We start from the raw sequence: 54940 nt of genomic DNA, 5'->3' as shown, positions 1-54940 counted from the left end.
AGCGAGAAACGAGAGGTAAAGCCTGAACGACATGACGGGTAGGGCAGGAACAGGAACACGGGCGCCGAAGCCGCGCGGCCGGATAGGCGCGCGGGCGGCGGGGAATCGCATGCCTGCTGGCCGGCACCGCAACTCGTGATTGCGGCCGTGCGTCCCGCTGCGAAGGGGTTGTCGCGGGGAGCGTGCCGGACAACAGGCATGGGGAAAAATATATCAAGGGGCCGGATTAAAAGGCTTCCGCATTTCCACACAAACCGACACAAATCCGGAATGTCGTTCAGATAGAATCGCGCTTTTCAGTAGAAGATTCTTCCTGCCATGGCCACACGTGAACGCTCGCCGAAAACGCTCGACAGCCAGGACCGCAAGATCCTGGGTGCACTGCAGAAAAATGCGCGCCTGTCGAACGCCGAACTGGCCGAACAGATCGGCATGTCGACCACCGCGTGCTGGAACCGCACACGGCAACTCGAGGTGGACGGCTACATCGACGGTTATGTCGCGCTCGTCAACCAGCGGAAGCTGGGTTATGCGGACATCGTGATCCTCGAAGTCACGCTCGATCGCCACGAGGACGACGCGCTCGCCCGCTTCGGCGAGGAGCTCGCCGCGCTGCCCGAGGTGCTCGAGGCGTATCTGGTGTCGGGCGAGTACGACTACTGGATCAAGGTCGCGGTGGACGGCACGGCCGGCTACGAGCGCTTCCTGCGCGAAAAGCTGTACAAGATTTCGAGCATCCGTCACAGCCGCTCGATGTTTGCACTGCGCTGCATGAAGGACGTGCCGTCGATTCAGGTGTGAGGAAGGCAGGGGTGAGATGCGGCCGTCGTTGAAACGACGGCGCTTGTGGCTGCGCGTATGCGCGGAGAAAGCCGGCGATCGGGCGGAGGACAAGGTGCGCGGCGCGGTTCGGTACCGCCGCCGGCAACGCGGATGAATCTTCCGTCCGCGATGGTCCGGCCTTCCCACGTGCTGGCTGGATAACGGCTGCCCGCCCGGGCAACCGTCAGACAGAACCGCGCCGAAGCCGATTCGATACCGCGTCGACGCGGATTGCCGCCGGCATCGGCTTCAAAGCGACCCCGACACGCTCCCGACACCGGGAGCGCATTCAACCGGGGCAACTCTTGCCGGTTTCCACGTTGTTTGCCGCGCCAGGCGTTGCCGGGTGCCGCGGCCTTGTGGCGCGCATCCGGGCAAGCGGATCAGGACGGCATCGTGCGGCCGGCTGTTGGCCGGTCGTACCGCTCAGCGCGGCAGGCGTGCGTGTGCTTCAGCGATGACTTCGCAGGTCTCGAGGTGGAGTGCCCAAGCTTCTGCAATCAGCTCGCCCACACGTGCGAGCCAGCCAGCGGATTCGGTGGAACGGTCGGAGACATTAGACGTTTGCATGACGAAGCCCCATATAGGTGGCGAGTTAGGGATAACCCTAATCATAGCGAAACGCCTCCGCCTTGTGAAATGCGATTTCGTTATATGAGAATTACTGACAATTTGTGTTGCTGCTTCGCAACATGAATATCGGGTGCCTTGGCGCGGCCGTGCCGGCGCGACGAGGCCGTGCCGGCACGGCCTCGCATCGAACAAGAGAGGGGATTCGGGCGCTGCGGAGGATGGCGGAAGCGGGCGTCGGCTTACGGGCCGATCCATCCGAACCGCCACGACAGCCGTCGCGTCGCGGCGAGCAACGCCTGCGCGAGATCGCTGTCCGGCCCGCGCGGGAAGCCGCGCGACGAACCGATGATCGCGATCACGAGCCGGATGCTGCCGGTGTGATCGAACACGGGCGCGGCGACCGTCCCGATGCCCGGCACTGGCGCGTCGAACGCGAAATCGAGCGCGTCCGCGCGGATCGTCGCGAGCCGCGCCCGGAATGCGTCGTCGGTCGGCGGGGCGATGCGGCCCGCGAGGCGCACGGGCTCGTCGGCGAGCAGGTCGGTCAGCACGTCGTCGGACATGCCGGCCGCGAAAATCCGGCCGATCGCCGTATTGACGAGCGACATCACGGTGCCGACCTGAAGGCTCACGTGCTGCGGCCGCGCCGATTCCTCGAGGCGGATCACCGTCGGGCCGAGCGGCCCGAGCGTCGCGGCCGCCACGCTCATGTCGGTCGCGCCGGCCAGCGCGACGATCTCGGCTTCCGCGTCGCGCGTCGGCGACACGCGCTGCATCGCGATCAGGCCGAGCGCCTGCCCGAGCGGGCCGCCGCCGAAGCAGCCGGTGTCGTCGCGGCTCAGCAGGCCGATCTTCTGCAGGCTGACGAGATGCGGAAAAGCCTTCGCGGCCGGCATGCCGGCCGCCGCCGCGAGATCGCGCAGCGGCAGCGCGCGGCCCGCCGACACCAGCGCGAGCAGCAGTTCGCCGGTGCTGTCGAGCGCGTTGATCCCGCGCTGCGCCTTCGCATCGTCGGCCAGCGCGGGCGGCACGCGCGGAGCGGCCGGGGCTGCGCCGGGTGCGGGCGGCGGGGCATCGTGCGCCGCGCCGAGCGATGCGCTCGCCTGCCGTGCCGCGTCGCGCAGTGCCGCCGCGATCGGGCCGTCCCACGCGACGTCGATCGAGCCTGTCGAACCGATCACCGTCAACGCGAGCTGCAGCGCACCCGCCGCGTCGAACACCGGCACGCACATCGCGCTGACGCCGGGGCTCGGCAGGTCGACGCCGCGCTCGATCCCGCGTGCGCGGATCGCGTCGAGTTCGGCCTGCGGCACGCCGGTGTCCGGCACGGGCTGCTCGCCGCCCGCAAGCGTGTCGGCCGCGCCGGCCTGGCTGGCGGCCATCGCGCGGAGTTGCGCGGGGTCGCCGAACGCGCGGAACACGCGGCCGGTGGCCGTCGTGTCGAGCGACATCACCGAACCGACATGCAGGTTCACGTGCAGCGGATAACCGCCGTGCTCGATGCGCACGATCGTCGGCCCGAGCGCGCCCGGCACCGACAGCGCGACGCTCAGGCCGACCGCTTCCGCGAGCCGCGCCGCGTGCGGCAGCGTCGCGCGATAGGCCGGCTGGCGCTCGATCGACATCAGCCCGAGCCGCAGCGACAACGGGCCCGGCTCGTAGTTGCCGGTGAGCGCGTCGCGCTTCACGAGCGCGAGCCGGGTCAGGCTGACGAGATAGGTGTGCGCCTGCGCGGTCGACAGGTCGGCCGCCGCGGCCAGCTCGGACAGCCCGAGCGGCTTGCGCCGGCGCGCGAGCGCGTCGAGCAGCCGGCCGCCGACCTCGACACTCTGGATCCCGCGCTGCGCCTTGGGCGGCGCATCGTCTGCGCTGACTTCGTGGTTCTGCACGCGATGATTCTTCCGTTGACGAAACCCCGCATGGTATCCGACGCCATTTATCGCGCCAGCCCGCAGGTTTACCCTTATTAGACAATAGCAAGCGACTTTGTCATTGACAAATATTCGGCGCGGGAAGATGATCCGCTCACTCCCCTCAACACATGGCTCGCAGCCACGGAACGCAACATGGCCAAAGCATTCGCCTCCCAAGCCGATCTGGAAGAGAAGAAAGTCACCTGGACGAAGCTGTCCGAGAACGCGTACGCGTACACCGCCGAAGGCGACCCGAACTCGGGCGTGATCATCGGCGACGACAGCGTGCTGATCGTCGACACGACCGCGACGCCCGCAATGGCGCAGGACCTGATCGCGAAGATCCGCAGCGTGACCGACAAGCCGATCAAGCACGTCGTGCTGTCGCACTACCACGCGGTGCGCGTGCTCGGCGCGTCCGCGTATTTCGACGAAGGCGCGCAGCACGTGATCGCGAGCCGCGGCACGTACGAGATGATCGTCGAGCGCGGCGAGGCCGACATGAAGTCGGAGATCGAGCGCTTCCCGCGCCTGTTCGCCGGTGTCGAGACGGTGCCGGGCCTGACCTGGCCGACGCTCGTGTTCGAACGCGAGATCACGCTGTTCCTCGGCAAGCTCGAGGTGAAGATCATGCACGTCGGCTCGGGCCACACGAAGGGCGACACGATCGTCTGGATACCGTCGCAGAAAGTGCTGTTCTCGGGCGACCTCGTCGAATACGACGCCGCGTGCTACTGCGGCGATGCGCAGCTCGAACAGTGGCCGGCCACGCTCGAGGCGCTGCGCGCGCTGAACGCCGAGAAGCTGGTGCCGGGCCGTGGCCCCGCGCTGCTGAACCCGGCCGAAGTGAACAAGGGCCTCGACTACACGAAGGATTTCGTCACGACGCTGCTCGCGCAGGGCCGCAAGGCCGTCGAGCAGAAGCTCGACCTGAAGGCGTCGATGGCGCTCACGCGCGAAGCGATGGACCCGAAGTTCGGCCACGTGTTCATCTACGAGCACTGCCTGCCGTTCGACGTGTCGCGTGCGTTCGACGAAGCGAGCGGCATCACGCATCCGCGCATCTGGACCGCGCAGCGCGACAAGGAAATGTGGGCCGCGCTGCAGGACTGAGCGGCTTGCACAGGCGGGGTGTCCGACAGGGCGCTCCGCCTTTTTTCTGAAGCGGAGACCGGCCGCGGCGTTCCGCCGTCTTGCCGTCCGCCGTGATCCGAGCTCACTAGAAAGCAGGGCGCACGTACGCCCTGGGAGACGGCTGCGCGCCCGAATCGCGCAGCCTGTTTGGAGAGAGACATGCCCCAATCGCTTCATGCCGAAGCGACGCTCGCGCACGCGAGCGCTTCGGCTTCCGCTTCCGCATCCGCCGCCACGGACGACGCGCTGCTGTTCCGCAAGATCGCATGGCGGATCGTGCCGTTCCTGTTCCTCTGCTACGTCGTATCGTTCCTCGACCGCATCAACATCGGCTTCGCGCAGTTGCAGATGAAGCACGATCTCGGCTTCAGCGACGCGATGTACGGCCTCGGCGCCGCGGTGTTCTACGTCGGCTATGTGTTCTGCGAAGTGCCGAGCAACATGCTGCTCGCGCATTTCGGCGCGCGCCGCACCTTCACGCGGATCATGCTGCTGTGGGGCATCGCGTCGACCGGGATGATGTTCGTGTCGCAGCCGTCGCATTTCTATGTGCTGCGGTTCCTGCTCGGCGTGTTCGAAGCCGGCTTCTTTCCCGGCATCGTGCTGTACCTCACTTACTGGTTCCCCGCGAACCGGCGCGCGGCCGCGATCTCGGTGTTCTTCGCGGGCGTCGCGGTGGCCGGCGTGCTCGGCGGCCTGATGTCGGGCTGGATCATGCGCGACATGGGCGGCGTGCTCGGCCTGCACGGCTGGCAGTGGATGTTCGCGATCGAAGGCGCGCCGGCGATCCTGCTCGCGTTCGCCGCGTTCACGTTCCTGGTCGACCGGCCGCAGGATGCCACGTGGCTCACGGCCGATGAAAAGGCGCGGGTCGCCGCGCTGTGCGCCGACAGCCGCGGCCACGGCCACGCGCACGACGGGCGCAGCCTCGTGGCCGCGCTCGCCAATCCGCGCCTGTACCTGTTCGCGTTCATCTATTTCTCGCTGACCTGCGCGTCGCTGACGCTCAACTTCTGGATGCCGCTGATGATCCGCGATTTCGGCGTGACCGACGTCGTGGCCGTGAGCCTGTACACGGTCGTGCCGAACGCGGTCGGCGCGGTGGGGCTGGTCCTGATCGCGCGCCGTTCGGACCGGACCGGCGAGCGCCGCAAGCACTTCGCGTGCTGCACGATCGGCGGCGGGATCGCGCTCGCCGCGCTGACGCTGCACCTGCACAGCTTCGCGGCGATGCTCGCGTGCCTGTCGATCGCGGCGACGCTGATCTTCGCCGCGCTGCCGATCTTCTGGGCCGTGCCGACCCGCTACCTGTCGGGCAATGCGGCCGCGGCCGGGATCGCGCTGATCAGCAGCATCGGGATCACGAGCGGCATCGTCAGCCCGTGGGTGATCGGGATGATCCGCACGCGCACCGGCAGCATGGATCTCGCCGTGTATCTGCTGGCCGCGTTGCTGGTGGCGAGCGGCGTCGCGCTGATGCTCGGCGTGAAGGGCGAAGCCGCGCCGCGCGACTGAACGCGCAACGGCCGGTCGCCGCGCGCGGGCGGCGGCGACCGGCACCCCCTGTTCGCCCCGTACCCGAATCCATCGAGGAGACGATCGATGTCAGCCCCTCTTCAAGCCGATGCCGCGCGTGCCGTCGCGTCCGGCGCCGCTGCACCGGACGACGACGCGCTGTACCGGCGCATCGGCATGCGGATCGTGCCGTTCCTGTTCATCTGCTACATCGTGTCGATCCTCGATCGCAGCAACATCGGCTTCGCGCAGTTGCAGATGCGGCAGGATCTCGGCCTGACCGACGCGATGTACAGCCTCGGCGCCGTGCTGTTCTTCGTCGGTTACGTGCTGTTCGAGGTGCCGAGCAACGCCTTGCTGCGCCGCTTCGGTGCGCGCCGCACGTTCGCGCGGATCATGTGCCTGTGGGGCGCGGTGTCGGTCGCGATGATCACCGTCGACAGCGCGAAGCATTTCTACGTGCTGCGCTTCCTGCTCGGGCTGTTCGAGGCCGGGTTCTTTCCGGGCGTGGTGTTCTACCTGACGTACTGGTATCCGGCGCGGCGGCGTGCGTCGGTGCTGTCGATCTTCTACGCGGGCGTCGCGGTGGCGGGGATGGTCGGCGGGCTGCTGTCGGGCTGGCTGATGCGCGGGATGTCGGGCGTGCTCGGGCTGCACGGCTGGCAATGGATGTTCGCGATCGAGGGCGCGCCCGCGATCCTGCTCGGCGTGATCGCGTGGTTCTGGCTGTGCGATCGCCCCGAGCAGGCGCGCTGGCTGTCCGACGCCGATCGCCAGCGGCTTGCGGCCGACCTGGCCGCCGACCGCGCCGGTGCCGCCGGTGTCGATACGCCGGCGCCGCATTCGCTGCGGCAGGTGCTGGCCGAACCGCGCACGTACCTGTTCGCGTTCATCTATTTTTCGCTGACCACCGCGCTCCTGATGCTGCTGTTCTGGATGCCGCTGATGATCCGCGAATTCGGCATCCACGACGTCGTGCAGATCAGCCTGCTGTCGGTCGTGCCGAATGCGATCGGCGCGGCCGGCCTGATCGCGATCGCGCGGCGTTCCGACCGCAAGCGCGAGCGGCGCAGGCACTTCGCGGCATGCGCGTTCGGCGGCGCGGTGGCGCTTGCGCTGCTGACGCTGCACCTGCCGAGCATCGTCGCGATGATGGCGCTGCTGTCGGTCGCGGCGATGCTGATCTTCGCTGCGCATCCGGTGTTCTGGGCCGTGCCGTCCGCGTATTTCTCCGGCGCGGGCGCGGCCGGCGGGATCGCGCTGATCAGCAGCATCGGCGTGTCGAGCGGCATGATCACCCCCTGGCTCGTCGGGCTGATCCGCACGCGAACCGGCAGCATGGATCCGGCGATGCTGATGATCGCCGCGCTGTTGGCCGCGTGCGCGGTCGCGATGCTGCTGGGGGTGCGGGCGGTGCCGCGTGCGGAGGCGGCGTGACGCCGGCGGCTGCGGTGCGATTCAGTGGAAGGACAGAAACAGCCCGGGCAGGACGAGCAGGCCGTGCAGCACCAGCGCCCCGTAGATCACGCCGCCGCGTGCCCGCAGGTCGATCGACAGGCAGGCGATCGCCGCGATGACGCCGATGGCCGAGAGGCCTGCCGCCCAGAACAGTGAGGTAATCAGCACGCGAACGCCGGCGTACGGATCGTCCATCGAACTGGCGAACACGTAGCCGATCAGAAGCGCCAGCAACTCGACGAGCGCGACGACGAGCAGACCTGTCGCGATTCGCGCGGTTCGTTTGGCATTGTCCATGGCAAGTCGTGGTGAGGGGAGCAAGGGGCGCAAGTCTACACGATCGGTTTCGAACCGGTCGCGCAACGGGGGGCGGGAAATCGGGCGGCGGACGCGGCGCGGATGTCGCCCGGCGTGCCGTCGCGCCGTCGCGTCGGCTACGCCCGATACACCTCGATCCGGTTGCGGCCGCGTTCCTTCGCGAGATAGAGCGCCTTGTCGGCGCGTGACAGCGGCTGGTACGCGCCGAAGTCCGACGCCCGCATCGCGTCGATGCCGATGCTGACGGTCAGCGTGACCTGCTGGTCCTCGTGCATCAGCCGCGCCTCTGTCGCGCGTTGCTGCACGCGCTGCGCGAATGCCAGCGCGGCGTCGAGATCCGCCTTCGGCAGCACGACCGCGAATTCCTCGCCGCCGACCCGGCCGACGATCCCGTCGGGCCCGGTTTCCGCGAGCAGCAGCCGCGCGAAATGCCGGAGCGCGCGATCGCCGACCGGGTGGCCCCAGCGGTCGTTCAGCGCCTTGAAGTGATCGAGATCGAGCATCAGCACCGCGGCGGCCAGGCCGGTCGTGCGCACGTTGCGCAGCGCGGCTTCGCTTTGCCGCATGAACGCGTGGCGGTTCGACAGTTGCGTCAGGTGATCGGTCGTGGCCATCCGGTGCAGCTCGGCCTCGATGTGCTTGCGGTCGGTCGCGTCGGTGATGAAGCCGTGCCACACGGTGCCGCCGTCGGCCGTGCGCTGCGGGCGTGCATCGCCTTCGCGCCAGCGCAGGCCCTGGCCGGGCAGCAGCACGCGATATTCGAGGCGCCACGGGGTCAGCCGCACCGACGAGTCGTGCAGCGACAGCCGATAGGCGACCAGGTCGGCCGGATGAATCCGCGTCTCGACCGCCTCCGCACTGTGGGCGACCTGCTCGGGCGTCAGTTCATAGATGTCGCTGACACCCGCGCTCGCGTAGGTAAAGAAGCGGTGCCCGTCGGCCGTTTGCCGCAGCTGGAACACGAGCCCGGGAACCTGGTCGGTGAGATCCGTGACGAGCGCGGCCGAGTCGCGCAACCGCGTGGCGAGCTCGCGCAGCGCGGTGATGTCGGTGGTCGTGCCGACCATCCGGAGCGCGCGGCCGTAGGCGTCGCGGGTGATCACCTTGCCGCGGCTGCAGATCCATTTGTAGGTGCCGTCCTTGCAACGGATGCGGTGCTCGACCGCGTAGCGGTCGGTGCGGCGCTCAAAGTGCGCGAGCATCGCGGCTTTCACGTCGTCGACATCGTCCGGATGCAGCCGTTCGTATGCATCCTCGATCCGGGTGCCGAGCTCGTGCGGCGCGTAGCCGAGCAATGCCTTCCAGGCCGGCGAGTAATGGATCTCGCCGGTTTCCACGTTGCGATCCCACACACCGGTGCCGCTTTCGGTGAGCGCGAGCGTGGTCAGCGTGCTGTGTTCCTCGACGATGTCGAGCCGTTCGCGCAACGCGGCGGCTTCGATCGCGCGGCAAAGCGCGCTTGCCGCCAGCATGGCGAGGTCGCGGAGCAGCGTGCGTTGCGTGGCGTCGAGCGAGCGTTGCGCATCGTCGACGACGCACAGCATGCCCAGTGTCGCGCCATCGGGCGCGGCCAGTTCGCAGGCTGCGACGATCCGCGGCGCGTGAGGCGGGCCGCCGTCGCGTTGCCCGTTCGCATTCGCATTCGCGTTCGTGTCGTCCGGCGCGAACCGCGCATCGGCGGCCGGACCCGGCTCGACCCGGGGTGGCAAGCCATCGGCGAAAAGGGGATCGGGCAGCGCGCCGTCGACGGCGAGCACGCGTGGCGCATCGGCATCCGCGTGCGCAATGAACGCGCCGGCGGCACCGAAATGCGCCCGCGCGACACGACAGACGGTGGCCAGTTCCGGCACGGGCGGGAGCGCGGGCTGAAGGTCGGCCGAACCGCGCGCGGAGGCCGGCGCGTCGCCGGTCTCGGTGATGAACATACGGACCCGCATGGTCGAGTTTGCAACGGACGATTGCCCTCGTGATCGGACGAATGCCGGTCGGACGAGGCCGCTTGGGGACTGCAATCGCAGAGCTTACTGTTGCGCGGAATGTGTGGCAAGCGAACCGGAATCGTCTGTCGGTATGCGCGATTGGCGTCGATCGGGAAAGAATCCGGTGCATGTTTCGGCAGACGAATCCACCGATCGGCACGCGCCGGGAAACGTGCCCCGGAACCCGGGATGATCGTCAGCGAATCGCTGCCTGTCACCGGGTTCCGCAGCGCGCCCCTGGAGGGCGACGCGCTTGCTGCCTTCGACCTGCGGGACGTCGGGCGGTCAGCGTGCCGTCGCGTAGCGCGGCGCGGGCGTATCGGCCGACAGGTGCGGGGCCATCGTGCGGCGCGCGGCCTCGTAGGCGGCCCATTCGTCACCCGCATGCAGCGACGGGATCGTCACGAGTTCGCCGCGCTCGAAGCCGATCAGCGCCGCGTCGACCAGGTCGGACGCCGACATCACGATTTCCTTCGGCAGATGCTCGAGCGGCAGGCCGCCCGTCTGCCAGAAATCGGTGGCGGTCGCGCCGGGCAGCACGGCCTGCACCTGCACGCCCTTGTCGGCGAGTTCGTGATGCAGCGACTGGCTGAACGCGAGCACGAACGCCTTCGTGCCGCCGTACACGCCGTTCAGCGTTTCCGGCGAGATCGCGACGATCGACGAAATATTGATCACCGCACCGCGGCCGCGGGCGACGAAGCCGGGCACCGCCGCGTAGGTGAGGCGCGTGAGCGACGTCACGTTCAGGTCGATCATCCGGGTCATCGCGTCGACGTCGCTGTCGAGCAGCGGCGCGTGCGTGCCGACGCCCGCATTGTTCACGAGCAGCGTGATGCTCGCATCCTGCTTCAGCTTCGCCTCGACGGCGGCGAGCGCCGCGCGGTCGTTGAGGTCGGCGTCGACGATCTCGACGCTGCGCTGCGTGTCGTTCGTGATGCGTTCGGCGAGGGCGGCCAGCCGGTCGCGGTTGCGGGCGACCAGGATCAGGTCGTAACCGCGGCGCGCGAGGCGGTCCGCGTAGACGGCGCCGATGCCCGACGAGGCGCCGGTAATGAGGGCGGTACCGCGATGTGCTTGCGTCATGATGTGCTCCGTTTCGATGGGATTGGCCGGATGGCGTGAAGCCATTCTGGCCGTGAATCGCTGTGACACAAATGACGTAGATGGGTATGATTCAGGACATCGGGCCAATTCACTGGCCGGGGAAGGGAGAACGCACATGCACCGCATCGGCTTTCTGATCAGCGACGGCTTCCAGATCATGGCGCTCGCCGCGCAGTCGGTGTTCGAGTACGCGAACATGGGCATGAGCGAGCCGTTCTACGTGATGGGCAACTATTCGGTCGACGGTGGCGACGTGCGCTCGTCGCTCGGGCTGCCGGTCGCCACGCACGCGCTGCGCGGGCAGCTTGCCGTCGATACGTGGATCGTCGCGGGCGTCAACGATCCGGTCGCGTCGCCGGCGCCGCCCGGCGTCGTCGCGTTCCTGCGCCGCGCCAACGCGCGCGCGCGGCGGATCGCCGGCATCTGCACGGGCGCGTTCGTGCTGGCCGAGGCCGGGCTGCTCGCGCAGCGCCGCGCGACGACGCACTGGGCGTTCGGCCGCGACCTGCAGCGGGACTACCCGGAGATTCGCGTCGAGGAAGACCGGATCTACATCGTCGACGGCCCGATCTGGACGTCGGCCGGGATGACGGCCGGCCTCGACCTCGCGCTCGCGATGGTGGAAAAGGACCTGGGCGCGGACGCCGCCCGGTCGGTCGCGCACAAGCTCGTGATGCACCAGCGGCGGGCCGGCGGCCAGTCGCAGCATTCGGAAATGCTGGATCTCGCGCCGAAATCCGACCGGATCCAGAACGCGCTGAACTACGCGCGGCAGCATCTCGGCCGCGCGCTGACCGTCGAGGATCTCGCCGAAGCGGTGCACCTGAGCCCGCGCCAGTTCAGCCGCGTGTTCACGCTCGAGACGGGGCAGTCGCCCGCGAAGGCGATCGAGCGGCTGCGGCTGGAGTCCGCGCGGCTGATGATCGAGCAAAGCCGCCATTCGCTCGACGTGATTGCGAAGGAAAACGGCTTTCGCGACCGGCGGCACATGCGCGAGGCGTTCGTGCGCGGGTTCGGCGTGCCGCCGCAGGCGGTGCGGCGCGACGCGCGGGCGGATGAGCGGTCGGATGAGCGGTCGGATGGGCGGGAGGCGGGCTGACGCGTGTGCCCGAGCCGCTCTGCGCGCGCCGGAAAAATCGCGCAGAATCTCGTCGACCCGCTTCGCGAGGAGACCCGATGCACACCGCCCCGTTCGACATTGCGATTCCCGATCACGCGCTCGATGACCTGCGCCGGCGCCTGCGCGCCACGCGCGCACCGACGCTGACACCCGCGGAGCCGTGGCAGCAGGGCGTCGACGGCGCCTGGTTGCGCGAACTGACCGCGTACTGGGCCGAACGCTTCGACTGGCGTGCGGCGGAGCGTGCGCTGAACCGGCTGCCGCAGTTCGTCGCAGACGTTGGCGGGCAGCGCGTGCATTTCATCCATCGACGCGGCGTCGGGCCGAAGCCTTATCCGCTCGTCATTACGCACGGCTGGCCCGGCTCCGTATTCGAATTCGACGCGCTGATCGATCGCCTCTGCGACCCGGCGGCGTTCGGCGGCGATCCGGACGATGCGTTCGACGTCGTCGTGCCGTCGCTGCCCGGTTTCCTGTTCTCGCCGGCGCCCGCGGCACCCGGCATGTCGGCGTTTCAGGTCGCCGACCGCTGGGCGGCACTGATGTCCGGTCTCGGATACCGACGCTTCGGTGCGCAAGGCGGCGATCTCGGCGCAGGCGTGTCGATTGCGCTCGGCGCGCGGCATGCCGGCGTGGTGGACGGCATCCATCTGAACTTCCTGCCCGGCAGCTACGAGCCGCCGACCGACGCGGCCTTGCCGCTGACCGACGAGGAACGGGCGTTCGTGACGCAGCGCGGCGAGTGGGCCGCGCTGGAAGGCGGATACGCGCACGTCCACACGACGAAGCCGCAGACGCTCGCCGTCGCGCTCAACGATTCGCCGGCCGGGCTGGCCGCGTGGATCGCCGAGAAATTCCGCGCGTGGAGCGATTGCGACGGCGACCTGGCGCGGCGGTTTTCGCACGACACGCTGCTGACCGGCATCTCGTTGTACTGGTTCACCGGCTGCATCGGCTCGTCGATGCAGATGTATTGGGAAAACCGGCTGCAGCCCATGCGCTTCGCGGCCGGGCAGCGCGTGGCGGTGCCCGTCGGGTTTGCGCGTTTTCCGAAGGAAATCGGCCGCCCGCCGCGCAGCTGGCTCGAACGGGTGTTCGACGTCGTGCAGTGGACCGACATGCCGAGTGGCGGCCATTTTGCGGCGATGGAGGAGCCGGATCTGCTGGCCGACGATGTCCGGCGGTTTTTCCGGCGGTTTCGGTAACGCGCGGGCAGGCCGGGGACGTTGGCGAAGGGCGCCGGCTGCCATCCGCACATCAGCGCGAGCCCGCACCGCACGGATCGCGACGCGGCGATGCCGCCAGTGTTACCGCGTGACGAACGGCGTGGCGTCGTCCGGCGCGGTGCGCGCATGCTTGCGCTGGCGCAGCAGCGCGACGCGGCAGTTCTCGCGCGCGGTTTCGCGGCCTTCGTCGTCGAGCAACACCAGATCGCCGCGCATCACGTTCAGCGTGATCACGTCCTCGCCCGGCGCGCCGAGCGTTTCCGGCGTATGCACCGAGCCGGCTGGTTCGAGCACCGTCGAGCCGGCGCGCGCAATCCAGTCGTATTCGAGGTAGCGCCACGCACCCTGCAGCGTATGGACGAATACTTCGCCGTCGTGGCGATGGCGCGGCAGCGTGCCGCCGGCCGGCATCTTCAGCAGCGCGGTGAGCGTGTCCTCGGCCGCGTTGATGTGCAGGTACTTGATCGCGAGCCCGGGCAGGTCGGCGCTCATCGGCAGCCACGGCAGCGCGTCGCCGGGCAGGCACGAGATCGGCGGCAGGTCGGTGGAGAGCGGAGCGGACGGCTGCGTCATGGCGGGAAGCGGAGCGGAAATGGGGAGCCCGCATTATCGCAGAGCCGGCTTGCGCGGCTGAACGCGACGTTTCGCATCGGCTCGAGCGCACGCGAAGGGACGATGCTTACAAGGTGAAATATGCAGCTAAACTGTACAGTTTGACTGTATACCTGCTATCTTGAATTCATGAACCCGCCTTTACCTCCCTCCGACGCGCTCCCACTGGCCGGTCTCGCCGGCGAACTCCGCATCTCGGTCGGCAAGCTGATGCGGCGGATGCGGGAACAGATCCACCCGAACGACCTCACGTCATCGCAGAAGTCGGTGCTGTTGCGGCTCGACCGCGACGGCCCCGCGACCGTATCGGCCTTGGCGCGCGCCGAAAGCGTGCGCCCGCAGTCGATGCGCGTGACGGTCGCGACGCTCGAGACGCTGGGCGCCGTCAGCGGCGAGCCCGATCCCTCCGACGGCCGGCAGACGCTGATCGCGGTCACGCCCGGTTTCCGCAAGGTGCTGCAGGCGAACCGCGCGGCCAAGGATGACTGGCTGTTCCGCGCGCTGCATGCGCAACTGTCGGCGGCCGAGCAGGCCGAGCTCGCGTCCGCCGTGAAGCTGCTGCAGCGGCTCGCCGAATTCCAGGAAACGCCGCGCCCTTGAACCGCATCGACCCGCTTGTCGAAAGGACAACCCGAACATGAACCTCCCGCATCTCGTCGCGTATTTCTTCGGCGGCGCGTTTCTCGCGAACGTCGTGCCGCATCTCGTCAGCGGGTTGCGCGGGGAGCCGTTCCAGACCCCGTTCGCGAATCCGCCCGGGCGCGGGTTGTCGTCGTCCACCGTGAATGTCGTGTGGGGCGTCGCGAACCTCGTGATGGCTTATGTGCTGGTGTGCCGAGTGGGCGATTTCGACCTCCGGGTCACGGCCGATGCAGCGGCGTTCGGTCTCGGCATCCTCGCGCTCGGCCTGTTTCTCGCGCGCCACTTCGGTGAGCTGCACGGCGGCAACGAGCCCGACCGGGAGCGGCCATGAGCGTGCCGGCGGCGGGCGTGTTCCGTTCGCTTCGCAGTTTCAACTATCGTGTGTGGGCGATCGGTTCGCTGGTGTCGAACATCGGTACGTGGGTCCAGCGCACCGCGCAGGACTGGCTCGTTCTCACGCAGCTCACGCATCACGACGCATCGGCCGTCGGCACGGTGATGGCGTTGCAGTTCGGGCCGCAGTTGCTGCTGTTGCCGTGGACCGGCTACGCGGCCGACCGCTTCGACCAGCGCAAGCTGCTGATGGTGACGCAGGCGCTGATGGGCGTGCTGGCGCTGGTGCTCGGCGCGCTGACGGTCACGGGTGTCGCGCGGCTCGAGCATGTCTACGTGTTCGCGTTCCTGTTCGGCTGCGCGGCGGCGTTCGACGCGCCCGTGCGGCAGACCTTCGTCGCGGAACTGGTCGGCGATCGCGAACTCGCGAACGCGGTCGCGCTCAATTCGACGTCGTTCAACGCCGCGCGGATGATCGGCCCGGCGGCGGCGGGTTTCATGATCGCGTCGGTCGGCACGGGCTGGGCGTTTGTCGCCAACGGGCTCAGTTTCTTCGCTGTGCTGGTGTCGTTGTTGCTGCTCCGCGAGGACGAACTGCGCGCGAACCTGCGGGCGGGCCGCTCGCGCGGCGGCCTGCTCGACGGGTTCCGCTACGTGTGGCGGCGCGACGACCTGAAGGCGATCCTCGTGATGCTGTTCCTGATCGGCACGTTCGGGCTCAATTTCCAGCTGTTCATCTCGACGATGGCGGCCAGCGTGTTCCACGTCGATGCGCGCGGGTTCGGCGTGCTGTCGTCGATGATGGCGGTCGGCACGGTGTCGGGTGCGCTGCTCGCCGCGCGCCGCGAGCAGCCGCGCTTCCGGCATCTGTGGTTCGGCGCGGCGCTGTTCGGGCTCGGCTGCACGCTTGCCGCGCTGGCGCCGGGCTATTGGCTGTTCGCTGCCGCGCTGGTGCTGACCGGGATCGCCGCGATCACTTTCATGAACTCGACCAACAGCCTGATGCAGTTGTCCACCGAGCCGGCGATGCGCGGCCGCGTGATGGCGCTGCGCCTCGCGGTCGCGCTCGGCGGTACGCCGATCGGCGCGCCGGTGGCTGGCTGGGTCGCGAACCATCTCGGCCCGCGCTGGGCGCTCGGCGTCGGCGCGATGTCCGGTTTTGGCGCGGCGCTCGTCGCGACGCATTTCGTGAAGCGCAGCCGCGCGCAAGCGCAAGCCGACCGCGCGCGCGACCGGTTCGACGGCGTGTGACCGGGGCGACCGGGCGGGGCGCTGGTGCCGCCGCCGCGCTTGTCGGTCCCTTCATTGCCGGCACGCCGCCGCACGACGGGCGGCCGGGAGCCCGGTCCTTTGCGTGAGTCGCCTACGCCGCCGGCCGTGCCGTTGCCGCGTGCGCGGCTTCCAGACACGACTGGAACAGCAGCGCGGCCCGCGAGGGCCGCGGCGAGCGCCGCAGCAGGCTCACGAACCGGCACCGGTAATTGAACCGGTGCGGCGCGATCGGCTGCATCAGCCCCTTGTTTTCGAAGCTTTCCGCGTAATGGTCGGGCAGGAAGCCGAGATAGCGGCCGGACAGGATCAGCGTCGCGATCGACTCCTGATCCGACGCGGTCGCGCTGCGCGTGAGCTTCGCGCGGTGGCTCAGTTCCATGTTCGGCGAATGGAAGCCGAGCCCCGCGAATGCGTGGTTGCGGATCGTCGTCCACGTGAGCTTGCCGTGCGGCGCGTCGTAAAGCGGATGCTGGCGGCCGCAGTACAGCAGCATCCGTTCGTCGAACAGCTCCGAATACACGAGGCTGCCGGAGTTGCGGTGCGCGGGAATGATCCCGACCTGGTAGCTGCCGTCGATGATCCCGCGCTCGACCTCGTTGATCGACGCGACATGCAGGTTCAGCGCGACGTCGGGCGCTTCGTCGGCGAACTGGCGGATTGCGTCGCCGAGGCGGGCGTTTGCGTTGGTGGCCGTCTTGTCGAACACCGCGACGTGCAATTCGCCGCCCATCCGGTCGTGAATGCCGTCTATCCTGCTTCTGAATGCTTCCATCGACGCGAGCAGCCGCAGCGTCTCCTCGTATACGGTCTGCCCCTCGGGCGTCAGCGTGAAGCCCGCGCGGCCGCGCCGGCACAGCACGAGGCCGACGCGCGTTTCCAGGTCCTTCACGTGCCGGCTGATCGTCGAGATGCCGATATTCAGTTCCAGTTCGGCCGCCGCCATCCCGCCGCACTGCACGACGCCCTTGAAGACCCGCAGCAGGCGGAGATCCATGTCGCTGAGCTGCCCGAGCAGCGCGCGGCTCTTCGGTTTCTTTGCTTGCATAGTTGCGCAAGTGAACATTGATATTGCGATATTGAAGAGACTAATTGGCCTCCCGACAATGCGCAACATCATCACAAGAAGGAGGGGCGCGCCGCGCCGACCGACATGACCGACATCACCACCGCCGCGCAGCAGGACGACACGACCATCCGCACCGACGCCGCGTGGCTCGACGCGCACTGGATGCCGTTCACGGCCAACCGCCAGTTCAAGGCCGACCCGCGCATGATCGTGTCGGGCAAGGGCGCGTATTACACGGACGCCGAAGGCCGCAAGATCTTCGACGGCCTGTCGGGCCTCTGGTGCACGGGCCTCGGCCACGGCCGCACGGAAATCGTCGAAGCCGTGAGCCGCCAGGTCGCGCAGCTCGACTACGCGCCGGCGTTCCAGTTCGGCCATCCGAAATCGTTCGAGCTCGCCAACAAGATCAAGGAACTGACGCCGGCCGGCCTCGACTACGTGTTCTTCACGGGGTCGGGCTCGGAAGCGGCCGACACCTCGCTGAAGCTGGCCCGCGCGTACTGGCGCGCGAAGGGCAAGGGCACGAAGACGCGCCTGATCGGCCGCGAGAAGGGTTATCACGGCGTGAACTTCGGCGGTATCTCGGTCGGCGGGATCGGGCCGAACCGCAAGCTGTTCGGCCAGGGCCTCGACGCCGACTTCCTGCCGCACACGCAACTCGCCGAAAACAAGTTCTCGCGCGGGATGCCCGAGCACGGCGCCGCGCTGGCCGACCGCCTGCTCGACCTGATCGCGCTGCACGACGCGTCGAACATCGCGGCCGTGATCGTCGAGCCGTTCTCCGGTTCGGCGGGCGTGGTCGTGCCGCCGAAGGGCTATTTGAAGCGCCTGCGCGACATCTGTACCGCGCACGACATCCTGCTGATTTTCGACGAAGTCATCACGGGCTTCGGCCGTGCCGGCGCGATGACGGGCGCCGACGCATTCGGCGTGGTGCCGGACATCCTGAACTTCGCGAAGCAGGTGACGAACGGCGCGCAGCCGCTCGGCGGCGTGGTCGCGACGAAGGAAATCTACGACACGTTCATGGCCGCGGGCGGCCCCGAGTACATGCTCGAGTTCCCGCACGGCTACACGTATTCGGCGCATCCGGTTGCCTGCGCGGCCGGCGTCGCGGCGCTCGACCTGCTGGTGAAGGAAGACGCGGTGGCCCGCGTGCGCGATCTCGCGCCGCATTTCGAGGCGGCCGTGCACGGGTTGAAGGGCCAGCGCCATATCGCGGACATCCGCAATTACGGGCTGGCGGCCGGCCTGACGATCGCCGCGCTGCCGGGCGAGCCGGCACGGCGCCCGTACGAGATCGCGATGCGTTGCTGGGCGAAGGGCTTCTACGTGCGCTACGGCGGCGACACGATCCAGCTGGCGCCCCCGTTCATCTCGGAGAAGCGCGAGATCGACAACCTGGTCAACGCGCTGTCCGACGCACTGAACGAAGTGGACTGAGCCGCGGCGCGCACCGACCGACAACCACATTCACGAAAGAGCCTCAACGATGAAACACGACAGCAATGTGACCTCCACCGTCGGCCACCTGATCGACGGCAAGCGCGTCGACGGCGGCAGCCGCGTCCAGCCGGTGTTCGACCCGGCGACCGGCGAATCGCACAAGAGCGTCGCGCTCGCCGACAAGCTGACCGTCGAAGCCGCGATCGCGTCCGCGCAGGCCGCGTTCCCGGCCTGGCGCAACACGCCGCCGCTGAAGCGTGCCCGCGTGATGAGCCGCTTCAAGACGCTGCTCGAGGAACACGCCGACGAGCTGTGCGCGCTGATCACGGCCGAGCACGGCAAGGTGCTCGCCGATGCGATGGGCGAACTGCAGCGCGGGATCGAGAACGTCGAATACGCGACCTACGTGCCCGAGCTGCTGAAGGGCGAGCACAGCAAGAACGTCGGCCCCGCGATCGATTCGTGGAGCGAGTTCCAGGCGCTCGGCGTCGCGGCCGGCATCACGCCGTTCAACTTCCCGGTGATGGTGCCGCTGTGGATGTGGCCGATGGCCGTCGCGTGCGGCAACACGTTCGTGCTGAAGCCGTCCGAGCGCACGCCGTCGTCGACGCTGCGCATGGCCGAGCTCGCGCTCGAAGCGGGCCTGCCGCCGGGCGTGCTGAACGTCGTGAACGGCGACAAGGAAGCGGTCGACACGCTGCTGACCGACCCGCGCGTGAAGGCCGTGAGCTTCGTCGGCTCGACGCCGATCGCCGAATACATCTATTCGACCGGCTGCGCGCACGGCAAGCGCGTGCAGGCGCTCGGCGGCGCGAAGAACTTCGCGGTCGTGATGCCGGACGCCGACATCGGCAACGCGGTGAACGCGCTGATGGGTGCCGCGTACGGGTCGTGCGGCGAACGCTGCATGGCGATTCCGCTGGTCGTCGCGATCGGTGACGAGACGGGCGACAAGGTCGTCGCGGGCCTGAAGGCCGAGATCGAGAAGATGAAGGTCGGCCCGGGCAACGGCGCAGGCGTCGACATGGGCCCGCTCGTCACGCAGCAGCATTTCGAGAAGGTGACGGGCTTCGTCGACGCGGGCGTGGCGGCGGGCGCGACGCTCGTCGTCGACGGCCGCGGCGTGAACGTCGACGGCCACGACGGCGGCTACTACCTCGGCCCGTGCCTGTTCGACAACGTGAAGCCCGGCATGCCGATCTACCAGCACGAGATCTTCGGGCCTGTGCTCGGCGTGATCCGCCTGAAGTCGCTCGACGAGGCGATGGCGCTGATCGACGCGCACGAGTACGGCAACGGCACGTGCCTGTTCACGCGCGACGGCGAGGCCGCGCGCTACTTCAGCGACAACATCCAGATCGGCATGGTCGGCATCAACGTGCCGCTGCCGGTGCCGGTTGCCTATCACTCGTTCGGCGGCTGGAAGCGGTCGCTGTTCGGCGACCTGCATGCGTATGGCCCGGACGCCGTGCGTTTCTACACGAAGCGCAAGACGATCACGCAGCGCTGGCCGTCGGCCGGCGTGCGCGAAGGAACGGTGTTCAGCTTCCCGTCGAACCGCTGACGCGCTACCCGGCCGCATGAATCGCCCGCTTGCGGGCGGACGATGCGACGCGGCCGGCAGGCCCGCCCGGATCGACGATCCGGGCGGGCTTTTTTACGTCCTCGAGGCGGGCGCGGAAGACGGCGGGACGACGCTTACGGCGCGACCACGTGCCACATGTCCTTGAAGTTGTCGCCGTTGCGGTCGCCCTGTTTCATGTCCTTCGAGAAGAAGTACAGCGGCTTGCCCTTGTATGCCCATTGCGGGCTTCCGTCGTCGCGCTTGACGATCGTGTAGGGCCCGACCGGAACGTCGGTCGCGCTGGCCTTGTAGGGCGGCCAGAAGGATTCGCACTGGCCCGTGCACGCGCTGGTGCCGGCGTTGGCCTTGTCCTTGTCGAACGTGTAGACGGTCATCCCGTTCGCGGCGACGAGCGAACCGTTTTCGACTTTCGTGATCGAGCCTTGAGCCGACGCCGATGCGGATGCAATGGCGAGCAGGGCGGAGCTGACGAGCAGCGCGGCTTTCATGAGGGCCTCCTGTAATCCGGTGGGCGGCCGCGATCGTGCACGGGCGAGCGTGCGCCGGATCGCGGTGAATGGTGCCGGAGCGCGGGGCCGTCGCCGCCGGTGCGAGCGACGCAGGGTCGAATGGCAGCGAACGGAGCGCTCCATTCACGATAGGCGGTTTTTGGCGGGCCTGCGAGAACATCGGGGGCGTATCGGGGGGCATATCGGTAGCGGCCGCCCGTCTGCGTCGCGGAACCGGGGCGTGATCGCCGCCGCGCGCCGCTTCGGTATTCGGCATCCGTCCCCGAGTGCGCGTCGCGCACGCCCATGGATCAGCGTTTCGCGCGATTGGTCAGCGCGACGCCCGCGATCACGAGCGCACCGCCCGCCAGCATCGACGGCGACAACGGCTCGCCGAGCAGCGCGACCGACAGCAGCACGCCGAACACGGGCACCAGGTTGGTGAACACGGCCGCGCGGGTCGGCCCGAGTTCGCGGATGCCCTGCGAATACCAGACGAACGCGACCACCGTGCCGATCGCGCCGAGATAGAGCATCGACGCGACGGCCTGCCACGTCAGCGCCGTGCCGCTGCCGGCGGGCGAGCCGAACAGGTGCGCGACGACCAGCAGCGCGAGGCCCCACAGCGCCGCATACGTCGTCGCCGCAAGCGGCGACAGCCCGTCGAGCGCGCGCCGGCCGATCACCGTGTAGGCGGCCCAGCTCAGCACCGCGCACAGCATGAAGCGTTCACCGGCACCGAACGTGTTGCCGAGATCGGTCAGCACCGGCAGCAATTCGCCGCGGCTGATCACGACCAGCGCGCCGAACAGCGCGACGGCGATGCCGGCCCAGCGCGACAGCGACAGGCGTTCCCCGCGCACGACGATCGACAGCAGCACGGCGGTGGCGACCGGGTTCAACGCGACGAACAGCGCGGTGCGGCCCGCCGGCATCCGCGCGAGCGCCGCGAAAAAACACACGTTGTACAGGAAGATGCCGGTCGCGCCGAGCCCGAAGGTCGTCACGACCTGGCGGCCGCTCAGCTTCGGCAGCCCGCCTTCGATCTTCCACGTCAGCACGACCAGCATCAGCGCGGCGATCGCGAAGCGGCCGGTGGCCGCCGAGGTCGCGGACATCGTCGCGGCGAGGATCCGGCCCGCGATGAACGTCCCGCCCCAGAACAGCGCGACGAGCGTGAGCTTTACGTAGACGGCCGCGTGCGGCCGGGTGGCGGCGATGGCGGCGGGCGGGGCGGGAGCATTCATGTGACGGGGTTTCTCGGTGAGCGCCTGCGGCAACGCGCGAACGAGCACGCGCGGCCGGTTATGCCGAATCGCGCGATGGCCGGCGTGCAGGCTGGATTCAGGGGGAAATGGGCGGTCGTTGCGTCGTCAGCGAAACGCGGGTGCCGATGCGAGCGCGGTCAGCACGACGGGCATCGCGAGCGCCGCCGCGATCGTCTGGAACGCGGTGATGCCGGCCATCAGCGGCGCGTCGCCGCCGAGCTGGCGCGCCATGATGTACGACGCCGACGACGTCGGCAGCGCCTGGAACAGCAGCGCGACCGTCAGCGCCGCATCGCCGAGCCCGAACAGGCGGCCGGCGGCGAGCGTGATGAGCGGCATCGCCATAAACTTGAACGCCGACGCGACGCAGACCGGCTGCAGCCACGCACGCGCCGCATCGAATTTCAGTGCCGCGCCCACGCACAGCAGGCCGAGCGGCATCGACGCGACGCCGAGCGCGCGCACGGCCGGCTCGACGGCCGCCGGGAACGTGACGCCGCCGGCCTGCATCGCGATCCCGAGCGCGCACGCGACGACGAGCGGATTCGACAGGATCTGGCGCACGAGGGCTGCCGCGCCGAGCCGCGTGTCGCCGTAGCGCGCGAATACGAGCACGCACATCAGGTTGACGGTCGGGACGATCGCCGCGACGCACACGGCCGCGAGCGCGATGCCTTTTGCGCCGAACAACCCGGCCGCGAGTGCGGTGCCGACATAGTTGTTGAAGCGCACGGCACCCTGGAACACCGACGTGAAGCCGGCGCCGTCGACCCGCACGAACGGGCGAACCAGCAGGAGAAGCGCCGCGGCGAGTGCGGTCGAACCGACCAGCGCCGCCGCGAGCGGTAATACGGGCAGTGACTGCAGCCGCGCGTTCGCGAGCCCGTCCGCGAACAGCGCGGGCAGCAGCACGTAGTAGCACAGCCGCTCGGCTTGCGGCCAGAAGGCGTCGGCGATGAAGCCCGTGCGCCGCAGGCCGTGGCCGCACGCGACCAGCAGCGCGACCGGCGCCAGCGCGAGCAGGATCGGGCCGATCATCGGGGCGCCTTCACATGAGGCGGGGCGACCGTGCAGGCCACACGCGCTGCCGTGAGCGGCTGGCACGCAAAACGGCGGAACGAGGCGGGCATCCATCCGGCGGGCAACATGGCGACACGCAAGCGAAAGAGTGACGATGCCGCCAAGTTAACACGCGCAAACAACAGGAATAATGGTTAATTATCGGGTGTTCAATGAGAAATTCTCATCGATGACGCGGTGACTTCGGCCGCCAGCGCGCGCGCGAAACGTTCGGCCGGACGCGACTGGTGTTCGAGCAGGACGACCGCGCGCCCCATCTGCGGCTGACCGAACGGCAGGCGCGTGACGGGCGGCAGGCGCGCGAGCGTCGAATCGGGGAGTGCGACGATCGCCGCGCCGAGCCCTCGCGCGACCATGCGCGCGATCGTCTCCGCGCTGTCCAGCACCATCTCCTCGCGCACCCGCACGCCGATGCGGCGCAGTTCGGCGGCGATCATGCGGCCGGCCCACGCCTGCGCATCGAAGCGGATGAACGGCAGCGCGCCGAGCAGCGTGCCCGCGTCGCGTTCCGCCTGGTCCGGCGGCGCGAGCAGCCAGAAGCGATCCTCGTACAGCGTGGTCCACGTGAGTTCCGCCGGATGCGGGCGCACGGGGCGTGTCGTGATCGCCGCATCGAGTTCGCCGGCCGCGACACGGTTCGCCAGTTCGGCCGACATGCCGGCCGACACGTGCACGCGCAGCCCCGGGTGCGCGGCGCGCAGCGCGAGCAGCGCGTCGGGCAGCGGGCCCGACAGCGCGGTCTGGATCGCGCCGATCCGCAGGCGGCCGACGAGCTTCTTCTCGTCGCTGAGCGCATCGGGAATCCGGTCGACCATCGCGAGCACCTGCTCGGCCTGCGCGAGCAGGATGTTGCCGGCCTCGGTGAGCACCGGCTGCCGGCGCGAGCGATCGAACAACTGCACGTTGTATTCGCTTTCGAGCGTCTTGATCTGCAGGCTCACCGCCGATTGCGTGAGGCCGATGGCTTCGCCAGCGCGCGCGAAAGTCCGGTATCGGGCGATGGCGACCAGCGTTCTGAAGGCGCGGAGTGACATGGGCGAAGTGAGGTGAGCGGGAGGGCCGGCATGCGGATTGCCCGCATGACAGGCCGCGGAGGCGGTGAACTTGGCGAGACGCGCAAGCGGACACACCAGGCGGCAAGGTCGCGGACATCATGCCCGTGGCCGCCGAATCGGGCAACCGCGGGAGCGCCGGCATGCGACGGAACGCGCGGGCTGCCCGCCAAGACGCTTGCCGGCACGGTTGCCGCCGGGCGGGTTCCGCCGCACTATCCGAAGCGACGCGAGCGACGCTTGCGCCGATCGTTGAAGGAGGGCCCGACGATACTGCCGAATCCCGGCGACGTGGCGCGTGCGTGCTATCGCGCATACGCCGACAAGAACCGCGACGCGATTAAAGCGCTGATTGCGCCGGACTTTCATTTCACGAGCCCGCTCGATAACCGGCTCGACCGCGACACCTATTTCGCGCGCTGCTGGCCGAACAGCGCAATGCTCGCGGGAGTCGACTGCGTCGATGTCGTCGTGCACGGCGAGCACATATTCGTCGTGTACGGTGCCGAAACGCGTGGCGGAAGGCGGTTCCGGAATGCGGAGCGGTTGCGTGTCCACGATGGCCGGATCGTCGAGGCCGAGGTGTATTTCGGCTGAAACATGCCGCACGATGCGCGTGACGGCGGGTTCGTCGAACCACGCGGTTGAGCGCGGGTCACACCCACAGCCGGTACATCCAGAACGATTCGTCGTCGATGAAGCGCTGCGTGAATTCGCTCGGCGAGAATCCCGTGATGCGCTTGACCTCGCGGCTCAGGTGCGCCTGGTCGGCGAATCCTTCGTCGAGCGCGAGCGTCGCCCAGTTGAACGCGGTGCCGGCTTCGAACCGGTCGCGCGCCGCGAAGAACGCGCTTTCCGTCCTGACGAGCGCCTGCCATTCGCGCAGCGATCGGCCGCTGTAGGTCTTGATGCGCCGTTCGACCTGGCGCGGGCTGTGCGTGCCGCGCCACTCGCGCGCCTGCAGCGCGAGACGCTCGACCCAGCTGCGCCCTGCATTGCGAAGCGAAGACAGCGGCGTCGCGGGCCGCAGCGCCTGCCAGCGAGGCGCGAGATGGCGATCGATCGCCGCCAGCATGTCCGCGTCGCCATCCGCGCCGAGCAGTGCATCGAGCAGCGGGTGCCAGTCGCGGCCGAGGCACGCGTGTGCGTCGAGCACGCGGTCGTGGACGTCCGGCAGCGCGATGCCGAACAACGTCCGCGCGGCATCGGCGGTGAAACAGATCATGCCGATCAGCCCGCCCGTCGGCGCCCACGCGACGGTGGGGGCCGAATGGCTGCCCGACAGCGTCGCCGCCGCGCCGAAGGGGCGCCATCGCGGGCCGTCGGGGGCGGGTTCGATGAAGCCCACGTCGAGACCCCGGTACCACGACACGCAGACGAGCGGCGTGGCCGGAAAATGCGAAAGCCGTTGCGCGTCGCTCGACGCGACGCCGCGCGTGTCGGACAGAACGATCGCGACCACCGCGCCCTGCAGCGCGGCAGGCGCGGGATGCAGCCGCGCATGCGGCAGCCGCCCGCCGCCCGCGACGCGAGGGGCGCGGGCAAGCGGATCGGGACATGACGGCGGAATCGATGGCGGGCCGGAGAACATGACGCCGCAGTATAGGGACGGGGCCAACGCGTGTCGATGTCGTTTGCGTTCAAGACCGCCGGCGCGCCGATGCGGAGAATCCGGCACATGAACACACGATCCTCTTCCCCATGTCCATTCCACGCGGGCACCGCTGCGCCGGCGCCCGTGCTTCACCCACCCGGCGTATGGCCGCCGGGGCCGCCCGTCGGCCTGACGGGTTGGGGGTTGCTGCGCACGATGTCGCGCGACCTGATCGGCGCGCTTGGCGACTGGCAGCGCACCTACGGCGACGTCGTGCACTTGCGCGTGTGGCCCGAGCATGCCGTGGTCGTGACCGATCCGGCGCTCGTGCGCGAGCTGCTGGTCACGCACCACGATGCGCTCGGGCGCTGGGAGCGCGCCATCCGCGTCTTCGCGGAGGTCCACGGCCAAAGCGTGCTGGTCGCCGAGGGCGATGCATGGCGCGACAAGCGGCAGGCGCTGCAGCCCGGCTTCATGCCGAAGCCGGTTCAGGCGTTCGTTCCGGCGATCGCGGCGACGGCCGGTCACGCCCTCGCGCAATGGCCCGCGCATGATCCGGAGTGGCCGATCGAAAGCGCGCTGACGTCGCTGGCGATGGACGTGATCATGCGCACGATGTTCTCCGATACGATCGGCGACGATGCGCGCGCGGCCGAAGAGGCGGTGCGCGCGGTGAGCGCCGCGGCGAACGCGGCGTTTTACCAGCCGGTGAACACGCCGAACTGGGTGCCGTGGAAGCGCCGCACGGCCCGCGCGATGGCGGTGCTGAAAGGGGTGATCGACCGGCAGCTGCATGCGCGCCTCGACCGGCCCGAGCGTACCTGGCCCGACGATCTGCTGTCACGCCTGTTGCGGCTGCATCGGGCCGATGCGCGGAAATGGCCGCTGCGGGCCGTGCACGACGAATGCGTGACGGCGTTCCTGGCCGGCCACGAGACGACCGCCGGGGCGCTGACCTGGTGGGCATGGTGCATGGCCGCGAATCCGGCCGTGCAAGCCGCCGCGCGCGACGAGGTGTCCCGCGTGCTGGGCGGTCGTGCGCCGTCCGCCGAGACGCGCGCGTCGTTGCGTTACCTGTCGCAGACGCTCGACGAAACGCTGCGCCTGTACCCGTCCGCGCCGATCCTGATCAGCCGTCGCGCAGCGCGGCCGATTGCGCTGGGCGCGTGGCAGTTTCCCGCGCGCACGCTGTTCATGCTGCCGCTGCAACTGATGCAGCGCGATCCTCGATGGTTCCCCGAGCCCGATACGTTCCGTCCCGAACGCTTCGGCGCCGATGCGCCGGCGTTGCCGCGCGGTGCCTACATGCCGTTCGGCACGGGCCCGCGCGTGTGCCTCGGGCAGCATCTGGCGATGACGGAGATGACGGTCGTGGCCGCCATGGTCCTGCAGCGCTACGTGCTGTCGGTGCCGCCCGGCATGGCGCCGCCGCGCGCGGTGCTGAACGTGACGCTGCGACCGCAGCGGGCGTTGCATCTGGCGATCGCGCCGACGGAGCTGGCGGCCGATACGGTCTCCGAATGACGGGGGCATGAGCGGCCGATTCGACGGGGCCGGCATCGCGCGAGCGCATGCCGTGCGCGCGATGCGGTGTCGTCGAATCGTCGGAATGTGAAGGCGTGCCGCCAACCGCTTTCGGCGCCACTGGCGCGGCATCGCGCAGCACCTATGCTTGAAGAGCCCAGGCCGGGTGACGCCCAAGGAGGATGGTCATGCGCATGCTTCTCAACATACGAATCCCTCACGAGCCGTTCAACACGCTGGTGCGGGACGGCAGCGTCGGCGACGTGATCTCGCGAATACTCGAAGCGGTCAAGCCGGAGGCCGTGTATTTCACGGAGCAGGGCGGCGGTCGCGGGGCGGTCGCGATCGTCAACGTGGATGACCCGTCGCAGATCCCCGCGCTCGCGGAGCCGTGGTTCCTGATGTTGAATGCCGACTGCGAGTTCCGCGTGGTGATGTTGCCGGACGATCTCCGGAACGCCGGGCTCGCGCAACTCGGCGCGAAGTGGCGGTAGCGGGGAGCCGCGCATGCGCGTGCCGCTGCCCGAAGGCCGGGTGAGCGGCATCGCGCGGCGTTCGCGTGCCGGCTATCGCGCAGCCGGCGGCGGCTCGACGTTCGCCGCCTGCCTGTCCTTCGGTCGCAACAGCAACAGCAGGCCGCTCAGCGCCGCCGCGGCAACGCATACGAATAAGAACCGTTCGTTCCATTGAATCTCGCATGTCGGATGCTGTGCCGTCGGCATTCCCGGCCGTGGCGCCGGGTTCCCGCAGGAACGTGAAGACCGCCGGTTGCCATCCGTCCGGCTCGGGAAGGTCATCCGGCCGCGTCTTCCCCCAGCGCCTGGATGAAGCGCGAGAACAGCTCGGGCTGCGATGAAATTCCGAGCTTCGCGTACAGGTGCCGCCGGTGCACCTTCACCGTTTCCGGCGAAATCGCGAGTCGCTCGGCGATCGCCTTCGACGAGTTGCCGCGCAGCACCATTCTCGCGATCGACATCTCGCGATCGGTCAGCACGCCTGCGCCGAAGCGGGCGAGTGCCTGCTCGACCCGCGCGCCGAGATCGGCGTCGGGCGTCGCGCGTGCGGCGTCGCCCACCAGCCGCCAGTGCTGCCGGATCGCCGCGAGCACCCACGGCATCGCGGCCGTCAGCTTGCCGAGCGGCTCGACGTCGAAACGCGTGCTCGCGCCGAGCGACAGCGACAGCAGCATGTCGGCGCTCGGCCGCACGAGGATCTGGATCTCGTCGTCGCCCACCGCATCGCGGAAATAGCTGAGGAAATACTCGCTCTGCCGGAACAGGTCGGGTGCGACTTCCTCGAGCCGGTAACAGCCGTCGGCGAGCCCGTCGTGCGCGGCCTGCAGGAACGGGTCGAGCAGATACACGCCGTTCAGGTAGAGCGGCACGGGCGACGCGGCATCGGTGCCGCCCGTGTCGTATTCCTCGAGCACGAGCGGCACCCCGTCGGGGCCGATCGCGGTCGCGAGCGCGTTGTCGAACGGCGCCATTTCATTGAGCAGCAGCACCAGGAAGCGCCAGAAGCGCGGCTGGCCGAGGTGATCGATTGCGCGGCCGAGCGCCTGGTGCATCGCGATTTCGGAAAAGAGACGATCCATACCACCACCGGAAGGGCGTAACACGAAGGGGGAATAGCGGTCCTGAAATTGGCTTCCTAGACTGCCACGCAATCAGTCGGGCCCGAGTATGGGCGTTCAAAAAAGTGCAGCACAGGAGAACGAGATGGCGATGATGTCGGAATCGACGGGCACGCTGAAAGCGGCGCCTGCAACGGAGGACGCGCCGCGCGCGCTGTCGCAGACGCTCAGCGTGCGCGACGCGGTGATGATCACCGTATCGGGCGTGACGCCCGCGAGCTCGATCTTCGTGATCGCGCCGTTCGCGATCCAGCAGGCCGGCAGCGGCGCCGTGCTGTCGTTCCTGCTCGGCGGCGTGCTCGCGCTCGCGTTCGCGCTCTGCTACGCGGAACTCAGCGCCGCGCACCGCAGCGCGGGCGGCGAGTACGTGATGGCCAAGCGCGTGTTCGGCACGCTGCCCGGCTACCTCACCTTCATCACGGTGCTGTCCGTCAGCGTGTTCATCCCGGCCGTGCTCGCGAGCGGCGCCGCGCCTTACCTGAACAGTGCGCTCGGCACGCACTTCAGCAACCAGTCGGTCGCGTTGACGATCGTGCTGCTCAGCTACCTGCTCGGCATGCTGAACATCAAGACGAACGCGTGGATCACGGGCGCGTTCCTGGTGGTCGAGATCGGCGTGCTGATGCTGATCGCGGGCCTCGGCTTCGGTTCCCCGCATCGCGGCGCCGACGCGCTGGTCGCGCCGGTCGTCGCGAGCGGCAACGCGCTCGTGCCCGCGACGCTGGCCGCGATCGTTCCGGCGATCGGCACGGCGATCTTCTGCTACAACGGCTTCGGATCGGCCGCGTATCTCGCGGAAGACCTGCGCGGCGGCAACCGCAACGTCGCGAAAGCGGTGATCTACTCGCTGCTCGTGATCCTCGTCGTCGAACTGATTCCGCTCACCGCGATCGTGCTCGGCGCGCCTTCGCTGACCGAGCTGACGAAGAGTGCCGACCCGATCGGCTATGTCGTGCGTTCGCTCAGCAACCCGGCGGTGTCGCGCGTGGTCAGCGGCGGGATCTTCCTGTCGGTGTTCAACGCGATCATCGCGATCGTGATCACGATGGGCCGGCTGCTGTACAGCAGCGGCCGGCACGCGCTCTGGTCGCGCACCTGCAACCGTGCCTTCTCGACGATCCACCCGCGTCTCGAATCGCCGTGGCTCGCGACCCTCGCACTCGCGGTGCCGTCGGCGGGGCTCGTGTTCGTGTCGAGCCTCGACGAGCTGACCGCGTTCACGGTCGACCTGCTGCTGCTGATCTACCTGGTCGTCGGGCTGGCCGCGCTCGCGAGCCGGTTCGTGCGCCGCGACGTCGAGCATCATTACCGGATGCCGTTGTGGCCCGTGACGCCGCTCGTCGCGGTGGCGGGCGCCGCGTACACGCTCTACACGACGCTGGCCACGGCCACGAAACCGACCGACCTCATCATCATCGCCGGGCTGCTGATTGCCGCGCTCGCGATGTACGCGGTCTGGGCACGCCACAGCGAAGCGTTCCGCGCGCTCTGAGCGACGGATCGAAGCCTTGCCGTACTGAAACACCGAAACACCGAACCATTGAAAGACGGGAGGAATTGCATCATGCGCACGAGGGATCTCGGCATCCGCATCGGACTCGGCACGCCGGGCCGCTTCAACGCGATCACGGACGTTCCGGGCGTGCGGGTCGGACATTGCACGCTGAACGAGGAGAACGGCGACGCATCGATCCGCACCGGCGTCACCGTCATCGAGCCGCGCGCGGGCGCCGCGCACGATTCGCCCTGTTTCGCGGGCGTGCACGTGCTGAACGGCAACGGCGATGCAACGGGGCTCGAATGGATCCGCGAAGCCGGCCTGCTCACCACGCCGATCGCCTATACGAACACGCACAGCGTCGGTGCGGTGCGCGATGCACTCGTCGCGAACGAACGCGAAGCGGCGGCGGGCCGCGTGTACTGGTGCATGCCGGTCGTGATGGAAACCTACGACGGCCTGCTGAACGACATCTGGGGGCAGCACGTGAGCGCCGCGCACGTGCAGCGCGCGCTGGCCGCCGCGCAGACGGGGCCGGTTGCCGAAGGCGGCGTGGGCGGCGGCACGGGCATGATCTGCCACGAGTTCAAGGGCGGCATCGGCACCGCGTCGCGCGTGCTCGCGGCCGATGCGGGCGGCTGGACCGTCGGCGCGCTCGTCCAGGCGAACTACGGCGTGCGCGAGATGCTGCGCGTGGCCGGCTACCCGGTCGGCGAAGTGCTGCGGCACGTGCCTTCGCCGTTCCGCGCGCCGGACGCGCAGGGCGAGGCCGGGATGGGCTCGATCGTCGTGACGATCGCGACCGACGCGCCGTTGTTGCCTCATCAATGCACGCGGCTCGCGCAGCGTGCCAGTGTCGGGCTCGCTCGGGTCGGCGGCGGCACGGAGGATTCGAGCGGCGACATCTTCCTTGCGTTCGCAACGGGCAACGACGGCCTGCCGGCGGCGAACTACGGCAGCAAGGGTGCGCCGACCACCGGCGTGAAGATGGTCAACAACGACCATATTTCCGCGCTGTTCGTCGCGGCGGCGGAAGCGGTGGAGGAAGCGATCGTGAACGCGCTCGTCGCGGGCGGCGACGTCGAGTCGCGCGGTGCGCGGGTCGAAGGGCTGGGGCAGGCGCGCTTGCTGGATGCGTTGCGCGAGGTGGGCTGGCGGCCGGGGCGCGGCGCCTGAAACGGCATGCGCCGCTTCAATCGAAGCGGCGTGGGTTGGAGCGGCGATGCGGCGATCGGCCGGGCCGCGATCGGCCGGGCCGTCGCTCGCCCGCGCAGGTCATGCGGGCGGTGCGGGCCTGGCCGTGACGACGCGGCGTCATGCTCAGCTGCCGAAGTAGATGTTGCAGAAGCTGACGGGGCCGACGCAGGCGTTCGGGTCGTCCTGCTTCGATTGCGCACGATCGACGCGGCCGGCGGCCTTCACGGCTTCGACGCGGTTCGCCTGTTGCGGTGCGTCGTCTGCCGGTGCCGGCTGTGCGTGAGCGACAGCAGCGGTGAGCGACAGGGCAACGAGGGCGAGGTGCAGCGGCTTCATTTTTGTTTCTCCTGGGTGAGTGCCAGTCTCGCTGGCAGTGAGGAAACTATAGGCTCGCACTGCTTAAAGATTAATCACCGCGCCTGTAGAGCATATTTCCATCCGGAACAAGGATCCCGTTGCGCACGCACCGATCGTCAAGGGCGTCGATGGCATCAATGGCGATGCCGGTTGAACGGCGCGTCCTTGTCCAGCAGCGCGCTGCGCATGAAGTGCAGGCAGCCGACGATGCGCTGCATGCGGTGCCGCTCGTTGGGCACCGCATACCACGCCTGCAGTGCGTGCTGCGCGGCGCGGATCGCGAGATTCACCGATTTCAGCGTGCGTGCGTGATGGCCGGGTGTCGGATCGTCGAAGAAGCGCGGCAGCTCGTGCAGCACCGCGTCGATAGAGCCGGTCCAGCGCAGCGTCTGCGGCGGCTTCGATGCGCGGAACGCGTTCATTTCGTCGCGCAGGTCGATCACCGCGTGGCCAACTTCGAGCGTCGACAGCATCCAGCGCAGCGCGTCGCGATGCTGCCGCGTGCGCCGCACGAGCAGCGTGCGCAGTTGCGCCATCAGGTCGTGGGTACTCGACTGGAAGCGCTGCGCGAGGCCGTCCGGCGCGCCTTCGCACGCCAGCGTGACCTGGCGGCGCAGGTCGTGCGCGATGCGGCCCGTGAGCCACGGCATGTGAGTCGGGAACACGACCGCGAACACGAGCGAGCACGCGAGCATCGCGATGACGACGGCCAGGCCGTTGTTGATCAGCACCTCGGGCGTATACGCGATCACGTTGTCCGGCCCCGCGAGCAGGCAGAAGAACACCGCGAAGCCGATCCCGTAACCGGACAATCCCGGCCGCATCGCGAGAAACGCGCCGACGCCGAGCACCGGCGCGAGTGCCGCGCACAGCAGCGGAAAGCCTTCGATGTTCGGATACACGTAGCACAGGAACAGGTAGCCGACGGCGGTCGCGAACGCCGCGCCGACGCTCATCTGCGCCACGAACTTCGGCGCGCGCGGCGACGTCGAGCTGAGCGCGCACGCGATCGCGGTGGCGGTCACGGCAAGCGGGCCGCTTGGCCATTCGGAGGCGATCCAGAACACGCTCATCGCACCGACGGCGACGACCGTGCGCAGGAACGCGAAGCCGACGAAGAACGTATTGGTCTTCACCGCGTAATGCGTGACCGAGCGCTCGAACGCATGGTCGTCCTGGTCGAGCGACGCATAGGTGTCGGCGTAGCCGAGGTATTCGCCGATGAAGCGGTACAGCAGCTCGATCGCGGTATCGAAGTCGAGCAGGCCGCCGGGCGCATGTTCCTCGATGTTTCGCCGCGAGGCGCGCGCGGCTTTCGGCAACGCGCTGTGGAAGCGGCGCAGATCGACCAGTGCACCGGCTGCCGGCGCGATGCCGCGCTGCCGCTCGTCGCGCAGCGCGGCGAAACGCTGCGCGAGCGCATCGACGTGCGGCGCGAGCGCATCGAGCACCGCGTCCGAGCCGTTCGCGCGCAGCCGCTTGACGAGCTGGTGCAGCGCATGCAGCCGCGTGCACGCGTTCATGAACTCGCTGTTCAGCCGCGCGAGCCGGCGGCTGCGCGCGCGAATGTGCGGGTCCTCGAACGACGCGAACGCGCGGTTGGCCTCGAAGCCGACGATGTCGTCGACGAAATCCGCGAAGCGCCGCTCGAAATCGGCGCGGGCGACGTCGCCCGCGAGTGCGCCGGCCGTGAACGCCGCGAACGTCGCATGGCGGGTGCCCAGCGAGCGCATCAGCGCCTTCGCGGAGCTGAGCGGCAGGATCAGCGCGCTGACCGCGCCCGAGCAGGCGATGCCGAGCGCGACTTCCGCGGCGCGCGTGAGCGCGGACTGGAACAGCGTCTGCGGCGTCATCACGGCCGGCAGGCCGATCAGCGCGGCCGTATAGCCGGCGAGCACGAAGCCGTACCAGCGGAAGTGGCGGTTGCGCACCGCGAGCGCGATGCAGCTGCCGATCCACAGCGTGATGCCGGCCATGTACAGCTCGGGCTGCTGCGCGAACAGCCCGCCGAGCGCGAGCGCGGCGACGAGACCGGCCGCCGTGCCGAGCACGCGGTAGAAACTCTTCGCGAACACCATCCCCGACAGCGGCTGCATCAGCACGAACACGGTCGTCATCGCGGTGCGCGGCTGCGACATCTCCAGGCGCATCGCGATGCCCATCGCGAGCAGCGCCGCGAACACGGTTTTCGCGAGGTGCAGCCAGATCAGCCCGTCGCTCGCGGCCCAGTCGCGTGCCGCGTCGCCGAGTGGATCGAGCCATGTCCTCCATCGTGCCGGTTCGATGGAAGGTCGCTCGATCGCAGGTTGTGGCTTCATGAAAAGAGGGGGCCGGTACGGGGCCGGGCACGGGGCCACGGCACGTCCGAACGGGTCCGTTCGACTGGTGAGGCGCCGATTGTAGGAGCGCGGCGCCCGTGCATTAACGCAGCTGCGGGGAAACGATAGTTGCAGCCGGAGTAACAATCTGTCGCATCCAGTAGAGGAAAATAGCGGCTCCGCTACAGGTTGCTCACAGGAATGGATACCCTACAAAACATGCGGGTGTTTTCGCGTGTCGTCGAGACGGGCAGTTTCACCGCCGCCGCGCAATCGCTGAATTCGACGACGGGCGCGATGTCGCGCGCGGTGTCGGAGCTCGAGGCGCGCCTGCGTACTCGTCTGATGAATCGTTCGACGCGCCGTCTCGCGCTCACGTCGGCCGGCGAAAGCTATCTGCGGCGCTGCCGCCAGATCCTCGCCGACGTCGACCGCGCGGAAGAAGAGGCGAGCTGCGCGCACGAACGGCCGGCCGGCGTGCTGCGCATGCACAGCTTCGCGAGCGTCGGCCATCACTATGTATTGCCCGCACTGACGCGCTATCACGCGCAGTTTCCGGACGTGTCGATCGAGCTGTCGCTGTCGCAGCGCATGCCCGACCTGTTCGACGGGACGAGCGACATGGCCGTCGTGACCGCGTCGTCGCTTCCCGATTCGGAACTCGTGTCGCACCTGCTCGGCTCGACCTTCAGCATCCTGTGCGCGTCGCCCGACTACGTGAAGCGCCACGGCGCGCCGGCCCGTCCGCAGGATCTCGCCGCGCACGCGTGCCTGACGCTGTGCACGCCGGCGTTCCCGACGCACGAATGGGTGCTCGAAGGGCCCGAGGGCGTCGAGCAGATCCACGTCGCGGGGCCGGTGCAGACCAATACGGCCGAATCGCTCGCGCTCGCGATACGCGACGGCATCGGGATCGGCATGCTGCCGCTTTACTCGGCGATCGACGCGCTGCGTGACGGCACGCTCGTGCGCGTGCTGCCCGCGCACATCCTGCAGAAGATGAACGTGTACGCGCTGTATCCGTCGCGCCGCTTCGTCGATGCGAAGGTGCGGACGTGGGTCGAGATGCTGCGTGCACAGGTGCCGGGGATGATCGCGCGCGACGTCGAGATGCTGAACGCGATCGACCGCGAACCGCAGGCCGCCTGAGCGGCCGACGCGTATCGGCGTATCGCCGGCTTCTTCTCTTCAGCCGGCTTCTTCTCTTTACGCGAATTTCGCCAACCACGCCAACGCGACTCGCCGCGCCCACGGTACATCGTCTCCGTGGGCGCGGCGCATCGTCATGACGTTACAGCGCGGGCTTTGCCGCCGTGCCCGATTCCGTTGCCGGCTCGCCGGCCGGGCCGTATGCGGCGCGCGCGGCCTTCTGTTGCGCGAGGCGCTTTTCGTGGAGCCGCTCCTGTGCCGCCAGGATGTCGTCCGGATAGTTGATGGATTCGCCGCGCGCCGGGTTGTAGCCGACCGATTCGAGGTCGCTCAGCTCCTGCAGCACTTGCGCGCGCGTGACGGGCGACTTTGCCGACTGGGCGAACGACAGGGCCGGTGCAGCGAGCAGGACGGCAGCGGCGGCGGTAACGACGAGCGATTTCACGAGGTTCTCCTGGGTACGGGGTGGGCGGCCGGGGCGACGCGCGATGCGTGCCCCCGACCTTCGCTGGCAGTCTACGCAGCGCTCGCGCGCGTAAAAACCCCGATTCCAGGCAGGCTGCCTTCCAGATGGAACAACATTGATGCGCCGCCCGCCGCGAACGAACCCGCATGCGAACGCAGGTGCGTGACCGACGGGCGGCGATGCATCGCGTCGATCAGAAGCGCGTGCGCATGCCGATCGTGCCGACGATCTGGTTCGCGGTGCTCGATGCGCCGCCCGAGCCGTCGATGAACGCCCGGTAGCCGCGGCCCGATGCGTGCTGATACATCGCTTCCGCGTAGACGTCCGTGCGGCGCGACAGCTTGTAGACGGCCTGCAGGTCGACCTGGTGCCACTTCGGATCGGTGCCGTGCCTGCTGTCGGGGTTCGACACGCTGGCGTCCGTGTACACGTAGGCCGCGCCGAGGCTGACGGCCGGCGTCACCGCATAGCGCACGTTCACGTCGTAGTTGTTGAACGCGACCTGGCCGGTCGAGCCGAACGAGCCCGTGTTGTCGTACTGCGAGCGCGTATAGACGAAGCCGACGGTGGCCGGGCCGAACCCGTAGCTGATGCCGCCGCCGTACGAACGCATGCGGTCCGAGCCGATCGACCAGCCGCCCTGGTTCAGGCTCTTCGCTTCGGCCGCGTCGGTCGCGCCCGGGCTCGCGCTCGTCGAGCCCTTCGTGCCGTTCATCTGCAGGTACGCGCCGGCCAGCTTCAGCGGGCCGTTCGTGTAGCTCGCCGCGACGCTGTATGCGCGGTTCGCGCCGAAGCTGGTCGCGTTCGAGAACGCGTACATCGCGCCGACCTTGAAGCCCGCATACGTCTCGCTCGTGTACTTGACCGCGTTGTTGATACGCAGCGAGTGGTTCAGGTTGTCGTTGTCGAACGGGTGCGCGAAGCTCGTGTCGCCGAGGTCGCCGGCCGTGGCGGACAGCGGCGCGACGAAATCGACCATCGTGTCGTACTGGCGGCCGAGCGTCAGCGTGCCATAGCCGCTCTGGCTCAGGCCGACGTACGCGTGGCGGCCGAACAGCTTGCCGTCCTGGCCGAGCCCGCCGTTGTTCACGTTGAAGCCGTTCTCGAGCACGAACAGCGCCTTCAGGCCGCCGCCGAGATCCTCGGTGCCGCGAAACCCGACGCGGCTGCCGTTGACGGTGCCGCTGTTCAGGCGCCACAGCGATGCGCCGTTGGCGTTGTTGGTGTAGACGATGCCGGCATCGATCAGGCCGTACAGCGTGACCGAGCTCTGTGCGTGAGCGAGCGGGGCGAACAGCGTGGCGGTGCATGCGCCGGCGACGAGGGTTTTTTTCAAGTGAGGCTCCTGCGTGTGGAAGGGGAACGAAAGTTCGGCGCAAGTATAGGAACGCAACCCGCGCGCAAGGCCGCCGGGGGCCGCGAGCGCACCTTTCCGGATCAGGCAAGAGTCGTTCACAAAACTGACACGACGCGCGGTGCGCGCGTGACGGTGGTGGTTTTTGCACGGTCGCACGCGGGCGGTATCCCTCCGTCGCGGGCGTGCTGTCGCGTCGGTGCAACATGAGCGTGGCGTGGCGTGGCGTGGCGCGGCGGTGGATCGGTGCGACTGGCGCGCGGAGAACGGCTCGCCTGCGTCCGCGCCCGCGACCGGCATCACTCGCGTTCAAAGGCGGGCGCGTGCACACATTCCAGGCCCGTCAACCGGATCGCGCGACCTGCCGACTCGAAGCACGCGGCCGTTTTCACGAATACGCCGCAACGGGAAGGCGATCCTGCGGCGTGAACCGGAACGCATCACGTATCCGGTATCCGGATTGAAGCGGGCGGTGAACTTCGGGCTGCCTTGACCCGCTGGTCTTCGTGTATTCATCGAATGCATGAGTCGATTCGAAAAATACGTTTGTCTCATGATTGTCGCCGGCCTACGATGCGGTCCTGACGACGGCGCGAGTGGCGCGCCGTCTTTTTCGATCCCATTCGCGAACCCCATGCGCCCCGATCTTCCGTCCGCTCCCGCATCCCTTTCGCCGGCCGCCAGCCCGTTCGCGCGCATGGCCGTCGTCACGATCCTGACCGGCGTCGGCGCGGGCCTCGGCGGCATGCTGCTCGCGCTGCTGCTGCATGCGATCCAGCACGTCGCGTTCGGCTACAGCATCGCGCACGTGATCGGCACCAAGAGTTTCCTCACCGGCGTGACCGGCGCCGATCCGCTGCGCCGGCTCGCGGTGCTGATCGTCTGCGGGATCGTCGCCGGCGGCGGCTGGTGGGCGCTGTACCGGTTTGGCCGGCCGCTCGTCAGCATCCGCCGCGCGGTGCGCGCGGCCGATCCGCGGATGCCGGTCGTCAGCACGACGATTCACGCGCTGCTGCAGATCGTCACCGTCGCGCTCGGCTCGCCGCTCGGCCGCGAAGTCGCCCCGCGCGAGATCGGATCGCTGCTGGCGGGGCAGCTTGCGCATCGTGCGGGGCTCACCCCCGACGATTGCCGGCTGATGGTCGCGTGCGGTGCGGGCGCGGGCCTCGCGGCCGTCTATAACGTGCCGCTCGGCGGCGCGATCTTCGTGCTCGAAGTGCTGCTCGGCACGTTCGAACTGCGTGCGCTGGTCGTGGCGGTCGCGACGTCGGCGATCGCGGCGGCCGTCGCGTGGATCGGCCTCGGCAACGAACACCAGTACACGGTGCCGCCGTTCGTGCTGAGCACGCCGCTGGTGGCATGGTCGATCGTCTGCGGGCCGCTGTTCGGCTTCGCCGCATACGGCTTCGTGCGGCTCACGACGCGCGCCCGGGCGAACGCGCCGAAAGACGGGCGGCTGCCCGTGCTCGCGCTGATCAACTTCGCGGTGATCGGCGTGCTCGCGATGCGGTTTCCGCAACTGCTCGGCAACGGCAAGGGCCCGGCGTCGCTGGGTTTCGACGGCACGCTGACGATCGGCCTCGCCGCCGCGCTGCTCGTGCTGAAGGTGCTGATCGAGGCCGGCAGCCTGCGGGCCGGCGCGGAAGGCGGCCTGCTGACACCGGGCCTTGCGAACGGTGCGCTGCTCGGCGTCGTGCTCGGCGGGCTGTGGAGCCTCGTGTGGCCGGGTGCGTCGATCGGCGCCTGTGCGCTCGTCGGCGCGACCGCGTTTCTCGCCGCGTCGATGCAGATGCCGATCACGGCGGTCGTGCTGCTGCTCGAGTTCACGCGCGCGGATCACGACAGCCTCGTGCCGATGCTGCTTGCCGTGGCCGGGTCGCTTGTCGCGTATCGGGTTGCGCAGCGGTGGAGTGAGGGGCGGGCGAAGGCGATGGAGGTGGTCAAGGAGCGTGCGGTGGCGACGCGTTAATGCGCACATGCAGCCAGGAAGCGAACGACGTTCGCCTTTTTTTGTCGCCAACAAATCACCGAAAGTTGACTATTTGTATCCGTTCCAAAGCAAGCTGTTGCCGCGGTGATCCACGCAGGACGATGAAGCCGATACGATCGGAGGCGCCAAGCGTGGGGCCGCTTTAGAGGAACGGCATCCCGTCGATCACCTGCGCCCGGATGCACGCGTGCAACAGTCATTGCTTCCCTGCGTCGGTTGTCCTTCCCGAGTCATTCACGATAGCGTTTTCCGCTCATTCAAATTCAAACGATCTGAGGGAAAATGTCGAATTCGTACAAGTACGGCGTTCATGACGGCTTGAGCCGCGAAGCGTTGCTTTTCCTGATCTTCATCGAAGAGACTGGCAAGGCGGCGGGTGTAGATGACGCGATCGGTATCGCGATGGTGTTGCTGGGCCAGCGCTTTATCCGCACGCGCGGCAAGTTCGCAAACGCCGTCAAGGGCACCTCGATCGCGTCGGTGGTTTCTCGTCGCTTGCTGCCGTACGAACTGAAGCATCGGATTTTGCCAACCGTTACGTCGTTCACGAGTCTTGTCATGTTGCGGATCAAGTTCACGCGGAATATCGGCGCTTTTGTCGGGCGCGCCATTCCAGGAGCAGGTTGGGTCCTCCTGGCAACGGATATATCGCTGATCACTTGTCGCACGGTCGGCACGTACAACAGCATCGTGAAGCCCGAGGATCGTTTGTATGGCTGACGCCTGGAAAAACCTCGAAGCGTTCATTGCGACCGATATCGGCAAGCTGCCAGTCGGTCGGATCGAGCTCACGCGGGACACGGATCTCTATCACGATCTCGACATGGAGCCGGAGCACATCGATGCGTTCGTCCGGCGATGGGCCGTGACGTTTGACGTCGACTTGTCCATGTTCGACATCCACGATTACTACCCGTCGGCGAAGCTCGGCATCGGTTCGTTCCTTGCCACGGTCGTCAGATCGCCGTTCAGCAACAAGGCGCGCGAAATCCTGGGCGGCCGGTCGCTCACACTCGGCATGATGGTCGAGGCGATGGAGCGCGGGCGCTGGGAGGCGTGACGAATGCGGTGCGTTGATCGAGGCTGCGAAGCGACGTAAGGGCTGCCTGTCATTTATCCCCGTTTTCCTGTCGATACGACCGCGCGATCGCGGCCCCCCGCATACCAAAGCGCGTCCGCCGGTTCTATGCAAGAATCCGCGCGTTTCCGCGCATCCACCCACAACGACACGCGCGGACGTCCCTATCAGGAAACGAGGAGCTCAAGTTGATCCAGCGCATTTCCCGCTTTTTCACGCAGGTGGTTCACCGCGTGTTGCCCGACCCGTTGATTTTCGCGATCCTGCTGACGATCGTCACGTTCGCGCTCGCGTTCGGCCTCACGCCGAATACGCCTGCCCAACTCACGACGATGTGGGGTTCGGGTTTCTGGAACCTGCTCGCGTTCTCGATGCAGATGGTGATGATTCTCGTCACCGGTCACGCACTCGCGAGTTCGCCGCCCGTGAAGCGCATGCTCGTCGCGCTCGCGAGCACCGCGCGCACGCCGGGGCAGGGCGTGATGCTCGTCGCGTTCGTCGGCGCGCTCGCGTGCGCGATCAACTGGGGCTTCGGCCTCGTGCTCGGCGCGATGCTCGCGCGCGAAGTGGCGCGTCGCGTGGCCGGCAGCGATTACCGGCTGCTCGTCGCGTCCGCGTACATGGGCTTCCTGAGCTGGCACGGCGGATTGTCGGGTTCGGTCCCGCTCGTCGCGGCCACGAAAGGCAACCCGATGGAAAAGACCATCGGGCTGATTCCCGTTTCGCAGACGATCTTCACCGGCTACAACGCGTTCATCACGATCGGCCTGATCGTGATGCTGCCGTTCCTCGCGCGCCTGATGATGCCGAAGCCGGGCGACGTGGTCAGCGTCGATCCGGCGTTGCTGGCCGAACCGCCGAGCGTCGAGCGCCAGCTCGGGCCCGACGCGACGTTCGCGGAGCGGATGGAGGAGAGCCGTGCGTTGTCGGTGTTCGTCGCGGCGCTGTGTGCGGCGTTCCTCGTGCTGAAGTTCGTGCAGAAGGGCTTCGCACTCGACATCGACACCGTGAACCTCGCGTTCCTCGCGGCCGGCATCCTGCTGCACCGTACGCCGATGGCCTATGCGCGCGCGGTGGCCGGCGCGGCGCGCGGCGCGTCGGGGATCATGATCCAGTTCCCGTTCTACGCGGGCATCCAGGCGCTGATGGATCATTCGGGGCTCGCGGGCGTGATCACGAAGTGGTTCGTCGATATCGCGAACGTGCATACGTTCCCGCTGCTTGCGTTCCTGAGTTCCGCCGTGATCAATTTCGCGGTGCCGTCGGGCGGCGGCCACTGGGTCGTGCAGGGCCCGTTCGTGATGCCGGCGGCTCAGGCGCTCGGCGCCGATCTCGGCAAGGCGGCGATGGCGATCGCGTACGGCGAGGCCTGGACCAACATGGCGCAGCCGTTCTGGGCGCTGCCCGCGCTGGCGATCGCGGGGCTCGGGGTGCGCGACATCATGGGGTACTGCGTGACGACGCTGCTGTTCTCGGGCGTCGTGTTCGTCGCGGGGATGTATCTGTTCTGACAGCGTGAGGCGGGCGGGGCGCAGCCCGTCTCACGCCGGTCTGGTTCCAGCCTGCCTTTCAGCCGTGCGACCGCACGTCGGCGCGCTCGTGCCCGTGACGCAACGCGAGGCTCGCGAATGCCGCGACGACGAGCGCGACCGCCAGCAGCGTCAGCCCGTTCTTTGCATTGCCGGTCGCCTGTTCGATCGCGCCGACGACGGTGGGCCCGACGAAGCCGCCGAGCAGCCCGCACGTGTTCACGAGCCCGAGCCCGCCGGCCAGCGCACTGCCGGCGAGCCGCGACGCAGGAAACGTGAACACGATCGACTGCACGACGAAGAACATCGACGCGGACAGGCACACGCAGAGCAGGCCCGCCAACGGTGACGCATGCGCGGCGCCGACCATCCCGGCGGCCATGATCGCGAGCCCCGCGCACAGCATCCGCCGCGAATGACGCGACTCGCGTGCGAAGCGCGGCAGCGTCCCGGCCCCGAGTGCGGCGGCGAGCCAGGGCAGCGACGTCAGCAACCCGACCGCGACCGGCGACAGACGTCCCGACGCGCCGATGATCCCCGGCAGGAAGAAGATCACCGTGTAGATGGTCAACTGGTGGCAGAAGTACACGAAGATCGCGAGCCAGATCTGCGGGTCGCGCAATGCGGCGCCGAACGCGTGGCCGCCGTGCGCGGCGACGCCCGCGTCCTGTTCGGCGGCCAGCTTGCGCTCGAGCGCGCGGCCGGTTTCCGGGGCGAGCCACGGCGCGGCGCTCGGACGGTCCGGCAAGCGTGTCCACACGACGAACGCGAGCAGGATCGCCGGAATGCCTTCGACGACGAACAGCCATTGCCAGCCGTGGAAACCGAGCGTGCCGTCGAGTTCGATCAGCGCACCGGCCAGCGGCCCGCCGACGATATTCGCAATGCACACGCCGAGCAGGAAATAGCCGGTGGCGCGTGCACGCTCCTCCCGGCCGAACCAGTACGTCAGATACAGCATCACGCCGGGAAACAGGCCGGCTTCGGCCACGCCGAGCAGCAGGCGCATCACGTAGAACGATGTCTCGCCGCGGACGAACGCCATCGCGATCGACAGCGCGCCCCACGTGATCATGATCCGCGTGATCCAGAAGCGCGCGCCGACGCGATGCATGATCAGGTTGCTCGGGATCTCGAAGAGCGCGTAGGTGAGAAAGAACAGCCCCGCGCCGAGCCCGTACGCGGCCGATGAGATGCCGAGATCGACGCCCATCGAATGTTTGGCGAACGCGATGTTGGTGCGGTCGAGAAAGCTGATCACATACGCGGCGATCAGCAGCGGCATGAGTTTGCGGAACAGCAGCCGGTTCAGCGACGCGTTCGCGTCGGTCGCGGTGGACGACAGGGCCTGAGCGTGATGAGTGGACATGCGGACGACTCCGGTAAGGGCGAACCGGCGCGCACGGCAAGCACGGCGCGCCGCGTTCGGCAAATGCCGCTGCGCGGCAGGCAGCGGATGGGCAGTCGACGGAGCCGCGCCGGCGGCGCTCGAACGGAGCGGGGCGATGAAGGGCGTCCTGGCGCCGGCCGGTTCGGGCCGGCGCCTTGTCACTGCGCTTGCGGATGCGGATGCGGGTGTCGGGGGGCGACCCGGCGATCAGAAATTCACGGCGTCGCCGCCCTTGAGCGCGAGCATCGCGCGCGCCTCGGCCGGCGTTGCGATCTCGAGCGACAGGCCTTCGAGCACCTGACGCATTTTCAGGACTTGCGCGGCGCTCGATTCCGCGAGCTTGCCGGGCGCGATCCACAGCGAATCCTCGAGCCCGACGCGCACGTTCGCGCCTTGCGCGGCGCCGATCGTCGCGAGCGGAATCTGGTTGCGGCCCGCGCCGAGGATCGACCACACGTAATCGCTGCCGAACAGGCGGTCGGCCGTCCGGCGCATGTGCATCAGGTCTTCCGGGTGCGCGCCGATCCCGCCGAGCAGGCCGAACACGCTTTGCACGAAGAACGGCGGTTTCGCGAGCCCGCGATCGACGAAGTGCGCGAGGTTGTACAGATGCGAGATGTCGTAGCACTCGAATTCGAACCGCGTGCCGTTCGCGCCGCAGCGCGTGAGGATCGTCTCGATGTCCGCGAACGTATTCTTGAACACGAGATCGCGGCTTTTCTCGAGATGTTCGCGCTCCCACGGATGCTTCAGCTCGCGGAAGCGCTCGAGCATCGGGTACAGCCCGAAGTTCATCGAGCCCATGTTCAACGACGCGACCTCGGGCTGGAAATGCAGCGCGGGCTGCAGCCGTTCGTCGACCGTCATGTGCGGGCTGCCGCCCGACGTGAGGTTGATCACCGCGTCGGTCTGCGCCTTGATGCGAGGCAGGAATTCGGCGAACACGGCCGGATCCTGTGTCGGCTTGCCGTCGGACGGGTTGCGTGCGTGCAGGTGCAGGATCGCCGCGCCGGCCCGTGCGGCCGCGACCGCGGCCGTTTCGATTTCGTGCGGTGTGACAGGCAGGTACGGCGACATCGACGGCGTATGGATCGCGCCGGTCGGCGCACAGGTGATGATGACTTTACGAGCGTTTGCCACGGATGGATTCCTTTCGATGAACGATGCAGGACGCGTCAGAGCACTTCGACGTTGCCGCAGACGGAGATCGCCTGCCCTGTGATGCCATGCCCGCCCGGCGAGCACAGGAACAGCGCGGTCGCGGCGATCTCGGCCGGATCGGTCATGCGCCGCAGCGAGATCTTCTCGAGATAGCGCTTCTCCATGTCGTCGTAGCCGATGCCGAGCTGCTGCGCGCGCGCCTCGATCACGCGGCGCATCCGCGGGCCGCGCACGATGCCGGGCTGGATCGCGTTCACGCGGATGCCGAGCGGCCCGAGTTCGATCGCGAGGCTCTTCACGAGGCCGACCACCGCCCATTTGGTGGCCGCATACGGCGTGCGGAACGCATAGCCCAGCCGGCCGGCGACCGACGACAGTGCAATGATCGCGCCGCCGTGTTTCGACTCGCGCAGCAGCGGCACCGCGCGGCGCGCGAACTGGAATTGCGCGTTCAGGTTGATCGCGACGGTTTGTTCCCACTGCACGGGGTCGATTTCGTCGATGCCGCCGGTCGGGCCGGCGATACCCGCGTTGTTGACCAGCACGTCGAGGCCGCCGAGCCCGGTCGACACGTCGGCGAACACGCGCTCGACGGCGGCCGGGTCGGATACATCGGCCAGCGTCGCGCTGATCGCGCCGGCCGCCGCGCGCGGCGGCCGGTCGGCGAGCGCCGCGATCGCGGCTTGCGAGGCGTCGCACACGTGCACGCGCGCGCCGCATTCGGCGAACGCGTCGGCGATTTCGAGACCGATGCCCGACGCGCCGCCCGTCACGAGGACGCGCAGGCCGTCATAGGGTTTCAGCAGGTCGGAAGCTGTCATGCCGGGTTGTCTCCATCGTTGGTGTAGTCGGATTGCGGCCGCTCGCGATTCGGAGGGTCGAGGCGGGCGGCGGCTACGGTTTCGCGTTCACGGTCCGCGGCGTCTGTTCGGCCCGCAGCGTCTCGGCGAGATCGTGCGCGGCGCCGCCGATGTCGAGCGCGATGCCGGCCCGCACGCCCGCGCCGTCGCGTCGCTCGAGTGCATCGACGATGGCACGGTGCGCATCCATCGAGCGCCGCATGTGCGGAATGTCGAGCGCGACCATGTTGAGGAACGGGCCGACACGCATCCACAGGTTCTCGACGATCGCGAGCGTGTTTTCGCTGGCGCCGTGCGCGTAGATCGCGCTGTGGAACGCGAAATTGCTTTGCAGGTAGGCGCGCGAGCGGCCGGCCTCGACGTGTGCCTGCATCGTCTCGCAGGTCTTGCGCACGACCGCGATCTGCGCGTCGTTCATCCGGGCGCACGCGCGCTCGGCGATGCAGCCTTCGAGGGCGATCCGCACGTCGCGCAGTTCGTCGAGCATGTCGAGCGTCATCGGCGGAACGACGAGCGCCCGGTTCGGGCCGTCGACCAGCGCGCGCTCGGCGCGCAACCGCGTGAGCGCGGCACGCACCGGCATCGTCGACGAGCCGACTGCCTCGGCGACGCTGCGCAGGCTCAGCGCCTGGCCGGGCGCGAAACGGCCGCTCATCAGCGCTTCGCGCAGTTGCTGGTAGACCTTGTCGGCCATCGTTTCCTGTTCGATGGCTTTCAGTGCGGGCGGGACGATACGAGGCGCCAAGGCGGGGTTCTCCTGGGATTGATCTGCGATCTGTGATCACACTTGCGATGTGCGAAGTGTTGACGATCGGAGGAACCGAGTCAAGGCGAACGGGATCGGGGAAAACGAGGGGGTGAAGCAGAAGAAGGATCGGCGTCCGGCAAACTGGAATTATTACAAAAAACTTTCAAATCGCTCATCATAACGCCCTGATTCGATGGATTCGAAGGTTCTCGGAGCACATGAGCCGTAGCGAGTCTTCGATGCGTTTGCCCTCGAGTCGAATTCATTTCAACAACAAGGAGCCAAAGTGAAACGACCATCATTTGCCGTTGCATGGGCGGCATCTCAGCGAATCTACGACCCGGCAAATTCCGGTGAGCGCGTTGCGAAAGTGATAGGTGGATATGTCGAGAGGAACGTCAACAATCCGAATCCGACAGAGCGATGGAGCAATACTTGCGCGGTGAGGATGAGTTATATCCTGGGTGAAGCCGGTATGGTGATACCGAGAATCCCCGAGCAAACGGTATCGGGCAGAGACAATCGGCAATACTTTTTTCGTGTCCGGGACTTGATTCGTTTTCTCGAGCAACGCTGGGGGAAGGCTGAGGGCGTCAAATACCCGCCGTCGAACGGAGGGCCGCTTGCGGGTCGGCAGGGCGTCATCCTGTTCGAGGTGTCGGGGTGGAGCGATGCACAGGGCCACGCCACGCTGTTCAATGGGCGGACGTGTTACGACCATTGTTACTTCAACGAACCGGGCGCGCGGTATCGTACCGATCGCGCAAATTTTTGGAGCCTGTCATGAGGGGAGTCCGGATCGCTGCCGCGTTAGTGTGCATCGCGTTTCAACCGGCGATGGTCGTGGCGAAGGACGCCGCACAAGCGGCGCCTGAGGCAGGCTCACGAACTTATCTCCAGAACTTCAAGGACATGGTGCTCGCGGAATGTCTGGCTACCGCATACAAGCAGGCGCCCGGCGCGAGCAAGGACATCGGCAGCAGCACCAGCGCGTTGCGTGACTGGACCTACTACGACATGGAACGTGCGCCGGACGTGATCCACGCGCTGGTCGCGAAGTATCTGGCCCGTGACTATCGAAATCCGGTTGTCGAATCTGAGGTCAGGGATGTGAAGTTCGACTTCCTGAAATGCATCGATCTGTATCACGGCAAGGAACTGGACGTTGCAGCGAAGCAACTCGTATCGCGCCCGAACCGTACCTATCGGACCGAGCATTCGCCCAAGCCACAGTAGCGATCGAACGCCGTTGCGCAATGCAACGGCACGCCGTGTGCCATTTCGCCGACGCTATTCAAGCGTCCGGATCGAATTGCTGATCCCGCGCGCGCAGTCGATTACCGCCGGCGCGAGCTTGCGGCGCGCGTCGTCGAACGTCCAGCGGCTCGTCGGCGCGACCACGTGCACGGCCGCGACCGGCTGCCCCTGGCTGCCGAGTACGGGCGCGGCAATCGACATGTCGCCGATGAACAGTTCTTCCTGGTTGGTCGCATAGCCTTCGCGCCGCGCGTTGTCGAGCAATGCGACGAGATCGTCGAGCGCCGTGACGGTGCGCGGCGTATGCGGCGTGCGCACCATGTCGTCGAGCCGCGCGCGTGCTTCTTCCGGCGCCAACGCGCTCAGGAACGCGCGGCCGCTGCCGGTGCAGTACATCGGGATGCGGCTGCCGATCGGCATGTGAATCGGCACGAACTTGGTCGACACGAAACGCGCGACGTACACCATTTCGTCCTCGTCCGGCTCGGTGAGGTTGGTGGTTTCGCCGGTCAGGTTCGTGAGCTCGGACAGGAACGGATTCGCGACGTCGATCAACGTGTCGGCGGCGAGATAGTTGAAGCCGATCCGCATCACGTGCGGCGTGAGCTGGTAACGCCGCGTGACCGGATGCTTGCGGATGTAGCCGAGCTTCTCGAGCGTATAGACCATCCGCTGCGCGGAGCTTTTCGTCATCCCCGCCGCGTCGGCCACTTCCGCCAGCGTCATCGTGCGCCGTTTCGCGCTGAACGCGCGCAGCACGTTCAGCCCTTTTTCCAGCGACTGGTTGAACAGCAGATCGTTTGCTTGGTCGGGCGACGTTTCCATGGCGAGGAGCGGAATCGATTCGATATCGCATTATAGCGTATCGAATATCGATACGAAAAAATCTATTTGCGATGTTTTTGATTCGTTTTAAGATCGGGCCATCGTCGCAGTGTCGATCAGCGACCGGCCGGCGCCCGGATTATTCGAGAAGGAGTCACCATGGTTCCGTTCATCAAGCGGTTCGGCGCACTGGCCGCCGGTTTCGCCACCTGTATTGCCCTCTCCACGGCGTCGGCGGGTGCCGTTGCGGCCGAGCCGACGCTGAAGGTCGGCGCGACGGCCACCGGCGTGCCGTTCACGTTTCTCGACGTCAAGAGCAATTCGATCCAGGGGATGATGGTCGATGCGATCACGGCAGCCGGGAAGTCGGCCGGGTTTCGCGTCGACGTGCAGCAGACCGTGTTCTCGGCGCTGATCCCGTCGCTCACCACGCAGAAGATCGACATCATCTCGGCCGCGATGCTGAAGACGCCGGCGCGCCAGCAGGTCGTCGATTTCTCCGACACCGTCTACTCATTCGGCGAAGGCCTGATCGTGAAGGCCGACGACCCGGGCCGCTATACGTCGATGGACGATTTCAAGGACCAGGTGGTCGGCGCGCAGGTCGGCACGGCGTTCGTCGATGCGCTCAACAAGAAGGGCATCTTCAAGGAAGTCCGGACCTACGATTCGATCGCCGACATCATGCGCGACGTCGCGCTCGGGCGCATCAAGGCCGGCTTCGCCGACCAGCCGATCGTCGCGTACCAGATCGAACACGGCGTCAATCGCCAGGTGCGGCTCGTGCCGGAATACCAGAGCGTCGTGAAGGGGCAGGTGTGCTTCATCGTGCGCAAGGGTGACACTGCGACGCTCGAACAGCTCAACGGCGCGATCCGCAAGATGAAGAGCGACGGCACGCTGCAGCAGATCCTGCAGAAGTGGCACATGAGCTGAGCGTCGGCATTCGATTCCCGGCCGGCATCGCCCGCGCGTCGCGGGCATTCCCGGCGGCGGCCCGTCCGGCCGTCGCATAGGAGGCCTCATGTTTTTTCAGAATGCGATCGATTTCCTGCCGATCCTGCTGAAGGGCGCGGTGGTCACGATCGAGATCACCGCATGCGCGTTCGTGCTCAGCTCGGTGCTCGGGCTGATCCTTGCGCTGCTGAAGGTGTCGCGCAATCGTGCCGTCTCGACGGCCGGCAGCACGATCGTCAACGTGATCCGCGGGCTGCCGATCATCGTGCAGCTGTTTTACATGTACTTCGTGCTGCCTGATCTCGGCGTGCAACTGTCGGCATTCCAGGCTGGCGTGCTCGGTCTCGGCATCGCGTATTCGGCGTATCAGGCCGAGAACTTCCGCGCGGGCATCGAGGCGATCGACCGCGGCCAGATCGAGGCCGCGCACGCGATCGGCATGCGCGGGCCGATGATCATGCGGCGCGTGGTGCTGCCGCAGGCGTTCCGCATCGCGCTGCCGCCGTACGGCAACACGCTGGTGATGTTGCTGAAGGATTCGTCGGTCGCGTCGACGATCACGGTCGCCGAGATCACGCGCGCCGGCCAGTTGATTGCATCGTCGACGTTCCAGAACATGAGCGTCTATACGCTCGTCGCGCTGCTGTATCTCGCGCTCGGCCTGCCGCTGATGTTCGGCGTGAACCGGCTCGGCAAGCGGCTCGCACTGAGGAGGGGCGCATGATCCGGATCGATGCCATCCATAAACGGTTTCATCAGCACGCGGTGCTGAAGGGCGTGAGCCTCGACGTGCAGGCGGGTGAAGTCGTGTGCCTGATCGGGCCGTCCGGTTCCGGCAAGTCGACCGTGCTGCGCTGTATCAACGGCTTCGAGACCTACGACGAAGGGTCGATCACGATCGACGGCGTGAAGGTCGACGCGCATTCGAAGCGGATCCACGAACTGCGGATGCGCGTCGGCATGGTGTTCCAGCGCTTCAACCTGTTTGCGCACCGCACGGCGCTCGAGAACGTGATGGAAGGGCCCGTGCACGTGCGGCGCATGCCGGCCGCGCAGGCACGCGAGCAGGCGCGTGCGCTGCTCGACAAGGTCGGGCTTTCACACCGGATGAACGCGTATCCGTCGGAACTGTCGGGCGGCCAGCAGCAGCGCGTCGCGATCGCACGCGCGCTCGCGATGGCGCCGCAGGCGATCCTGTTCGACGAGCCGACGTCGGCGCTCGACCCCGAGCTCGTCGGCGAAGTGCTCGGCGTGATGCGCGGGCTCGCCCGCGACGGGATGACCATGGTGGTCGTCACGCACGAAATGGCATTCGCACGCGAGGTGGCCGATCGCGTGTGCTTCCTGCACGACGGCACGATCTGCGAAAGCGGACCGGCGCGCGACGTGCTCACGCAGCCGACCCATCCCCGCACGCAGGAATTCCTGCGCCGCCTGCTGGCGTCGGACGGCGCCGACCACCCGGATCGAACATGAGCGCAACGAACGCGGCACCCGGACGGCCCGACGCGCAGTGGCCGGATTCGCTGTGGGCGGCAACCGCCGCGCCGGCGCCCGATACGCCCGCGCTCGACGCGTCCGTGTCGTGCGACGTGGCGATCGTCGGCGCGGGCTTCACGGGCCTGTCGACCGCACTTCATCTGGCCGAACGCGGTGTCGACGTCCGCGTGATCGACGGCGCGCAGCCGGGCTGGGGCGCATCGGGCCGCAACGGCGGGCAGGTGATTCCCGGGCTGAAATACGACCCCGACGAACTGGTACGCCGGTTCGGCGACGAGGCCGGCGAACAGCTTGCCGGCATCGTCGGCGGCGCGGCCGACACGGTGTTCGACCTGATCGCGCGGTACGGAATCGACTGCGATGCGCGTCGCGCCGGCTGGATCCAGCCGGCGCCGACCGCCGCGATGCTCGATACGGTCGCACTTCGGGCGCAGCAATGGGCCGCGCGCGGCGCGCCGGTCGACGTGCTTGGCCGCGACGACGTCGCGCGTCGGCTCGGCACGCCGGCGTATGCGGGCGGCTGGATCGATCGCCGCGCCGGCAGCGTGCAGCCGCTCGGTTATACGCGCGGCCTCGTGCGCGCCGCGCAGGCGAGCGGGGCGGTCGTGCATGGGTCGACCCGCGCCGTCGGGCTGACGCGCGCCGACGGCCGCTGGCGGATCGCGACGTCCGGCGGCGCGACGCTGTCGGCCGAACGCGTCGTGATCGCGACCAACGGCTATACCGACGGGTTGTGGCCCGGCTTGCGTCAGTCGGTGATCGCCGCGAACAGCTTCATCGTCGCGACGGAACCGCTCGCGCCGGAACTCGGTCGCGACATCCTCGCTGGCGGTGAGGTCGCATCGGACGCACGGCGTCTGCTGCTGTACTTCCGCCGTGACGCGGCCGGGCGCCTGCTGATGGGCGGCCGCGGCCCGTTCGCCGACCCGCGTGCGCCGAGCGACTGGCGCCACCTCGAACGCGCGACGACGCTGCTGTATCCGCAACTGAAGGGCGTCCGGTTCGAATACCGCTGGGCGGGGCGCGTCGCGATCACCGCGGATTTTCTGCCGCACGTGCACGAGCCCGCGCCGGGCGTGACTATCGCGCTCGGCTACAACGGCCGGGGCATCGCGATGGCGACGACGCTCGGCAAGCACCTGGCCGCGCATCTGTCGGGCGATGCGCAACTGCCGCTGCCGTTCCGGGTCACGCCGATCCGCCCGATCCCGTTGCACGGGTTGCAGCGCTTCTATATCGCGGCCGGGGTCGCGTGGTATCGGTTGCTCGACAGCCTGTCCTGACGCCGACGCGAGGGCAGGTCGCCAGCCGCCGTCGGATCGGGCAGAATCGGCCTGCCCAGTCTCCACCGACGGATGCCGCATGACCGACCCGAACGAACCGTCCGCCCGCCGCGTTTACGCGAGCTTCGCGCAACGCTACGCGGACATCGCGCCGACCAAGGCACACAACGCGCTTTACGAGCGGCCGGCTACGATGGCGCTGCTCGGCGACGTCGACGGCCTGACGGTGCTCGACGCCGGCTGCGGGCCCGGCATCTGCAGCGAGCACCTCGCGCGCCACGGTGCGACCGTCCACGCGTTCGACATCACGCCCGAGATGGTCGCGCTCGCGAAGGCGCGTTGCGCGGGGCTCGCGGTCGACGTCGCGGAAGGCGATCTCGCGGCGCCGCTCGACTGGCTGCCCGATCATGCTTTCGACAAGATCCTGTGCTCGCTCGCGTTCGACTACGTGCGCGATCTGACGCCGACGCTGCGCGAATTCAGACGCGTCGCGCGGCCGGGCGCGACGCTGGTGTTCTCGATGGCGCATCCGATGCGCGACTGGATGGACGAGCGCACGCGCGGGGATGGCACGTACTTCGATACGAGCCGTTTCGGCTTCCATTGGTCGGGCTTCGGCGAACCGAAACCCTATGTCGAGGCCTGGCGCCGGCCGCTCGCCGACATCCTGAATGCGCTCGCCGACGCCGGCTGGCGTCTCGACCGTTTCGTCGAACCGACACCGCTACCCGAGATGAAGGCCGTATCGGAGCGGCTCCACGCGGAGCTGTCGCTGGCGCCGGCCTTCCTGTGCATCCGTGCGCGCCGCTGACGAACACGGCGCGCACGGCAACCGACCGCCGGCCTGTCAGCGCGCCGGCTCGTCGTTCAACGTTCCCAGAAACGCTTCGATATCCCTGATGTCCTGCGCCGTCATCGCAGGCTTGTCGCCCGGCTTGCGATCGAACGGCGCATCGGTCACGTCGACGTTCGCGCGGTATTTCGGCGGAATGTCGTCGTACTCGTCGACCTTGCCGTCCGCGCCGCGCGAATAGAACTTCTGCGGCGAGATGCTGCGCTCGTTGTAGAACGCCATCACCTGGTCGAGCGTGTGGAACACGCCGTTGTGGAAGAACACATGGCGCGTCGCCGAGTTGCGCAGCGTCGGCGTGAGGAACATCCCGCAATACTGCGTCTGGTCCTTCAGGTCGTCGCGGAACGGCCCGCACACGCCGAGATCGTGAAACGCCGGGTTGCGGTTCTGCGCGAGCTGCTGGTTGCGCGGCACACCGAGCGCCTCGTACTGGTAGTCGGTAAACATCGGCGGCAATCCGTCCTTGCCGGGCTTCGACAGGTGGCAGCCCGCGCAATTCGCCTTGTCCGGGTCGTTGAACAGGCGCAGCCCGCGCAGTTCCGCCTGCGAGAGACGCGCGCGGCCTTCGAGCCAGCGATCGTACTTGCTGTTGTACGGGTGGAACGACGGATCCTCCACCTGATAGCGCGCGATCGCGAACATCGCTTCCGATACCGCGAGCTGCGGGCTGTCGAACACGCGTGCGCCGAACAGTTGCTCGAGCTGGGCGCGGTGCGACGACTGCGCGAGCTTGCGCGCGACGTCGTCGATGCTCGCGTTCGCCATCTCGACCGGATTCAGCAGCGGGCCGAATGCCTGCTGCTGCAGCGTATCGGCGCGGCCATCCCAGAACATCCCGCCCTGCGGCACGAGTTGCGGCGCGGCCGACGTGCCGGCCACCTTCTGCGCCTTCACCACGCCGGCGGCCGAAGCGGCCTGCTGCGCGACGCTCGGTGCGGCGTCGTTTTCACCGGCGTCGGGGCCGATGCTGAAGTTCGGCTGGCGGTACAGGTACATCAATGACGGCGGCGGGCGATAACCCTGCTGCGTCATCGCGAGGCCGCCCGGCTGCACGTCGAGCGCGTTCGGCGGGCCGTACGCGTGATCGGGGCTGTGGCACGACGCGCACGACTGCTTGCCCGACGCGGACAGCGACGGGTCGGCGAACAGCGCGCGCCCGAGCTGCGCGACTGTCGACAGCGGCTGCGCGGCGGGCCGCTGCAGCACGACCGGATGCGGGTTCGCCCCCGTCCAGTCGGCGACGACGGTGCCGATCGCCGCCGGTACCTGCGCGGGAAACGCGATCGCGAACGCGCCGTAGCCGAGCACGGCGGCGCCGATCGCGAATGCCGCGCGGCGCAGAAGGCGGGAAGGGGCGCGCGGCGCGGCGGTGCCGGAGGCGTCGGGAGACGGGAACGCGGGGCGAGCTGTCATGCTGTCGGTCGGGAATCGGGCGCCGCACGAAGCGGCGCGTTGAACGGAACAAACGGAAACGGCCGGCGCGTGAAGCGCCGGCCATGCGGTCATGCAATACCGGTCAGATCGTCGGTGCCGCGCTCAATGCGGTGCCGAGCGTCGGGTCGAGGTACAGCGGCGTCGTGTTCGGCTTCGACGTGAAGTCGAACAGCGCGCGCAGGTCGCCCGCCGTCGCATCGAACGAACCGCCGCCGATGCGCTGGCCGCCCAGCCAGTTGTCCTCGATGAAGCGCACGACGGACGACTGGTCGAGCATCGTGTGGTCGACGTAGTTCTGCTTTGCGTACGGCGAGATCACGATCAGCGGAATGCGCACGCCCGGGCCGCAGCGGCCGTTCACGGTCGCGCCGTTCACGCCGGTGGTGCCGCCCGTGCCGCACTTGCCGTTGCCGTTGACCTGGTCGACCGGATCGGACGACGCGCGCGTCGGTGCCGTGTACACGTGGTCGTACCAGCCGTCCGAGTCGTCATAGGTGACGATCACGGCCGTGTTCTGCCAGTCCGGCTGCTGCTGCAGGAAGTTGACGACCTTCGTCACGAACGCCTGCTCGTCGAGCGGATCCGAATAGCCGGCGTGCGCATCCTGTGCGGCGGGGGCCTTCAGGTAGCTGACCGACGGGAAGTTGCCGGCCTTCACGGCGGCGAAGAAGTCGTCCGTGTCGTACTGGTGGTTCGCGGGTTCGGCGGTCTTGCCGTCGGCCTGGAAGCTCGAGCCGATCGCCGCGACCGAGCTCGGGCGCGTGTGCTGCGGGTTCGCGGTCGACGCGTAGTACTGGAACCAGTTGTGGTGCGGGATGTAGTCGGCCGTCGCGGCGTTCACGGCGGTCGCGACCGTGCTGCGCGCGCAGCCCGTCGTGCCGTTGCCGTTCGTCGTCGACAGGTTGAAGCCGCCCATGAAGCCGCCCCACGTGATCTTCGCGCCGTTCAGCAGGTCGCCGATGTTCTTGCCCGTCAT

At 68.1% G+C, this 54940-nt stretch carries 54 protein-coding genes (2 of these 54 running past the window's edge); 30 read left to right on the top strand and 24 right to left on the bottom strand.

Going from position 1 to position 54940, the window contains the following annotated elements:
- Nucleotides 1-33: the 5' portion of a LysE family translocator gene (locus ABIC51_RS07015; protein ID WP_226128351.1), read on the bottom strand. Its footprint begins 615 nt before the window's first position; only the first 33 of its 648 coding nucleotides appear in the window; it begins with the start codon at nt 31-33; the stop codon falls past the left edge of the window.
- A 285-nt stretch (nt 34-318) separates the two neighbouring features.
- On the opposite strand from ABIC51_RS07015, the gene ABIC51_RS07010 reads away from it, so the two are divergent.
- Entirely contained in the window at nt 319-801 is a 483-nt protein-coding gene (locus tag ABIC51_RS07010; RefSeq protein ID WP_021159229.1) for an Lrp/AsnC family transcriptional regulator, read from the top strand.
- 833 nt (nt 802-1634) lie between these two features.
- On the opposite strand, the gene ABIC51_RS07005 is transcribed toward ABIC51_RS07010, so the two are convergent.
- A complete protein-coding gene (locus tag ABIC51_RS07005; protein ID WP_226128353.1) occupies nt 1635-3284 on the bottom strand; it encodes an IclR family transcriptional regulator in 1650 nt (549 codons plus the stop codon).
- A gap of 177 nt (nt 3285-3461) precedes the next feature.
- Here ABIC51_RS07005 and ABIC51_RS07000 point away from each other — a divergent pair, with 177 nt between their 5' ends.
- The 3 genes from ABIC51_RS07000 to ABIC51_RS06990 all read left to right on the top strand — a co-directional run bounded on the left by ABIC51_RS07000 (nt 3462) and on the right by ABIC51_RS06990 (nt 7394).
- Entirely contained in the window at nt 3462-4421 is a 960-nt protein-coding gene (locus ABIC51_RS07000; RefSeq protein WP_059683417.1) for an MBL fold metallo-hydrolase, read from the top strand.
- Nucleotides 4422-4601: 180 nt separating this feature from the next.
- Nucleotides 4602-5957, top strand: a complete 1356-nt coding sequence (locus ABIC51_RS06995) for an MFS transporter (RefSeq protein ID WP_226128355.1) — start codon at nt 4602-4604, stop codon at nt 5955-5957.
- A gap of 87 nt (nt 5958-6044) precedes the next feature.
- Nucleotides 6045-7394, top strand: a complete 1350-nt coding sequence (locus ABIC51_RS06990) for an MFS transporter (RefSeq protein ID WP_060372045.1) — start codon at nt 6045-6047, stop codon at nt 7392-7394.
- A 21-nt stretch (nt 7395-7415) separates the two neighbouring features.
- Here the strand turns inward: ABIC51_RS06990 and ABIC51_RS06985 are convergent, their stop codons facing one another.
- Together ABIC51_RS06985 and ABIC51_RS06980 are read right to left on the bottom strand one after the other, a co-directional pair.
- Entirely contained in the window at nt 7416-7712 is a 297-nt protein-coding gene (locus ABIC51_RS06985) for a hypothetical protein (RefSeq protein ID WP_059694959.1), read from the bottom strand.
- Nucleotides 7713-7849: 137 nt separating this feature from the next.
- Nucleotides 7850-9205: a sensor domain-containing diguanylate cyclase gene (locus ABIC51_RS06980; RefSeq protein WP_404842216.1), complete on the bottom strand. Its 1356-nt coding sequence runs from the start codon at nt 9203-9205 to the stop codon at nt 7850-7852.
- Nucleotides 9206-9355: 150 nt separating this feature from the next.
- Here ABIC51_RS06980 and ABIC51_RS40840 point away from each other — a divergent pair, with 150 nt between their 5' ends.
- On the top strand, nt 9356-9703 hold the full coding sequence (locus tag ABIC51_RS40840; protein ID WP_404841819.1) for a hypothetical protein: 348 nt from the start codon (nt 9356-9358) through the stop codon (nt 9701-9703).
- Between the two features lie 294 nt (nt 9704-9997).
- Here ABIC51_RS40840 and ABIC51_RS06975 read toward each other — a convergent pair whose 3' ends face one another.
- The gene (locus ABIC51_RS06975) at nt 9998-10798 is read right to left on the bottom strand and encodes an SDR family NAD(P)-dependent oxidoreductase (protein ID WP_027791505.1); all 801 of its coding nucleotides are present in this window, start codon (nt 10796-10798) and stop codon (nt 9998-10000) included.
- Between the two features lie 136 nt (nt 10799-10934).
- Here ABIC51_RS06975 and ABIC51_RS06970 point away from each other — a divergent pair, with 136 nt between their 5' ends.
- Both ABIC51_RS06970 and ABIC51_RS06965 read left to right on the top strand, forming a co-directional pair.
- A complete protein-coding gene (locus ABIC51_RS06970; RefSeq protein ID WP_301759440.1) occupies nt 10935-11918 on the top strand; it encodes a GlxA family transcriptional regulator in 984 nt (327 codons plus the stop codon).
- A 77-nt stretch (nt 11919-11995) separates the two neighbouring features.
- The gene (locus ABIC51_RS06965) at nt 11996-13144 is read left to right on the top strand and encodes an epoxide hydrolase family protein (RefSeq protein WP_226128361.1); all 1149 of its coding nucleotides are present in this window, start codon (nt 11996-11998) and stop codon (nt 13142-13144) included.
- A gap of 102 nt (nt 13145-13246) precedes the next feature.
- Here ABIC51_RS06965 and ABIC51_RS06960 read toward each other — a convergent pair whose 3' ends face one another.
- Nucleotides 13247-13738 carry a 2,4'-dihydroxyacetophenone dioxygenase family protein gene (locus ABIC51_RS06960; RefSeq protein ID WP_226128363.1) on the bottom strand — a complete coding sequence of 164 codons (492 nt, stop codon included), beginning with the start codon at nt 13736-13738 and terminating at the stop codon, nt 13247-13249.
- 168 nt (nt 13739-13906) lie between these two features.
- Here ABIC51_RS06960 and ABIC51_RS06955 point away from each other — a divergent pair, with 168 nt between their 5' ends.
- Genes ABIC51_RS06955 through ABIC51_RS06945 form a run of 3 tightly spaced genes read left to right on the top strand, consistent with a single transcriptional unit; the run spans nt 13907 to nt 16003 of the window.
- Nucleotides 13907-14377 (top strand): MarR family winged helix-turn-helix transcriptional regulator, encoded by a 471-nt coding sequence (locus tag ABIC51_RS06955; protein WP_021159217.1) that lies wholly within the window; start codon nt 13907-13909, stop codon nt 14375-14377.
- Nucleotides 14378-14414: 37 nt separating this feature from the next.
- Entirely contained in the window at nt 14415-14750 is a 336-nt protein-coding gene (locus ABIC51_RS06950; protein WP_027791510.1) for a hypothetical protein, read from the top strand.
- On the top strand, nt 14747-16003 hold the full coding sequence (locus tag ABIC51_RS06945) for an MFS transporter (protein ID WP_021159215.1): 1257 nt from the start codon (nt 14747-14749) through the stop codon (nt 16001-16003). Before ABIC51_RS06950 ends, ABIC51_RS06945 begins: the two co-directional genes overlap by 4 nt.
- A 112-nt stretch (nt 16004-16115) precedes the next feature.
- On the opposite strand, the gene ABIC51_RS06940 is transcribed toward ABIC51_RS06945, so the two are convergent.
- Nucleotides 16116-17069, bottom strand: a complete 954-nt coding sequence (locus ABIC51_RS06940; RefSeq protein WP_021159214.1) for a LysR family transcriptional regulator — start codon at nt 17067-17069, stop codon at nt 16116-16118.
- 105 nt (nt 17070-17174) lie between these two features.
- Between ABIC51_RS06940 and aptA the strand changes: the two genes are divergently transcribed.
- Nucleotides 17175-18533 (top strand): omega-aminotransferase AptA, encoded by a 1359-nt coding sequence (gene aptA, locus ABIC51_RS06935; protein WP_226128365.1) that lies wholly within the window; start codon nt 17175-17177, stop codon nt 18531-18533.
- A gap of 49 nt (nt 18534-18582) precedes the next feature.
- Nucleotides 18583-20100 carry a CoA-acylating methylmalonate-semialdehyde dehydrogenase gene (locus tag ABIC51_RS06930; protein ID WP_027791513.1) on the top strand — a complete coding sequence of 506 codons (1518 nt, stop codon included), beginning with the start codon at nt 18583-18585 and terminating at the stop codon, nt 20098-20100.
- A gap of 134 nt (nt 20101-20234) precedes the next feature.
- Here the strand turns inward: ABIC51_RS06930 and ABIC51_RS06925 are convergent, their stop codons facing one another.
- The 4 genes from ABIC51_RS06925 to ABIC51_RS06910 all read right to left on the bottom strand — a co-directional run bounded on the left by ABIC51_RS06925 (nt 20235) and on the right by ABIC51_RS06910 (nt 23991).
- Nucleotides 20235-20609: a COG4315 family predicted lipoprotein gene (locus ABIC51_RS06925; protein WP_021159211.1), complete on the bottom strand. Its 375-nt coding sequence runs from the start codon at nt 20607-20609 to the stop codon at nt 20235-20237.
- A 311-nt stretch (nt 20610-20920) separates the two neighbouring features.
- The gene (locus tag ABIC51_RS06920) at nt 20921-21856 is read right to left on the bottom strand and encodes a DMT family transporter (RefSeq protein ID WP_226128367.1); all 936 of its coding nucleotides are present in this window, start codon (nt 21854-21856) and stop codon (nt 20921-20923) included.
- Nucleotides 21857-21982: 126 nt separating this feature from the next.
- Complete coding sequence (locus tag ABIC51_RS06915) at nt 21983-22915, bottom strand: AEC family transporter (RefSeq protein WP_059694949.1); 933 nt, start codon at nt 22913-22915, stop codon at nt 21983-21985.
- A 191-nt stretch (nt 22916-23106) separates the two neighbouring features.
- Nucleotides 23107-23991 (bottom strand): LysR substrate-binding domain-containing protein, encoded by an 885-nt coding sequence (locus ABIC51_RS06910; protein ID WP_059623071.1) that lies wholly within the window; start codon nt 23989-23991, stop codon nt 23107-23109.
- A 288-nt stretch (nt 23992-24279) separates the two neighbouring features.
- Here ABIC51_RS06910 and ABIC51_RS06905 point away from each other — a divergent pair, with 288 nt between their 5' ends.
- Nucleotides 24280-24606: a nuclear transport factor 2 family protein gene (locus ABIC51_RS06905; RefSeq protein WP_370448695.1), complete on the top strand. Its 327-nt coding sequence runs from the start codon at nt 24280-24282 to the stop codon at nt 24604-24606.
- A gap of 58 nt (nt 24607-24664) precedes the next feature.
- On the opposite strand, the gene ABIC51_RS06900 is transcribed toward ABIC51_RS06905, so the two are convergent.
- A complete protein-coding gene (locus ABIC51_RS06900; protein ID WP_175853756.1) occupies nt 24665-25600 on the bottom strand; it encodes a helix-turn-helix transcriptional regulator in 936 nt (311 codons plus the stop codon).
- A gap of 87 nt (nt 25601-25687) precedes the next feature.
- On the opposite strand from ABIC51_RS06900, the gene ABIC51_RS06895 reads away from it, so the two are divergent.
- From ABIC51_RS06895 to ABIC51_RS06885, 3 genes are all read left to right on the top strand, one after another.
- Nucleotides 25688-27127 carry a cytochrome P450 gene (locus ABIC51_RS06895; RefSeq protein ID WP_027791518.1) on the top strand — a complete coding sequence of 480 codons (1440 nt, stop codon included), beginning with the start codon at nt 25688-25690 and terminating at the stop codon, nt 27125-27127.
- Between the two features lie 188 nt (nt 27128-27315).
- Nucleotides 27316-27621 (top strand): Panthothenate synthetase, encoded by a 306-nt coding sequence (locus tag ABIC51_RS06890; RefSeq protein ID WP_021159202.1) that lies wholly within the window; start codon nt 27316-27318, stop codon nt 27619-27621.
- 13 nt (nt 27622-27634) lie between these two features.
- Complete coding sequence (locus ABIC51_RS06885; RefSeq protein WP_175897985.1) at nt 27635-27817, top strand: hypothetical protein; 183 nt, start codon at nt 27635-27637, stop codon at nt 27815-27817.
- 103 nt (nt 27818-27920) lie between these two features.
- Here ABIC51_RS06885 and ABIC51_RS06880 read toward each other — a convergent pair whose 3' ends face one another.
- Complete coding sequence (locus ABIC51_RS06880; protein ID WP_027791520.1) at nt 27921-28721, bottom strand: helix-turn-helix transcriptional regulator; 801 nt, start codon at nt 28719-28721, stop codon at nt 27921-27923.
- A 124-nt stretch (nt 28722-28845) separates the two neighbouring features.
- Here ABIC51_RS06880 and ABIC51_RS06875 point away from each other — a divergent pair, with 124 nt between their 5' ends.
- On the top strand, nt 28846-30252 hold the full coding sequence (locus ABIC51_RS06875; RefSeq protein WP_175897984.1) for an APC family permease: 1407 nt from the start codon (nt 28846-28848) through the stop codon (nt 30250-30252).
- A gap of 72 nt (nt 30253-30324) precedes the next feature.
- Entirely contained in the window at nt 30325-31434 is a 1110-nt protein-coding gene (locus ABIC51_RS06870; RefSeq protein ID WP_042974866.1) for a DmpA family aminopeptidase, read from the top strand.
- Nucleotides 31435-31578: 144 nt separating this feature from the next.
- On the opposite strand, the gene ABIC51_RS06865 is transcribed toward ABIC51_RS06870, so the two are convergent.
- Both ABIC51_RS06865 and ABIC51_RS06860 read right to left on the bottom strand, forming a co-directional pair.
- A complete protein-coding gene (locus tag ABIC51_RS06865; RefSeq protein WP_060195854.1) occupies nt 31579-31791 on the bottom strand; it encodes a hypothetical protein in 213 nt (70 codons plus the stop codon).
- A 155-nt stretch (nt 31792-31946) separates the two neighbouring features.
- The gene (locus ABIC51_RS06860; protein ID WP_124814790.1) at nt 31947-34130 is read right to left on the bottom strand and encodes an FUSC family protein; all 2184 of its coding nucleotides are present in this window, start codon (nt 34128-34130) and stop codon (nt 31947-31949) included.
- Nucleotides 34131-34331: 201 nt separating this feature from the next.
- On the opposite strand from ABIC51_RS06860, the gene ABIC51_RS06855 reads away from it, so the two are divergent.
- Entirely contained in the window at nt 34332-35279 is a 948-nt protein-coding gene (locus tag ABIC51_RS06855; protein WP_027791525.1) for a LysR family transcriptional regulator, read from the top strand.
- A 142-nt stretch (nt 35280-35421) separates the two neighbouring features.
- Here the strand turns inward: ABIC51_RS06855 and ABIC51_RS06850 are convergent, their stop codons facing one another.
- Together ABIC51_RS06850 and ABIC51_RS06845 are read right to left on the bottom strand one after the other, a co-directional pair.
- Nucleotides 35422-35724 carry a DUF4148 domain-containing protein gene (locus ABIC51_RS06850; RefSeq protein WP_027791526.1) on the bottom strand — a complete coding sequence of 101 codons (303 nt, stop codon included), beginning with the start codon at nt 35722-35724 and terminating at the stop codon, nt 35422-35424.
- 214 nt (nt 35725-35938) lie between these two features.
- A complete protein-coding gene (locus ABIC51_RS06845) occupies nt 35939-37081 on the bottom strand; it encodes a porin (RefSeq protein WP_027791527.1) in 1143 nt (380 codons plus the stop codon).
- A 652-nt stretch (nt 37082-37733) separates the two neighbouring features.
- Here ABIC51_RS06845 and ABIC51_RS06840 point away from each other — a divergent pair.
- From ABIC51_RS06840 to ABIC51_RS06825, 4 genes are all read left to right on the top strand, one after another.
- Nucleotides 37734-39068: a chloride channel protein gene (locus ABIC51_RS06840; protein WP_175897983.1), complete on the top strand. Its 1335-nt coding sequence runs from the start codon at nt 37734-37736 to the stop codon at nt 39066-39068.
- Nucleotides 39069-39371: 303 nt separating this feature from the next.
- Entirely contained in the window at nt 39372-39809 is a 438-nt protein-coding gene (locus tag ABIC51_RS06835) for an STM2901 family protein (RefSeq protein WP_124838418.1), read from the top strand.
- Nucleotides 39802-40149: a DUF1493 family protein gene (locus tag ABIC51_RS06830; protein ID WP_059694921.1), complete on the top strand. Its 348-nt coding sequence runs from the start codon at nt 39802-39804 to the stop codon at nt 40147-40149. Before ABIC51_RS06835 ends, ABIC51_RS06830 begins: the two co-directional genes overlap by 8 nt.
- Nucleotides 40150-40355: 206 nt before the next feature.
- Nucleotides 40356-41678, top strand: coding sequence for a TIGR00366 family protein (locus ABIC51_RS06825; RefSeq protein WP_027791531.1), 1323 nt, complete (start codon nt 40356-40358; stop codon nt 41676-41678).
- 58 nt (nt 41679-41736) lie between these two features.
- On the opposite strand, the gene ABIC51_RS06820 is transcribed toward ABIC51_RS06825, so the two are convergent.
- The 4 genes from ABIC51_RS06820 to ABIC51_RS06805 form a co-directional block, all read right to left on the bottom strand.
- Nucleotides 41737-43065 (bottom strand): MFS transporter, encoded by a 1329-nt coding sequence (locus tag ABIC51_RS06820; protein ID WP_175897982.1) that lies wholly within the window; start codon nt 43063-43065, stop codon nt 41737-41739.
- A gap of 228 nt (nt 43066-43293) precedes the next feature.
- On the bottom strand, nt 43294-44226 hold the full coding sequence (gene kce, locus ABIC51_RS06815) for a 3,5-dioxohexanoate:acetyl-CoA acetone transferase (protein ID WP_021159186.1): 933 nt from the start codon (nt 44224-44226) through the stop codon (nt 43294-43296).
- 35 nt (nt 44227-44261) lie between these two features.
- Complete coding sequence (locus ABIC51_RS06810; protein WP_027791533.1) at nt 44262-45068, bottom strand: SDR family oxidoreductase; 807 nt, start codon at nt 45066-45068, stop codon at nt 44262-44264.
- 73 nt (nt 45069-45141) lie between these two features.
- The gene (locus ABIC51_RS06805) at nt 45142-45852 is read right to left on the bottom strand and encodes a GntR family transcriptional regulator (RefSeq protein WP_027791534.1); all 711 of its coding nucleotides are present in this window, start codon (nt 45850-45852) and stop codon (nt 45142-45144) included.
- Between the two features lie 289 nt (nt 45853-46141).
- Here ABIC51_RS06805 and ABIC51_RS06800 point away from each other — a divergent pair, with 289 nt between their 5' ends.
- Nucleotides 46142-46642, top strand: coding sequence for a type VI secretion system amidase effector protein Tae4 (locus ABIC51_RS06800; RefSeq protein WP_080982028.1), 501 nt, complete (start codon nt 46142-46144; stop codon nt 46640-46642).
- The gene (locus ABIC51_RS06795) at nt 46639-47091 is read left to right on the top strand and encodes a type VI secretion system amidase immunity protein Tai4 (RefSeq protein ID WP_027791535.1); all 453 of its coding nucleotides are present in this window, start codon (nt 46639-46641) and stop codon (nt 47089-47091) included. Before ABIC51_RS06800 ends, ABIC51_RS06795 begins: the two co-directional genes overlap by 4 nt.
- A gap of 54 nt (nt 47092-47145) precedes the next feature.
- Here ABIC51_RS06795 and ABIC51_RS06790 read toward each other — a convergent pair whose 3' ends face one another.
- Entirely contained in the window at nt 47146-47937 is a 792-nt protein-coding gene (locus ABIC51_RS06790) for an IclR family transcriptional regulator (protein ID WP_059694911.1), read from the bottom strand.
- Nucleotides 47938-48096: 159 nt separating this feature from the next.
- Between ABIC51_RS06790 and ABIC51_RS06785 the strand changes: the two genes are divergently transcribed.
- From ABIC51_RS06785 to ABIC51_RS06765, 5 genes are all read left to right on the top strand, one after another.
- Nucleotides 48097-48873, top strand: a complete 777-nt coding sequence (locus tag ABIC51_RS06785; protein ID WP_027791537.1) for an ABC transporter substrate-binding protein — start codon at nt 48097-48099, stop codon at nt 48871-48873.
- A gap of 88 nt (nt 48874-48961) precedes the next feature.
- A complete protein-coding gene (locus ABIC51_RS06780) occupies nt 48962-49618 on the top strand; it encodes an amino acid ABC transporter permease (protein WP_006482843.1) in 657 nt (218 codons plus the stop codon).
- Nucleotides 49615-50370, top strand: coding sequence for an amino acid ABC transporter ATP-binding protein (locus ABIC51_RS06775; protein ID WP_059694906.1), 756 nt, complete (start codon nt 49615-49617; stop codon nt 50368-50370). The genes ABIC51_RS06780 and ABIC51_RS06775 overlap by 4 nt, the downstream gene beginning before the upstream one ends.
- Entirely contained in the window at nt 50367-51677 is a 1311-nt protein-coding gene (locus tag ABIC51_RS06770; protein ID WP_175897981.1) for an NAD(P)/FAD-dependent oxidoreductase, read from the top strand. Before ABIC51_RS06775 ends, ABIC51_RS06770 begins: the two co-directional genes overlap by 4 nt.
- A 79-nt stretch (nt 51678-51756) precedes the next feature.
- Nucleotides 51757-52488 carry a class I SAM-dependent methyltransferase gene (locus ABIC51_RS06765; RefSeq protein ID WP_060085238.1) on the top strand — a complete coding sequence of 244 codons (732 nt, stop codon included), beginning with the start codon at nt 51757-51759 and terminating at the stop codon, nt 52486-52488.
- Nucleotides 52489-52524: 36 nt separating this feature from the next.
- Here ABIC51_RS06765 and ABIC51_RS06760 read toward each other — a convergent pair whose 3' ends face one another.
- Both ABIC51_RS06760 and ABIC51_RS06755 read right to left on the bottom strand, forming a co-directional pair.
- A complete protein-coding gene (locus tag ABIC51_RS06760; protein WP_175897980.1) occupies nt 52525-53943 on the bottom strand; it encodes a cytochrome-c peroxidase in 1419 nt (472 codons plus the stop codon).
- A gap of 103 nt (nt 53944-54046) precedes the next feature.
- Nucleotides 54047-54940: the 3' portion of a phospholipase C gene (locus ABIC51_RS06755; protein WP_175897979.1), read on the bottom strand. The gene runs 780 nt beyond the window's last position; the window shows 894 of its 1674 coding nt (coding positions 781-1674); the start codon falls outside the window, past its right edge — the gene reads right to left on this strand; the stop codon is at nt 54047-54049.

It is taken from the genome of Burkholderia sp. 572, from assembly GCF_040545135.1.
In the GTDB taxonomy this organism is placed as follows: Bacteria; Pseudomonadota; Gammaproteobacteria; order Burkholderiales; family Burkholderiaceae; genus Burkholderia; species Burkholderia cepacia.
Note: the sequence above shows the minus strand (reverse complement) of the source record. Positions and strands in the feature narration are given on the sequence as shown.

Excerpts from the sequence above, each read along its gene's own strand:
- ABIC51_RS06780 (WP_006482843.1), top strand. The coding sequence starts at position 48,962 with ATGTTTTTTCAGAATGCGATCGATTTCCTGCCGATCCTGCTGAAGGGC.
- ABIC51_RS06895 (WP_027791518.1), top strand. The coding sequence starts at position 25,688 with ATGAACACACGATCCTCTTCCCCATGTCCATTCCACGCGGGCACCGCT.
- ABIC51_RS06955 (WP_021159217.1), top strand. The coding sequence starts at position 13,907 with ATGAACCCGCCTTTACCTCCCTCCGACGCGCTCCCACTGGCCGGTCTC.
- ABIC51_RS06900 (WP_175853756.1), bottom strand. The coding sequence starts at position 25,600 with ATGTTCTCCGGCCCGCCATCGATTCCGCCGTCATGTCCCGATCCGCTT.
- ABIC51_RS06980 (WP_404842216.1), bottom strand. The coding sequence starts at position 9,205 with ATGCTGGCGGCAAGCGCGCTTTGCCGCGCGATCGAAGCCGCCGCGTTG.
- ABIC51_RS06770 (WP_175897981.1), top strand. The coding sequence starts at position 50,367 with ATGAGCGCAACGAACGCGGCACCCGGACGGCCCGACGCGCAGTGGCCG.
- ABIC51_RS06775 (WP_059694906.1), top strand. The coding sequence starts at position 49,615 with ATGATCCGGATCGATGCCATCCATAAACGGTTTCATCAGCACGCGGTG.
- ABIC51_RS07000 (WP_059683417.1), top strand. The coding sequence starts at position 3,462 with ATGGCCAAAGCATTCGCCTCCCAAGCCGATCTGGAAGAGAAGAAAGTC.
- ABIC51_RS06785 (WP_027791537.1), top strand. The coding sequence starts at position 48,097 with ATGGTTCCGTTCATCAAGCGGTTCGGCGCACTGGCCGCCGGTTTCGCC.
- ABIC51_RS06855 (WP_027791525.1), top strand. The coding sequence starts at position 34,332 with ATGGATACCCTACAAAACATGCGGGTGTTTTCGCGTGTCGTCGAGACG.
- ABIC51_RS06860 (WP_124814790.1), bottom strand. The coding sequence starts at position 34,130 with ATGAAGCCACAACCTGCGATCGAGCGACCTTCCATCGAACCGGCACGA.
- ABIC51_RS06930 (WP_027791513.1), top strand. The coding sequence starts at position 18,583 with ATGAAACACGACAGCAATGTGACCTCCACCGTCGGCCACCTGATCGAC.
- ABIC51_RS06985 (WP_059694959.1), bottom strand. The coding sequence starts at position 7,712 with ATGGACAATGCCAAACGAACCGCGCGAATCGCGACAGGTCTGCTCGTC.
- ABIC51_RS06885 (WP_175897985.1), top strand. The coding sequence starts at position 27,635 with ATGCGCGTGCCGCTGCCCGAAGGCCGGGTGAGCGGCATCGCGCGGCGT.
- ABIC51_RS06840 (WP_175897983.1), top strand. The coding sequence starts at position 37,734 with ATGCGCCCCGATCTTCCGTCCGCTCCCGCATCCCTTTCGCCGGCCGCC.
- ABIC51_RS06890 (WP_021159202.1), top strand. The coding sequence starts at position 27,316 with ATGCGCATGCTTCTCAACATACGAATCCCTCACGAGCCGTTCAACACG.
- ABIC51_RS06875 (WP_175897984.1), top strand. The coding sequence starts at position 28,846 with ATGGCGATGATGTCGGAATCGACGGGCACGCTGAAAGCGGCGCCTGCA.
- ABIC51_RS06920 (WP_226128367.1), bottom strand. The coding sequence starts at position 21,856 with ATGAATGCTCCCGCCCCGCCCGCCGCCATCGCCGCCACCCGGCCGCAC.
- ABIC51_RS06990 (WP_060372045.1), top strand. The coding sequence starts at position 6,045 with ATGTCAGCCCCTCTTCAAGCCGATGCCGCGCGTGCCGTCGCGTCCGGC.
- ABIC51_RS06925 (WP_021159211.1), bottom strand. The coding sequence starts at position 20,609 with ATGAAAGCCGCGCTGCTCGTCAGCTCCGCCCTGCTCGCCATTGCATCC.
- ABIC51_RS06790 (WP_059694911.1), bottom strand. The coding sequence starts at position 47,937 with ATGGAAACGTCGCCCGACCAAGCAAACGATCTGCTGTTCAACCAGTCG.
- ABIC51_RS06960 (WP_226128363.1), bottom strand. The coding sequence starts at position 13,738 with ATGACGCAGCCGTCCGCTCCGCTCTCCACCGACCTGCCGCCGATCTCG.
- ABIC51_RS06970 (WP_301759440.1), top strand. The coding sequence starts at position 10,935 with ATGCACCGCATCGGCTTTCTGATCAGCGACGGCTTCCAGATCATGGCG.
- aptA (WP_226128365.1), top strand. The coding sequence starts at position 17,175 with ATGACCGACATCACCACCGCCGCGCAGCAGGACGACACGACCATCCGC.
- ABIC51_RS06910 (WP_059623071.1), bottom strand. The coding sequence starts at position 23,991 with ATGTCACTCCGCGCCTTCAGAACGCTGGTCGCCATCGCCCGATACCGG.
- ABIC51_RS06765 (WP_060085238.1), top strand. The coding sequence starts at position 51,757 with ATGACCGACCCGAACGAACCGTCCGCCCGCCGCGTTTACGCGAGCTTC.
- ABIC51_RS06975 (WP_027791505.1), bottom strand. The coding sequence starts at position 10,798 with ATGACGCAAGCACATCGCGGTACCGCCCTCATTACCGGCGCCTCGTCG.
- ABIC51_RS06880 (WP_027791520.1), bottom strand. The coding sequence starts at position 28,721 with ATGGATCGTCTCTTTTCCGAAATCGCGATGCACCAGGCGCTCGGCCGC.
- ABIC51_RS06835 (WP_124838418.1), top strand. The coding sequence starts at position 39,372 with ATGTCGAATTCGTACAAGTACGGCGTTCATGACGGCTTGAGCCGCGAA.
- ABIC51_RS06915 (WP_059694949.1), bottom strand. The coding sequence starts at position 22,915 with ATGATCGGCCCGATCCTGCTCGCGCTGGCGCCGGTCGCGCTGCTGGTC.
- ABIC51_RS07010 (WP_021159229.1), top strand. The coding sequence starts at position 319 with ATGGCCACACGTGAACGCTCGCCGAAAACGCTCGACAGCCAGGACCGC.
- ABIC51_RS06940 (WP_021159214.1), bottom strand. The coding sequence starts at position 17,069 with ATGCAAGCAAAGAAACCGAAGAGCCGCGCGCTGCTCGGGCAGCTCAGC.
- ABIC51_RS06950 (WP_027791510.1), top strand. The coding sequence starts at position 14,415 with ATGAACCTCCCGCATCTCGTCGCGTATTTCTTCGGCGGCGCGTTTCTC.
- ABIC51_RS06760 (WP_175897980.1), bottom strand. The coding sequence starts at position 53,943 with ATGACAGCTCGCCCCGCGTTCCCGTCTCCCGACGCCTCCGGCACCGCC.
- ABIC51_RS06945 (WP_021159215.1), top strand. The coding sequence starts at position 14,747 with ATGAGCGTGCCGGCGGCGGGCGTGTTCCGTTCGCTTCGCAGTTTCAAC.
- ABIC51_RS06820 (WP_175897982.1), bottom strand. The coding sequence starts at position 43,065 with ATGTCCACTCATCACGCTCAGGCCCTGTCGTCCACCGCGACCGACGCG.
- ABIC51_RS06810 (WP_027791533.1), bottom strand. The coding sequence starts at position 45,068 with ATGACAGCTTCCGACCTGCTGAAACCCTATGACGGCCTGCGCGTCCTC.
- ABIC51_RS06830 (WP_059694921.1), top strand. The coding sequence starts at position 39,802 with ATGGCTGACGCCTGGAAAAACCTCGAAGCGTTCATTGCGACCGATATC.
- ABIC51_RS06865 (WP_060195854.1), bottom strand. The coding sequence starts at position 31,791 with ATGAAGCCGCTGCACCTCGCCCTCGTTGCCCTGTCGCTCACCGCTGCT.
- ABIC51_RS06995 (WP_226128355.1), top strand. The coding sequence starts at position 4,602 with ATGCCCCAATCGCTTCATGCCGAAGCGACGCTCGCGCACGCGAGCGCT.
- ABIC51_RS06965 (WP_226128361.1), top strand. The coding sequence starts at position 11,996 with ATGCACACCGCCCCGTTCGACATTGCGATTCCCGATCACGCGCTCGAT.
- ABIC51_RS06795 (WP_027791535.1), top strand. The coding sequence starts at position 46,639 with ATGAGGGGAGTCCGGATCGCTGCCGCGTTAGTGTGCATCGCGTTTCAA.
- ABIC51_RS06870 (WP_042974866.1), top strand. The coding sequence starts at position 30,325 with ATGCGCACGAGGGATCTCGGCATCCGCATCGGACTCGGCACGCCGGGC.